The organism is Lysinibacillus parviboronicapiens (assembly GCF_003049575.1).
Taxonomy (GTDB): Bacteria; Bacillota; Bacilli; order Bacillales_A; family Planococcaceae; genus Lysinibacillus; species Lysinibacillus parviboronicapiens.
This window is the reverse complement of record NZ_PYWI01000029.1, coordinates 1-46,203: the sequence shown is the minus strand read 5'-3', so window position 1 is coordinate 46,203 and position 46,203 is coordinate 1. Positions and strand designations below refer to the sequence as shown.

The 46,203-nt window shown below is 37.3% G+C and carries 43 protein-coding genes; 11 read left to right on the top strand and 32 right to left on the bottom strand.

The features are described from left to right. Positions 1–493 precede the first annotated feature (493 nt). From rlmH to C9J35_RS19000, 9 genes are all read right to left on the bottom strand, one after another. Positions 494–973: a 23S rRNA (pseudouridine(1915)-N(3))-methyltransferase RlmH gene (rlmH, locus tag C9J35_RS19040; RefSeq protein ID WP_054768466.1), complete on the bottom strand. Its 480-nt coding sequence runs from the start codon at positions 971–973 to the stop codon at positions 494–496. Between the two features lie 90 nt (positions 974–1,063). Continuing rightward, complete coding sequence (locus C9J35_RS19035; protein ID WP_107925979.1) at positions 1,064–1,228, bottom strand: CxxH/CxxC protein; 165 nt, start codon at positions 1,226–1,228, stop codon at positions 1,064–1,066. 182 nt (positions 1,229–1,410) lie between these two features. Further along, positions 1,411–2,706, bottom strand: coding sequence for a S1C family serine protease (locus tag C9J35_RS19030; protein WP_107925977.1), 1,296 nt, complete (start codon positions 2,704–2,706; stop codon positions 1,411–1,413). Positions 2,707–2,983: 277 nt separating this feature from the next. After that, positions 2,984–3,772: an MBL fold metallo-hydrolase gene (locus C9J35_RS19025; RefSeq protein ID WP_107925975.1), complete on the bottom strand. Its 789-nt coding sequence runs from the start codon at positions 3,770–3,772 to the stop codon at positions 2,984–2,986. A 1-nt stretch (position 3,773) separates the two neighbouring features. Further along, entirely contained in the window at positions 3,774–4,595 is an 822-nt protein-coding gene (locus tag C9J35_RS19020) for a two-component system regulatory protein YycI (protein ID WP_054768467.1), read from the bottom strand. After that, positions 4,582–5,904, bottom strand: a complete 1,323-nt coding sequence (locus tag C9J35_RS19015; protein WP_107925973.1) for a YycH family regulatory protein — start codon at positions 5,902–5,904, stop codon at positions 4,582–4,584. The genes C9J35_RS19020 and C9J35_RS19015 overlap by 14 nt, the downstream gene beginning before the upstream one ends. After that, a complete protein-coding gene (walK, locus tag C9J35_RS19010; RefSeq protein ID WP_054768468.1) occupies positions 5,901–7,766 on the bottom strand; it encodes a cell wall metabolism sensor histidine kinase WalK in 1,866 nt (621 codons plus the stop codon). Before walK ends, C9J35_RS19015 begins: the two co-directional genes overlap by 4 nt. A gap of 5 nt (positions 7,767–7,771) precedes the next feature. After that, positions 7,772–8,485 carry a response regulator YycF gene (gene yycF / locus C9J35_RS19005; protein ID WP_010860713.1) on the bottom strand — a complete coding sequence of 238 codons (714 nt, stop codon included), beginning with the start codon at positions 8,483–8,485 and terminating at the stop codon, positions 7,772–7,774. Between the two features lie 411 nt (positions 8,486–8,896). Beyond that, positions 8,897–10,363: a M23 family metallopeptidase gene (locus tag C9J35_RS19000; RefSeq protein WP_054768469.1), complete on the bottom strand. Its 1,467-nt coding sequence runs from the start codon at positions 10,361–10,363 to the stop codon at positions 8,897–8,899. Between the two features lie 331 nt (positions 10,364–10,694). On the opposite strand from C9J35_RS19000, the gene C9J35_RS18995 reads away from it, so the two are divergent. Continuing rightward, positions 10,695–11,372: a YitT family protein gene (locus C9J35_RS18995; RefSeq protein ID WP_235616371.1), complete on the top strand. Its 678-nt coding sequence runs from the start codon at positions 10,695–10,697 to the stop codon at positions 11,370–11,372. Further along, positions 11,362–12,222, top strand: coding sequence for a YitT family protein (locus tag C9J35_RS18990; protein ID WP_107925971.1), 861 nt, complete (start codon positions 11,362–11,364; stop codon positions 12,220–12,222). Before C9J35_RS18995 ends, C9J35_RS18990 begins: the two co-directional genes overlap by 11 nt. A gap of 215 nt (positions 12,223–12,437) precedes the next feature. Here the strand turns inward: C9J35_RS18990 and C9J35_RS18985 are convergent, their stop codons facing one another. The 8 genes from C9J35_RS18985 to rpsF form a co-directional block, all read right to left on the bottom strand. Continuing rightward, positions 12,438–13,727: an adenylosuccinate synthase gene (locus C9J35_RS18985; protein ID WP_054768471.1), complete on the bottom strand. Its 1,290-nt coding sequence runs from the start codon at positions 13,725–13,727 to the stop codon at positions 12,438–12,440. 304 nt (positions 13,728–14,031) lie between these two features. Then, positions 14,032–15,393: a replicative DNA helicase gene (gene dnaB, locus C9J35_RS18980; RefSeq protein WP_107925969.1), complete on the bottom strand. Its 1,362-nt coding sequence runs from the start codon at positions 15,391–15,393 to the stop codon at positions 14,032–14,034. A 13-nt stretch (positions 15,394–15,406) separates the two neighbouring features. After that, complete coding sequence (gene rplI / locus C9J35_RS18975) at positions 15,407–15,853, bottom strand: 50S ribosomal protein L9 (protein ID WP_107925967.1); 447 nt, start codon at positions 15,851–15,853, stop codon at positions 15,407–15,409. Beyond that, positions 15,850–17,823: a DHH family phosphoesterase gene (locus tag C9J35_RS18970; protein ID WP_107925965.1), complete on the bottom strand. Its 1,974-nt coding sequence runs from the start codon at positions 17,821–17,823 to the stop codon at positions 15,850–15,852. Before C9J35_RS18970 ends, rplI begins: the two co-directional genes overlap by 4 nt. Before the next feature lie 12 nt (positions 17,824–17,835). Further along, a complete protein-coding gene (locus C9J35_RS18965; protein ID WP_054768472.1) occupies positions 17,836–18,777 on the bottom strand; it encodes a YybS family protein in 942 nt (313 codons plus the stop codon). 397 nt (positions 18,778–19,174) lie between these two features. Beyond that, positions 19,175–19,411, bottom strand: a complete 237-nt coding sequence (gene rpsR / locus C9J35_RS18960) for a 30S ribosomal protein S18 (protein ID WP_024364646.1) — start codon at positions 19,409–19,411, stop codon at positions 19,175–19,177. A 47-nt stretch (positions 19,412–19,458) separates the two neighbouring features. Next, positions 19,459–20,028: a single-stranded DNA-binding protein gene (ssb, locus tag C9J35_RS18955; protein WP_054768473.1), complete on the bottom strand. Its 570-nt coding sequence runs from the start codon at positions 20,026–20,028 to the stop codon at positions 19,459–19,461. A gap of 36 nt (positions 20,029–20,064) precedes the next feature. Further along, on the bottom strand, positions 20,065–20,355 hold the full coding sequence (rpsF, locus tag C9J35_RS18950; RefSeq protein WP_054768474.1) for a 30S ribosomal protein S6: 291 nt from the start codon (positions 20,353–20,355) through the stop codon (positions 20,065–20,067). A gap of 174 nt (positions 20,356–20,529) precedes the next feature. Here rpsF and C9J35_RS18945 point away from each other — a divergent pair, with 174 nt between their 5' ends. Next, positions 20,530–21,105: a DUF3267 domain-containing protein gene (locus C9J35_RS18945; protein WP_107925963.1), complete on the top strand. Its 576-nt coding sequence runs from the start codon at positions 20,530–20,532 to the stop codon at positions 21,103–21,105. Positions 21,106–21,115: 10 nt separating this feature from the next. Here C9J35_RS18945 and C9J35_RS18940 read toward each other — a convergent pair whose 3' ends face one another. From C9J35_RS18940 to C9J35_RS18925, 4 genes are all read right to left on the bottom strand, one after another. Further along, a complete protein-coding gene (locus C9J35_RS18940; RefSeq protein WP_107925961.1) occupies positions 21,116–21,547 on the bottom strand; it encodes an acyl-CoA dehydrogenase family protein in 432 nt (143 codons plus the stop codon). 132 nt (positions 21,548–21,679) lie between these two features. Further along, positions 21,680–22,780, bottom strand: coding sequence for a redox-regulated ATPase YchF (gene ychF, locus C9J35_RS18935; protein WP_107925959.1), 1,101 nt, complete (start codon positions 22,778–22,780; stop codon positions 21,680–21,682). 276 nt (positions 22,781–23,056) lie between these two features. Further along, positions 23,057–23,257: a DUF951 domain-containing protein gene (locus C9J35_RS18930; protein ID WP_107925957.1), complete on the bottom strand. Its 201-nt coding sequence runs from the start codon at positions 23,255–23,257 to the stop codon at positions 23,057–23,059. Beyond that, positions 23,258–24,139 (bottom strand): mechanosensitive ion channel family protein, encoded by an 882-nt coding sequence (locus tag C9J35_RS18925; protein ID WP_054768477.1) that lies wholly within the window; start codon positions 24,137–24,139, stop codon positions 23,258–23,260. A 93-nt stretch (positions 24,140–24,232) separates the two neighbouring features. Here C9J35_RS18925 and yyaC point away from each other — a divergent pair, with 93 nt between their 5' ends. Continuing rightward, a complete protein-coding gene (gene yyaC, locus C9J35_RS18920) occupies positions 24,233–24,865 on the top strand; it encodes a spore protease YyaC (protein WP_107925955.1) in 633 nt (210 codons plus the stop codon). Here yyaC and C9J35_RS18915 read toward each other — a convergent pair. From C9J35_RS18915 to rpmH, 11 genes are all read right to left on the bottom strand, one after another. Continuing rightward, positions 24,782–25,498 (bottom strand): DUF554 domain-containing protein, encoded by a 717-nt coding sequence (locus C9J35_RS18915; RefSeq protein WP_107925953.1) that lies wholly within the window; start codon positions 25,496–25,498, stop codon positions 24,782–24,784. The genes yyaC and C9J35_RS18915 overlap by 84 nt on opposite strands. Before the next feature lie 76 nt (positions 25,499–25,574). After that, complete coding sequence (locus C9J35_RS18910; protein WP_107925951.1) at positions 25,575–26,423, bottom strand: ParB/RepB/Spo0J family partition protein; 849 nt, start codon at positions 26,421–26,423, stop codon at positions 25,575–25,577. After that, positions 26,416–27,177 (bottom strand): ParA family protein, encoded by a 762-nt coding sequence (locus tag C9J35_RS18905; RefSeq protein ID WP_054768478.1) that lies wholly within the window; start codon positions 27,175–27,177, stop codon positions 26,416–26,418. The genes C9J35_RS18910 and C9J35_RS18905 overlap by 8 nt, the downstream gene beginning before the upstream one ends. 237 nt (positions 27,178–27,414) lie before the next feature. Continuing rightward, the gene (gene noc / locus C9J35_RS18900) at positions 27,415–28,314 is read right to left on the bottom strand and encodes a nucleoid occlusion protein (RefSeq protein WP_107925949.1); all 900 of its coding nucleotides are present in this window, start codon (positions 28,312–28,314) and stop codon (positions 27,415–27,417) included. Positions 28,315–28,493: 179 nt separating this feature from the next. Further along, entirely contained in the window at positions 28,494–29,210 is a 717-nt protein-coding gene (gene rsmG / locus C9J35_RS18895; protein ID WP_107925947.1) for a 16S rRNA (guanine(527)-N(7))-methyltransferase RsmG, read from the bottom strand. 75 nt (positions 29,211–29,285) lie between these two features. After that, positions 29,286–31,181, bottom strand: coding sequence for a tRNA uridine-5-carboxymethylaminomethyl(34) synthesis enzyme MnmG (gene mnmG / locus C9J35_RS18890; protein WP_107925945.1), 1,896 nt, complete (start codon positions 31,179–31,181; stop codon positions 29,286–29,288). Positions 31,182–31,208: 27 nt separating this feature from the next. Then, the gene (gene mnmE / locus C9J35_RS18885) at positions 31,209–32,594 is read right to left on the bottom strand and encodes a tRNA uridine-5-carboxymethylaminomethyl(34) synthesis GTPase MnmE (protein WP_107925943.1); all 1,386 of its coding nucleotides are present in this window, start codon (positions 32,592–32,594) and stop codon (positions 31,209–31,211) included. A gap of 323 nt (positions 32,595–32,917) precedes the next feature. Then, the gene (gene jag, locus C9J35_RS18880) at positions 32,918–33,733 is read right to left on the bottom strand and encodes an RNA-binding cell elongation regulator Jag/EloR (RefSeq protein WP_107925941.1); all 816 of its coding nucleotides are present in this window, start codon (positions 33,731–33,733) and stop codon (positions 32,918–32,920) included. Further along, positions 33,730–34,500 (bottom strand): membrane protein insertase YidC, encoded by a 771-nt coding sequence (gene yidC, locus C9J35_RS18875; protein ID WP_107925939.1) that lies wholly within the window; start codon positions 34,498–34,500, stop codon positions 33,730–33,732. The genes jag and yidC overlap by 4 nt, the downstream gene beginning before the upstream one ends. Before the next feature lie 251 nt (positions 34,501–34,751). Further along, on the bottom strand, positions 34,752–35,096 hold the full coding sequence (gene rnpA / locus C9J35_RS18870; protein WP_107925937.1) for a ribonuclease P protein component: 345 nt from the start codon (positions 35,094–35,096) through the stop codon (positions 34,752–34,754). Positions 35,097–35,196: 100 nt separating this feature from the next. Beyond that, positions 35,197–35,331, bottom strand: a complete 135-nt coding sequence (gene rpmH, locus C9J35_RS18865) for a 50S ribosomal protein L34 (RefSeq protein ID WP_004233310.1) — start codon at positions 35,329–35,331, stop codon at positions 35,197–35,199. A gap of 585 nt (positions 35,332–35,916) precedes the next feature. Here rpmH and dnaA point away from each other — a divergent pair. From dnaA to C9J35_RS18830, 7 genes are all read left to right on the top strand, one after another. Then, positions 35,917–37,266 carry a chromosomal replication initiator protein DnaA gene (dnaA, locus tag C9J35_RS18860; RefSeq protein ID WP_107925935.1) on the top strand — a complete coding sequence of 450 codons (1,350 nt, stop codon included), beginning with the start codon at positions 35,917–35,919 and terminating at the stop codon, positions 37,264–37,266. Positions 37,267–37,434: 168 nt separating this feature from the next. Next, complete coding sequence (gene dnaN / locus C9J35_RS18855) at positions 37,435–38,571, top strand: DNA polymerase III subunit beta (RefSeq protein ID WP_107925933.1); 1,137 nt, start codon at positions 37,435–37,437, stop codon at positions 38,569–38,571. A 185-nt stretch (positions 38,572–38,756) separates the two neighbouring features. Further along, positions 38,757–38,981: a S4 domain-containing protein YaaA gene (gene yaaA / locus C9J35_RS18850; RefSeq protein ID WP_010860741.1), complete on the top strand. Its 225-nt coding sequence runs from the start codon at positions 38,757–38,759 to the stop codon at positions 38,979–38,981. A 3-nt stretch (positions 38,982–38,984) separates the two neighbouring features. Next, positions 38,985–40,100, top strand: a complete 1,116-nt coding sequence (recF, locus tag C9J35_RS18845; protein WP_107925931.1) for a DNA replication/repair protein RecF — start codon at positions 38,985–38,987, stop codon at positions 40,098–40,100. 91 nt (positions 40,101–40,191) lie between these two features. Beyond that, positions 40,192–42,129 (top strand): DNA topoisomerase (ATP-hydrolyzing) subunit B, encoded by a 1,938-nt coding sequence (gyrB, locus tag C9J35_RS18840; RefSeq protein ID WP_107925929.1) that lies wholly within the window; start codon positions 40,192–40,194, stop codon positions 42,127–42,129. Positions 42,130–42,154: 25 nt separating this feature from the next. Beyond that, positions 42,155–44,626 carry a DNA gyrase subunit A gene (gene gyrA / locus C9J35_RS18835; protein WP_107925927.1) on the top strand — a complete coding sequence of 824 codons (2,472 nt, stop codon included), beginning with the start codon at positions 42,155–42,157 and terminating at the stop codon, positions 44,624–44,626. A 148-nt stretch (positions 44,627–44,774) separates the two neighbouring features. Beyond that, positions 44,775–45,857, top strand: a complete 1,083-nt coding sequence (locus C9J35_RS18830; protein ID WP_054768483.1) for an HD-GYP domain-containing protein — start codon at positions 44,775–44,777, stop codon at positions 45,855–45,857. Positions 45,858–46,203: the final 346 nt, after the last annotated feature.

Genomic DNA, 46,203 nt, shown 5'->3' with positions numbered 1-46,203 from the left:
AGATGTGTATAAGAGACAGGGCAATGGCAATGGCAATGGCAACGGCAATGGCAATGGCAATGGCAACGGTAATGGCAATGAGGTTACCGAAGATGAGTTATAATTAATTTCAGTTCAAGCAAAAAAAAAGAGAAATTGCACAGCGTAATTTCTCTTTTTGCTATTTATTATAAAGCAATCCCTTTAAAAAAATTATCTCCTACTAAACTAGCTGTGACATTTTCTTTTTGATTTTCTTGCCATATTTGATACAAATCAATTCCTCTTTATCTCTCCCAAATCAACGTCATTTGTTGTAGAAGTTCTTCCCATGTTTGCCTTTTTTCTTTCGTTACTTTGCCAAGGTCAACTCCCCTCCTTCACTTAATTAACTAGCGAAATAATAAAACGTTACGAGATTTCCAAAAAAATAGACATATTCATTTTATCTGAATATGCCTAAGTATTAATTATATAAATATATAATATTTAAAGATGCATTATAAAACCGCACTTACTTATGATACGGTTCGCCCTTCATGATTCTAAAGCTTCTATAAATCTGCTCGATTAGCACCAACTTCATCAGCTGATGGGGCAATGTCATTTTGCCAAATGATTGCTTTTCGTCGGCGCGCTTCAATACATCGTCGTGTAAACCGAGAGAGCCTCCTATTACAAAGGCAATTTTACTTTTACCATAGGTCATTAATGACTCAATATCTGTCGCCATTTCCTCAGAGGTTTTCATCTTGCCATTGATGGCAAGCGCAATAACATATGTGTCAGGACCAATTTTAGAAAGAATACGCTCTCCTTCTTTCTTCTTGACGATTTCCATTTCGGCTTCGCTTAATTGCTCCGGTGCTTTTTCATCTGGCACTTCCATTAATTCCATCTTTGCGTAACTACCTAGCCGTTTTATGTACTCATCAATTCCCATTTTTAAGTACTTTTCTTTTAGTTTCCCGACTGATACAATCGTTATATTCACACGTTATCCACCTTTACAATTCATTTACAAACAATTTATCCACAAAAGTTATCAACATATCCACAAGCACTTCCTATATATTGTGTAAAGTTATTTCCTTGATACAATATATTCTCCTGGCTCTTCACAGTAACTGCATTTTGTGGATAACTTTTTATCCTCTTCGATTTTATCCATAATTGGGAATACTTTTTCCTCTGCCACGAACATGTCTAAAGCGTGATCTATATGCTTTTCACAGCTGTATTTTTCCATTTTTACTTGACTCCTTATTTTCCGAAATTTCCACAAACTTATACACAAATCAGCCTATGTTATCCACAATCTATTGTAACAAAGGAAAAGCGAGTAGGAAAGAAAAGGCTTTCTCCCACTACTCGCTGTGTAAAGTTACTATTCACAATTTTCTAGTTATCCACACCACTTAAAGTGTTACTTTACAGTGTATCACTATTTGTTAACTTTAATGATAGCTCGACTAATTTACCTTGGCGATATACTTTCATTGTTAATTCATCACCAGTCTTTTTCTCATTATATAAATGTTTACGTAAATCGATAGCTGTTTCAATTTTTTCGCCATCCATTTCCACAATGACATCATATTGTTTAACGCCTGCTTTTGCAGCTGGTGAGTTCCCCATAACATCTGTAATCACAACACCTGTTGTTACTTCTTCTGGTAACTTCAATGTTTGTTGTTGGTAGAATGCTGGTACATCTGTTAAATCAACTAGCGAAATACCCATTGTTGGACGTTTCATTTCACCGTTTTGTTCTAGCTCTTCAATAATTGGAATAGCTGAGTTAATTGGGATGGAGAAGCCTAGACCTTCAACAGATGATTCGGCAATTTTCATAGAGTTAATGCCGACCAATTCCCCTGCTAAGTTTACAAGTGCCCCACCACTGTTACCTGGGTTGATGGCTGCGTCTGTTTGTAAAACTTCTTGCTGCCAATCTTCTGTACCATCTCCATTTAAGTCCACTGGCACCGAACGATCTTTACCTGAAACAACACCAGTTGTAACAGAGCCATAAAATTCTAAACCAAGTGGATTCCCAATAGCAATTACTGTTTCGCCTTGCTTTAAGACATCTGAGTTACCGAATGTTGCAACTGTTTTAACATTTTTGGAGCTAATTGAAATAACAGCAAGGTCTGTCCACATATCACGACCTACTAATTGAGCCTCTTCTTTCGTGCCATCTGCCATTGTTACCTCTAACTGTTTTGCCCCTTCAATAACGTGATTATTTGTTACGATAAAAGCTTTGTCGCCTTCTATTTTATAAACAACACCTGAACCGCTTCCTGCCTCTTGTGTTGATGTCGAAGGTTGACTCCAAAAGCCATTGCTAGTCACTTCTTGTATATTGGTAATTCCGACAACAGCCTCTGAGGCTTTTTCTACCGCTGCTGTAACGTCTGTTGTTACTTCAGTTGCTACCTGATTAATGGTTGTGTCATTTTTGTCTGAGCCATTTGTTGTAGTCCCTGGCATTTGATTGACAAGTCCAGGTAGCATTAGCCAAACGAGTAAAGCGCCAATAATAACACCGATAAGACCGCTAAAGAAGTAACCGCCCTTACCACCTCCACCTTTCTTTTTTAAACGCTTTGATTGCATTTCCCTCTCGTCCCGTTCGAGTCGCTCTTGTAGAGGTGATCTCTGTATTTCATCATTATTTAGAAAATCACTGTTTTTATCGTTATCTTGAAAATTACTCATCGTCCTCATCCTTTCATTTACTGCTATTTGTTAATTGTTACCCTTATCTTACGATTCAAACATTAAAATCAGATGAAAAATAAATAAAATAGTCATAAAAATAGCTGTTCAATGCATTCATTTCAAAATGCACTTGAACAGCTTTTTTTATGAAGACTCTAGTAAATCTTATGGCTCTTTTCCCACCCTGTCCGTCTGCGCTCCATTTCCCAGGAGACAGTGGCAAAGCTTGTAGAAGTAATCTCTGTAAGCACTCCAACCACCATTGGCCTTTATGTTAAACGGTTACTAACTTTGTAGGCTCATCTGCATCAGTATCAAATAAATGCACATATTCGCCTGCAATAATACCACATGATTGCAAGGTTTGCGAAACACTCATGCGCGCCAACTCTTTCATGTTATTGTCCTTACTTAAATGTGATAAATAAATATTGGTCTGCTTGTCAAAAACAACCTCACTCATGGCGATAGCAGCATCCTCATTTGACACATGTCCTACATCACTTAAAATACGTCGTTTTACCGACCATGGATATCGGCCCATTTGCAACATATTCACATCATGATTACTTTCAAACACAAAGGAATCTGCCCCACGGATTATCCCTTTCATACGATCACTCACATAACCTGTATCAGTAATGATAACGAGCTTGCGCCCATCCTCATGGAATGTATAAAACATTGGATCTGCCGCATCATGTGATACTGCAAAAGATTCAATCGCTAATGAGCCGAAATGTTTCACAGTATCCATTTCGAATTCGAATCTTTGCTCAACTGGAATATCACCTACGAGCCCATCCATTGCCTGCCACGTTTTAGCGTTAGCATAGATTGGGACATTATACTTTCGTGCTAAGACACCAATTCCTTTAATATGATCACTGTGCTCATGTGTGACAAAAATGCCATTTAGCTTTTTCATATTACGGTCGATTTTTGCAAATAGTTGTTCCATTTTTTTACCACTAAAGCCCGCGTCGACGATGAAAGCATAATCGTCGTTCTCGACATAAATTGAATTGCCTGTACTACCACTTGCTAAAACACTAAATCGCATACTAAACTCCCCAGTCTTCTTCTTCGCCCTCTTGCTTGTCCCCTTGGATTTCAATAACATTACCTTCAACAGCATTGACAAAGTACTCTTCTGTTTCTCCATCCGATAATTTCACGCGTACTTCCCATGTTGGAACAAGTACCTGTGTTCGAGTTAAATAAACAAGTGTCGAGTAGCCTAACTTCATTTGCGTAATCCGCGAATCTGGCTTTAACAGCCCTTTTGCATATAATGTCTGTAGAATTTGAAGAGGTGGGATGACACTTTCTTGTTGCTCCATCTCTTCAATACTATCAATCATTGTTTGCTCGTACATTGTTACTTCGTTGTTTGAATTCCATCGTACTTTTAATAAACCACTCTTATTGTAATAAAGCATTCGATTATTTGTTTTTTGGAAGAAAATTGCGACACGTTCCTCACGGTCTACCTTCCATAATGCATAAGAAGTACCCTCTTTAATATGCGCTTGAGCAAATTCTGTAAAGCTCGTATCATCATTTACATTTCGTAATTTCACAGGACTTTCCAGAATAACGCGCGCTCTCGTTTCAACGGAGAGATCCACTTGATGATTTGAGTTAACAAATTCAGCGGGGGTGAAATTATGGACTTTGCCAGAAATGTACGTAGCCGATTCTATACTATTTGGGAGTGCCCCATACGTAATATTATCATCTTCTAAACGAACCCCAATTGTTTTCTCACCAGATATTTCTACGTTTTGCGCCTCGTTATAACGACTCACGTACAACCAATATAAGAAAATATTGAGGATTAGAAAAACCATAATAAAAATGGATTTTGTTCTATTCCAATCCATTTTTGACACCCCCTAGCATATCAGGCGTCAATAAAATCCATGCACCATTGCGTATAACAAACCACCTTGGCTCTAAATTAAATAAACTTTCGTTTTCTTCTTTCGTTAAATAATAACCCAAGACAATTTCATCTATATCCGATAATACAATATTATTAAGCGTATGAATTTTTTCTACTATTTCTGCTCCAGAAGGTAATTCCTTAATCTCTTGTTCCGAAATATCCATATCTAATGAAAAGTATGGTCGTTTATAACGGAAAATGCGATTGTCCCCCCAAACAGTTGTAATGCGGGTTGTTGCCTGATCGCTATATACCGGGTATCCCTGTAAATAGAGTTGATAATCCAATTGATTTTTACTTGTACTTGTTGATACATAGCGATAATCCGCTGTCAAGCCCCCATGTTCATTGATAAATTCAAAACTACTATTTAATAGTTTTGACGGCTCTGTTCGTTCACTACTTTCTGCAGCTGGATACACGTAGTTCAAGGATTTTAATCTCTTATCGATGGTCATTAGGGACATGCCATCTGTATACTTTTCAGATGTAGAACTTTCAACATTGCTCTGTACAATATTTGGATCTGTAAATAACACATTTTTAAATGATTCAAGTGGTAAATCAACTATATAATACGTATACTTTACAGATTCGATTTTATCGTTGGCTACATAAAGTGACGTATAGCCATCACGCTCTACTTCTTTAAATACACCATACTGCTTTGATGGTTCAACAATATCACTTACAAACTGGTGAGCATTTGCAATACTTACATGTGAACGTAGCAGTGATTTGTTATTGCTACTTACGAAAAATATTTGTAATTCTTTATTGTTGTATTGGCTCCAATCTATAATCATACGATTGAAGGTTGTTTCTGGTAGTTCCTTATCAGCAAATTGAAAGATAGAGCTAAATGCTGAGAATGGAATCTCCCCAGCAAAAAAGACTGTCATACGATTATTTGCCCGAATCAGCTCATTGACATAGTCTGATGAAATTTCATTATTAACACGCACCAAATCAAGAATGTTCCAGCCCTTAAAAGCATTCATAATATCTTTCATAGTGCTATTCGATACAGTTCCGGTAAATTCATCTTCAGCTCGATAAATAGCTTTATAAGGTCTGATGACATCTTCTAGATTTTTTTGTGCATCAATTAAGATTTCTTTGCCTTCTGTTTGTTCAATAAATTTATAATCTGGCGTATATGTCCAAATAATAAAGGTCAACACAACACTCAACATTACAAGTAGAAATAAAACAGCAGATTTAACTGGTTCTATATATTTCATTCCCACTCACCCGCCTCGTCAAATTCATCTAAATCATATGGTAATGTGAAGAATATCGTTGTACCATGACCTTCATCACTTTCCGCCCAAATTTTCCCGCCATGTGCCTCAATCATTTCCCGTGCAATAGCTAGACCAAGACCTGTTCCACCCATTGAGCGTGCACGTGCACGGTCTACTCGGTAAAAGCGATCAAAAATGCGACCGACATTTTCTTTAGGAATCCCCATGCCGTCATCGGAAATCATAACCTTCAACATATTGCCCTGAACAGTAAAGCCAAAGCGTACATTACCACCGTCGGGTGAATACTTAATAGCATTGGAAATGATATTATCGATAACTTGTGTCACCTTATCAGTGTCAATTTCAACATAATAAGATGCCTCTGGAAATAACCGTTCAAATACTACCTTATCTGACTTAGACATTTCAAAGCGATCGATGATGCGATTAAAGAATGAATTAAATAGGACAATGTCTTTATTCAACTCATAATCCGCACTATCCATACGAGATAATTGTAATAAGTCATTGACTAAACGAATCATACGCTCAGTCTCTGTTTGTGTAACATTTAAAAATGTCGGTGCGATATTTTCATCTTTCCAAGCTCCTTCAGCTAATGCCTCTAGATAACTGCGCATCGTTGTTAATGGTGTTCGTAGTTCATGTGAAACATTGGATACAAACTCTCTACGATCCATTTCAATCTTTTCCTGCTCCGTGTTATCATGTAGCACGGTAATAAGACCATTGATAAAGCCCGTCTCTTTTTGAATAACTGAGAAATTCGCGCGTAATATATATGGAGCATCTGCCGTACTGAAATTTAAATTTACTGCATCATTCATGTAAATTAAATCTTCAAAGCTATATTCCTGATCAATGCCTAAAACAGATGCAATTGGGCGACCTAGTGTAATATCTCTTGAAATATGCAGTAATTCTAGTGCAGGATCATTAATAAGAATAATACGCCCTTTACGATCAGTGGCAATTACACCATCTGTCATATTACTTAGCACCGAATTGAGCTTACGTCTCTCTGCCTCTGTTGTCGATTGTGCCTCCTGCAAGCGATTCGTCAAATGGTTAAAGGTAAGAGCAAGTTGCCCAATCTCATCTGTCCCATAAACTCGTACTTTACGTGAATAGTTCCCTTTTGCCATTGCCTGTGCCTGCTTTCGCATATCAGCAATTGGCTGTGTAATTGTACGAGCCACTAAAATTCCTAAGAAGATAGTGATGACTAAGGACATCGCTGTTCCGCCCAAGAAAATACGGTTAATATCATTCATTTGTTCAAAAACTGATTCAATATTTGATTCGATATAGAGTACCCCTATAATTTCATCATCAAGACCTGCACCATCACGAATTGGCGTTGCTACCACCCATACTCGATCACGCGTTTTATTGTCAATTTTTATAATATCAAATAACGTTTCTGCTGAAATTGCCCGACGTACAATGTCCGTATTCGAACGTTGCCCAATCAAATTTTGGTTCTCTACTTCTGAGGTTGCGAGTATACGCTGGCGACTATCTATGACGCGAATCTCTAAAATATCGCCAGTTGAAACATCCTTTAAGCCCGTAGAGAATTCCTTTACGATAGACTTTAGACTTTCCTCAAGTTTTGGCATACTTTCATCGCGTTCTTTTAAAATTTCTTCACGAATGCTATATTGCATCAAATCGACACGTTGAAAAATGGATTCTTGGAAATTACTCTTCAAATTTCGCTCTAATTCACGTGCGAAATAGATGCCTATAATTTGCAAAGCTAGCATGATTAATAATATATAAATAAGCACTAGCTTGACATGAATTGATTTAAAGAAGCTCACTTTCTGCATTCCGTTTACTCCTGTTCAGGATTTCGTAAATAGTAACCTACACCACGCCGTGTCACAATCCACGCTGGGTGACTTGGATTGTCCTCTATTTTTTCACGTAAACGACGAATCGTTACGTCCACAGTACGTACATCACCGAAATAGTCATAACCCCATACGGTCTGTAAAAGATGCTCACGTGTCATCACTTGTCCTATATGTTTACCTAAGTAATGTAATAGTTCGAACTCACGATGCGTAAGTTCAATTGATTCTTCTCGCTTCATCACTAAATAAGCGTCCGGCTGAATAACAAGAGAGCCTACAACAATTTCATTTGATTCTTCCTGTGCTTCTTCTGCAGCTGGAGCCACTACTTGTAAACGACGCATATTGGCTTTCACACGAGCAATCAGTTCCCGTGTACTAAATGGCTTCGTTACATAATCGTCTGCGCCCATCTCTAAGCCCAATACTTTATCAATCTCAGAGCCTTTTGCCGTCAGCATAATAATAGGAAAATCATATTTTTTTCGCACTTCCCTACAAACTTCCATACCATCGCGCTTTGGTAACATTATATCTAATAGCATAAGATCTGGCTGTTCTTCCTCAACCTTCTCTAGCGCTTCATCTCCATCATATGCACAAATAACTTTGTAGCCTTCTTTAATTAAATTAAACTGTAAAATATCTGCGATTGGTTTTTCATCGTCAACAACTAATATCGTTTTGTTCATCCATTCTCTCCCTTTCGCTATTCCTCTATTCTATTGTAAAACAATGTGTGTAAATTATTAATTTTATTTTAGGGTATTTAACACCTGTCTTGTCGCTTTGTTTCCGTACAGAAAGACAGTGGATATTTACGGAAAAAGCTAGTCAACTTTATTCAATGAAGTTAAAAGTCACTACTCTTAACTCTAACATGCTTTTAGCTTCCATGCATTATTCATGATCAGTTTATCTTTTTCGACAATTACTCTAATCCCTCAATTACTTGAGACTATTACATACTAAGTGTAACTTTTTACATAAAATTAAAAGTTTCGCCGAATAAAATCACTTATATTTCTTGGGAAATAACAACTTTTTTATAGTTATATGCAAAAAGACAGCCCAGCGTTTGGACTGCCTTTTATACAAGTTAATTACCGACTAACATAAGATAAAGGATTCACAAGCGCACCATTTTTCTCAACTTCAAAATGTAGATGTGTACCTGTTGAATTTCCAGTAGAACCCATAATTCCAATAACTGAACCCTTTTCAACAACTTGTCCAACCTTTACATCAATAGAAGATAAATGTCCGTATAAAGTCGTATAGCCATTATTATGATTAACAACAATACGATTTCCATAGCTACCTGAAACCCCCGCTGCTACAACAACACCATTATCTGCTGCAAGGATATTGTAGTTGCTAGGGCGAGCAATGTCGATACCTCGATGTTGGGCACCCCAACGTTGGCCCATTTGACTCGAAATATAGCCACCTACTGTTGGCCAAGTAAAATCACCTGTCCCGCGAGAAGAAATAACCTTTGTCCCTACAATTTCGATTTCCTCAACAGGCTGCTGTATGATTGTTTCTTCTAATGCTACTTTTGATGTGCGTGTACCATTTTCAGATGTTAATAAATAGGATGTCTCCTTTTTACCGTCAACACCTTGCTGCTTTATAACTGATTCCCCTTTATACATCGTTGGGTCTTCTTTTATAACCTTCTTAAACGGAATTGTATCTGTAACTTTCTTTTCTTGCTTTACAGCAATTGTTACAAACGGCTTAGCGACAGTGACGTTAATCGCTTGTCCTATTTGCAATACTGTATCCACGGTAATACCAGGATTTAAAGCTAATAACTCAGCAGTTGTTAAGTCATGTTTTTTTGCAACTGATCCTAATACATCACCAGATTGGATGTTATATTTTTCTTGTTCGACGGAGCCTGTCATTAATAATTTCACTGCGTCCTCAGGCGTTAGTATAGCGTTAGGCGCTATTTTTTTTGTGACACCTGAAACTCCTTGTTTAAAGGAAATATCTAAGATTCGCGTTTCACCAGATTGTAAAGCTGGTAAACCATTCATAGCTTGTTGGTCCGCATGAAAACTAGCTAACTCTTGCGGTGAAACATATTGTAGTTTCAACATACGAACAGTTTCTTCATAAGCTTTAGCATCTTTTAAATTAGCAATCGGCTTATTATCTACTAATAATGAAAAAGCTGGCGTTTGTGCTACTAGAGCTTGCTCAACCTTCTCCAATGTTTCTATATCCTTTGTCTCATTACTGAACACTTGCTCTGGTATTATCTTCACAGCTGAGTCAGCATCTATGGCGTATTCTTTGTACTGATTACTTGCTTCTTTTTCTTTTGATGCAATGATTTCCTTAACAGCTTTGTCATCAGATACAGCACCCATATATTTATTGTCGACATAAACGTGGTAGATTTTATGTAACGCTTCTTTATGATTAATTTCTTTGGCATACCCCATATTAATCGTTAAGCTTGCCATCAACACTGCAATAATTGATACCTTTTTAAAAGAAGAAAAATTGTAGGTGAATCTATTGTTTTCTTCTTTGTTATTCCAAGACGAACTCATCAATAAAGCCCCTTCCAACTTTACCCTACTATAGGTTTATTTACCCACAAGGGTTTTTTTGCACCACTATAATGTACCATAAAGAAAATATTGAGTGAATATTTTCTCCCTTTTGTAATGAAAATGTATTATTTATCTACTAATTGTTACATAACTCCTGCTTTTGTTTATTGCTATTCTCTTGTATTTATATTCAATTAATAAGGTTTTTAAACAATTTTATACTTTTTACTTAAATCCTAGACAGTATTTAGACTTATTACTTTTTACTTGATTCATATTTCGATAAAATAGAATAAGGTTACTACACTAGTTGATTGGAGCGATTGATTTGAGTGATTCACAGACCTCTGCACTAGCATCTCAAGCAGAGAAGCCACAGAAAAAGAATAAAGCCCGCAGACTTATAATCAGAACTATTATGGTTATCCTTAGTGCTGTTGTAATGGTTGTAGGACTAGCGTTATTTTTAGTGCCCAACCACATCATGGATAGTGGAATCATTACTGTTTCTAATATCACTTCACATTTATTAAGTTTACCACTTGGTATTTTCATCTTCGTTTTAAACTTACCTGTTATCTTTTTAGGCTATAAACAGCTTGGTAAAACACATGCGCTTTCTATCGGAATTGGAATTACTATACTCTCCGTGGCAACAATTCTCCTACATAATTTAGACCCATATACAAAAGATATACTACTCGCAACAGTATTCGGAGGCATGATTTTAGGAATTGGTGTTAGTATTGTTCGCTCTGATGGTACTATAGACAATACAGCGATTTTGGTGAATTTATATAACGAAAAATTAGCACTCTCGGTCGGCAAAGTTATAACCATTTTTAACTTATGTATGGTAGTTGGTTTTGTGAAGCACACCATGTTTAGTGTTACCCAGAGATTCAAATCTAAGATTATTGAAGGAAGGATATTTTTACGTTCTTTATATGTAGATAACCAATATTTGGTATTAACGAAGAAATCAGGTGTAAATTATGGCAAATAAGCGTAAAGGGGTAAAGTTCGCAACAAGAGTTTTCATGATTATTATTGGCGGGTTGATAGCTGCGTATGGACTAGAAGCAGTATTAATCCCAAATAATGTATCAGATGGTGGTGTTACCGGTCTTAGTATCGTTGGCTCAAAATTATTCGGATTACCATTAGGACTTCTAATTGCAGTGCTAAATATTCCATTCATATTTTTAGGATATAAACAAATTGGTAAAACTTTTGCTATCTTTTCAGTAATTGGTATTCTCTCTCTTGCAATCGGTACAAGCCTTATGCATCATGTACCTACAATTATAGAAGGTGATACGCTGTTAGTGACTGTTGTCGGTGGTATTATCATCGGTTTTGGTATGGGGCTAGCGTTGCGTAATGGTGGGGCATTAGATGGTATTGATATGCTTGCCGTATTACTTTCTCGAAAATTACCATTTGGTACGAGTGATTTAATTCTTTTTTTAAACCTCTTTGTATTCATTATTGTATCAACAGTATTCGGTTTACAGGGTGCAATACTATCGGCAATTGCGTACTTTATAGCTTCCAAAGTAATTCATATCGTTGAAGAAGGTTTAAGTGGTTCTAAAACCTTTAATATTATCACAAGCGAGCCCGAACTAATGGTAGAGACAATTCGCGACCGATTAGGACGAACGGCAACATTTAAAATTGTTCAAGGAGCTTATTCCAATCAACAATTTAAGGAAATCTCTTGTGTCATTAATCGTTTGGAAGATAGTAAAATAAAACAAATTATTCATGAAATTGACCCAACTGCTTTTGTTACAGTATATGAAGTAGTAGAAGTTAAGGGAGGAAATTTCAAAAAACGAGACATTCACTAATTAAAAAGGATATAAATCACAAAAAGACGGGCCATTATTATAGCTCGTCTTTTGTCTTCTCTACATATCATTAGCAGCTTATAAGTTACGTTTATATTTTATTTTTAGCATAAACCAATGTTATTCCAGATGATGCATGTGCTTACCAAAATTCACGAAAGGCCACAATATGAAAAAGAAAGCAATGGTGTCTGTACCATTGCTTTCTTTTAAAATTATGCTTCCCAAATATCTACTAAAACGTTCGTTTGTTCACGAGCAGGACCGACAGAGAAGGTAGCAATTTGAATGCCTGTTAGTTCGCTCACACGCTCTACGTAACGTCGTGCATTCTCTGGTAACTCTTCTAGTGTTCGGCAACCTGTTACATCTTCTGACCATCCTGGAAGTTCTTCATAAATAGGTTCACATTGTTCGATAATATGAAGATTGGCTGGATATTCTGTAATCGTTTCATCTTTATATTTATAGGCTGTACAGATTTTTACTGTCTCTAAACCAGACAAAACATCGATTGAATTAAGCGCAAGATGTGTAATACCACTTACACGACGTGAGTGACGTACGACAACCGTGTCAAACCAACCTACACGACGAGGACGTCCCGTTGTTGTACCATATTCGCGACCAACTTCACGAATTTGCTGACCAACATCATCAAATAATTCTGTTGGGAATGGGCCATCTCCTACACGTGACGTATAAGCTTTACATACACCAATGACACTAGAAACAAGTGATGGGCCAATACCAGCACCAATAGCTACTCCACCTGCAACAGGATTTGAAGAAGTAACAAACGGGTAAGTACCTTGATCGACATCAAGTAAAATACCTTGAGCTCCTTCAAATAATACTTTACCGCCCTCATCTAATACATCATTTAAAATTTTTGAAGTATCAGTTACATACTTAGCAATTTCTTGCCCATAGCCGTAATACTCCTCGAAAATTTCTTCGAATGAAATACCTTCAACTTCATAAAACTTCTCGAATAATTTATTTTTAATGGCTAAATTATGACGTAGTTTTTCTTCAAATATTTCTTTATCTAACAGGTCAGCCATACGGATTCCGATACGTGCAACTTTATCTTGGTAGCATGGACCAATTCCTTTGCAAGTTGTACCGATTTTATTATCGCCACGGCTTTCTTCATCCGCGATATCTTGTTTAATATGATATGGCAAAATAACATGCGCACGATTAGAAATGCGAAGATTATCTGTCTCAATGCCACGCTCCTGTAGTCCTTTTAGTTCTGTTACAAGCGACTTTGGATTAACAACCATACCATTTCCCATTACTGATGTTTTTTCTTTATAGAAAATACCCGATGGAATTAAATGTAGTTTATATGTTTCACCATCAATTTTAATGGTATGTCCTGCATTATCACCACCTGCAAAACGAGCGATTGCATCCGCCTTTTGTGAAAGGAAATCGGTAATTTTGCCTTTCCCTTCATCTCCCCACTGTGTTCCTACAACTACAACTGATGTCATAATCAGCACCTCCGTTAGATACTTACTGCATCTCATTTATCAAGCGTTAATTATTGTAACAATGATAGAAACCCCTAGTCAACAAAAAATAGCCAAAAACACGAACATAAAATCAATTGCCATGATTTAACGTTCGTGTTTAATGACGGAATGATATGAATATTATCTCATTTCCAGATAAAGTGAAACTTCAATCAGTGGGTTTTCTTTCTCCCCACTGCTTGTTAGTTGAACCAATCGGGCTTTTACGGTCAGTTGTGGCCTTCCTAGAGATGGCCTCTTACTGATCGTTAATGCGGGATAACTAATCACGTGGTGGTGGTGGTGGCATTTGTGACCAATCCACGTTAATAAATTTATTGAATTCCTTTTTAAATGCAAGAGTTACAGTACCGGTCGGGCCGTTACGTTGTTTAGCAATAATAATTTCAATCATATTTTTACTTTCAGATTCTTTATCGTAGTAATCATCACGGTATAAGAATGCAACTATGTCGGCATCCTGCTCAATACTTCCCGATTCACGTAAGTCACTCATCATTGGTCGTTTATCTTGTCGTTGCTCAACGCCACGTGAAAGCTGTGATAATGCGATAACAGGTACTTTTAATTCACGCGCCAATCCTTTTAATGAACGCGAAATTTCTGATACTTCCTGTTGACGGTTTTCACCTGGTTTACCACTACCTTGAATTAACTGTAAATAGTCGATTAAAATCATACCGAGGCCATGCTCTTGTGCTAAACGACGACACTTTGCTCGTATTTCATTGATACGTACACCTGGTGTATCGTCAATAAAAATACCTGAATTCGATAAACTACCCATTGCCATAGTTAGTTTACCCCAATCCTCAGTTGTTAAAGCACCCGTACGTAAAACTTGGGCATCAATATTCCCTTCTGCACAAAGCATACGCATAACCAATTGCTCTGCACCCATCTCTAACGAGAATATAGCAACATTTTCACGTGCTTGTACTGCTACACTCTGCGCAACATTAAGTGCAAAGGCAGTTTTCCCTACAGAAGGACGCGCCGCCACAATAATTAAGTCATTACGCTGGAAGCCAGCCGTAATATGGTCTAAATCACGGAAACCTGTAGGAATACCCGTTACATCGCCCTTACGTGATTGTAACTGCTCGATATTATCGAAGGTCTCTACTAAGACGTCTTTGACATGCTTAAAGTCACCTGCGTTTTTACGATTGGCAACTTCCATCATCTTCTTCTCAGCTTCGCCAAGTAGTGCCTCTACTTCGTCCTCCCGTGTATAACCATCTTCCACTATTTTAGTAGCTACTCGTATTAAACGACGCAATAAAGCTTTCTCTTCTACGATTTTAGCGTAGTGGGCAACGTTAGCAGCCGTAGGGACAGCATTGGCGAGCTCTAGTATATAAGATAGCCCGCCAACGTCTTCAATCTCTTTTTTTGCTGATAATTCCTCAGTAACTGTTACAACATCTATCGCTTTTCCCTGATCACTTAAGCGCAGCATTGTTTCAAAAATTTTCTTATGTGCATTTTGATAAAAATCATCTGCTAGAAGAATTTCTGATGCCGTAATTAAAGCTTGTGGTTCTAAGAAAATTGCACCGATAACCGATTGCTCCGCTTCCCGGTTATGCGGTGGAACGCGGTCCATCATCGGTTCGCTCATGGATAGTCGCCCCTTATTCTTCCGTTACATGTACTTTTAATGTCGCTGTTACATCATGGTGTAGTTTCACAGGTACATTTGTAAAACCTAATGCACGAATTCCATCATTTAAAGTCATTTTACGTTTATCAATTTTAATGCCATGTACTTTTTGTAGTGCATCAGCAATTTGCTTTGTAGAAACCGAACCAAATAGTCGGCCACCTTCACCTGATTTTGCTTTTAGCTCCACTGTTAAAGTCTCTACTTTTTCTTTCAATGCTTGTGCTTCAGCTAACTCTGCTGCTGCATTTTTTTCTTCTAATTTTTTTTGACCTTCTAATTGACTCATAGCTTGTGCATTAGCTTCTGCAGCAAAGCCGTTTTTTATAAGGAAATTTTGTGCATAGCCATCTGCTACATTTTTAATTTCCCCTTTTTTCCCTTTACCTTTAACGTCTTTTAAAAATACTACTTTCATGATTCTGAACTCCCTTCGAGTACCTCAAATATGGCCTCTTCTAAATATTTTTTCACTTCATCAATAGTAAGAGCTTCAATTTGGCAGGCTGCATTCGTTAAATGTCCGCCACCGCCGAGCTTTTCCATAATAAGCTGGACATTGATTTCTCCAAGTGATCTTGCACTAATGCCAATCAAGCCATCTGAACGGTGTGCAATGACAAATGAAGCACTAACATCCTTCATTGTTAGTAAAATATCTGCCGTTTGTGCAATTAAGACAGAATCATACACTTTCGAATCTTCACCTACAGCAATGGCAACACCTGGCTTCACGAACTTCACAGTTTGCACTATTTTCGAACGTTCAATATACGTATCCACATCTTCTTTTAATAAACGTTGGACTAAAACTGTATCAGCACCGTTCGTTCGTAAATAAGAAGCTGCCTCAAAGGTACGAGCACCTGTACGCAGTGTGAAACTCTTTGTGTCGACAATAATTCCAGCTAGTAATGCAGTGGCTTCTAGCATATTAATTTTTGCACGTTTAGGCTGATACTCTAATAACTCTGTCACCAGCTCAGCTGTGGATGAAGCATATGGTTCCATATAAACCAGTGTTGGATTTTCTATAAAATCCTCACTGCGGCGGTGATGGTCAATAACAACGACCTTTTCTGCTAATTTTAATAAATATGGATCTATCACTAAATTTGGTTTATGTGTATCAACAATAACGAGCAAGGATTTTTCCGTCATTTTTGCTGCAACCTCTTCTGGTGTTAAGAAGTTTTCATAGAAATCAGACTTTCTTTCAATTTCATTCATTAAACGCGTTACACTGCCGTTTAATTCGTCAAAGTTGATAACGACATAGCCTTTTACATCATTCATTTGTGCCATTTTACGTACACCTACAGAGGCACCAATGGAATCCATATCAGGATTCTTATGTCCCATGACAAACACTTGATCACTATCTTGGATCAAATCACGCAGCGCATGTGAAATGACACGCGCTCTAACACGAGTACGTTTTTCTACAGGATTCGTTTTTCCGCCATAGAATTTGAGCTTCCCTGTAGGTTGCTTGATGGCTACCTGATCACCACCGCGACCTAAAACGAGGTCAAGACTTGATTGTGCTAACTCACCAAGTTCCACCAAGGAAGATGAGCCTGCACCAACACCAATACTAAGCGTTAATGATAGATTTTTCTGTGCTGTTTTTTCACGAATTGTATCTAAAATAGCAAATTTCTTCTTTTCAAGTTCTGTTAAAATTGATTCATTTAATACCGCTAAAAAACGATCCGATGAAATACGTTTTACAAAGATTCCATGTTCCGCAGCCCAATCATTAACAATCGATGTCACCATCGTATTTGTTAAACTACGAGGTTGATCGTCCATCGCTTGCGTAATTTCGTCATAATTATCCACAAATAAAATTGCAATAACTGTACGATCTGCGAAATACTGTTTTTCAATCGCTATTTGCTCAGTTACATCAAAGAAGTATAACAAACGCTCTTCTTCTTTATAGAACACTCGATATTTACGGTCACGAAGGGTAATAGTTGCTTCCTTTGTTTCTTCGGTCTTCATCAGCACATATATATCATCAGATATATTAACAATCCCTTCGCCCACTAATGTCTCCATATTTAAGACGCCTTGCATATATGGGTTCGACCATTCAATCTCAAATTGTTCATTCACTAGCAAAATGCCAATTGGCATTTCAAGCAATGCTTCCTCTCCAACCTTTTTCATGCGGAAGGAAATGGACTCGATATGCTTTTCTGTTTCTTCAAAAGTAACCTGTTCAACTTTCCATGTATAAACCATTATCAGAACAAAACCTATTCCATAACCGAGTCCTATTCCAATATTCCAAATACATAGAAGTACGAACGTCACAATGCCAAAAATAGAAAGAACAAAAAGCGGATAGCGGATTGGTCGTTTTCTAAAAGTCCCCATGAGATCAGCCCCTTAGTCTTTAGTCTTCCCTTTAACAAGTGAACGTACGTCAAAACCTAAATCCACAATACCTAGTAAAATCATGAATGATGATAATGGTATAGCTAATAAACTGGCGATCCATTTCACAGCATTTGGCATTCCTTTTTTGGACATGAAATAATGGATAAAAGAAATCCCTTGTAGGATTAATAATAGCCATAAAATATAAGACACATTTAAAACAATTATATCTAACATTGTTCCAGATTCTGGACGTATAAATAAATTAATGGATAAAACAATCATGTAGTACCATAAAACAGACCGTGGTAAACGCATATTCTGAAATGGTGGAAATTTTGGCACAGCTAGACCTAAGCGTTTTAAAATAGGTAAATTCAACGTAATTATAATGAATGCTACCATAAATGCAAAAATCGTTATTGCTGCAGGGATTGTCAGTTCAATTGTTCTAAACATTACCTCTAATTGTTCTGGTTGAATCGCTACCTGCCCAGTTATACTTTTAGCGAGCTCATTCGATTGCTCATAATTTTCACGAACGATGTCCAAACTCATATCAATCATGTTAATGCCTGCTAAACGCACATAAGCAAGATAGACTAGCGCAGTTGATAATAGTACAGCAATACCTGATGACATGAGTAAATAAAGTTTGCTTTTCTCTAGATGAATCGCATTGCCTATTACTACTCCAAGCAAGCCCATGGTAAAGGCGAACGGTAGCATAGTAACGCCACTCATTAAAACAGTTAAAATACAGCCTACAACAGCTACGAGCATTGATGAGGAACGCTTGTAATTTGCGCTATACCAAGCAATCGGTAATGGGGCAAATAATAAGGCTATCATAAACATAAATGGGATATACGCAGAGATAATCATTAATATCGTAAAAATTGCGACCATCATTGAGCCTTGTACAAGCGCTTTGGTTTGATTATTCGGCATTAAAAACCTTCCTTTTTGTTCAGTCAAACTTTCTAAACTTTATTGTACCATTTTTTCACGTTCTTGAACAAAAAACGCTAAGAACAACTACTTACTTCGTGCTTAATTTTGTAGAACAAATGGCTAAAGTGTCGTTCACACACATTTACAAAATTTCTTCCATTCATAGGGCTTTTTTTGTAGAAAATCGAAATCCTTTTCCATTTCGAATGTGCCTCAACATTTGCCGTAGTAGTTACATATCTGAAACTGCAAACATAATAACTAGTCCACTTCCTAAAGTTAAAAATATGTTTAAGGAGGGCTAGTCACAACAAAAAACCAGCATCCCGATACGAATATCGAAATATGCTGGTTTAGAAATTGATGCAGGGTCTAAACCCTGGCGACATCAATCTTATTTGTCTTCAGATACGAATGGAAGTAATCCCATAATACGAGAAACTTTGATAGCTGAAGTTAATTTACGTTGGTACTTAGCGCTAGTGCCAGTTACGCGACGTGGTAAAATTTTACCGCGCTCAGAAATGAATTTTTTAAGTAAATCCACATCTTTATAGTCGATATGCGTAATGTTATTAGATGTAAAATAGCAAACTTTACGGCGTTTGCGGCCTCCGCGACGTGGTGCCATAGTGTTGTCTCCTCCTTATAAGTTTATAGTTTTTGTAGATAAAAGAATTAGAATGGAAGATCATCCTCTGATACTTCAATCGGTCCCTTGCTGTTAGCAAAAGGATCTTCATCTACACGTGTATAGTTCGGCTGATTCATTGGTGGTTGGTTTTGCTGATAAGAACCGCCGCCAAACGAACCTTGCTGAGGCGCTGCGCCACCAAACTGTTGTTGTGGTTGACCACCGCCATATGACGGTTGGCTATTTGCGTAAGATTGTCCACCGTATTGGTTAGATGCTGGAGCACCTCCACCACTACGAGGTTCTAAAAACTGTACGCTATCTGCAACAACATCAGTTGTATATACACGCTTACCATCTTGTCCTTCATAACTGCCTGTTTGGATACGACCTTCTACTCCAATCAAACTTCCTTTTTTCATGAAGTTCGCTAAGTTTTCAGCCTGTTTACGCCAAGCAACACAACTTATGAAATCTGCTTCTTTTTCACCTTGTTGGTTTGAGAATGTACGGTTTACAGCAACTGTAAATCGAGTAGACGCAATACCATTTGGTGTGTAGCGTAGCTCGGGATCTTTTGTTAGTCTTCCAACTAGTACGACACGGTTTATCATCAGAATACAACCTCCTTTTCAGCATTTTGTTTAAAATTATTTTGCTTCTTCGCGCACTGCAATGTGACGAATGATATCTTCGCTGATGTTAGCAAGACGTGTGTATTCGTTGATTGCTTCTGAAGTAGCGTTTACTTTTACGATTTGGTAGTAACCCTCGCGGAAGTCTTGGATCTCGTAAGCTAAGCGGCGTTTGCCCCACTCTTTTGCTTCGATGACTTCAGCACCGTTAGAAGTTAAGATTTCGTTGAAACGTTCAACTAAAGCTTTCTTCGCTTCGTCTTCAATGTTCGGACGTACGATGTACATTAATTCGTATTTTCTCATCTGTTTACACCTCCTTATGGACTCAGGCTCTCCTGTTTACAGGGAGCAAGGAGCAAGTAATAATTATTACTCACATCAATGAATTGTAACACATAGATATATGTCTTTCAAGTCGCAATCAAAGAATTCATTGGATATAATATATGTAAGTAAGTTCATAGAGGGGGCGTTTTTATGCTACCAGATAAGCAACCTGTTGTGATTGAATTAGATATAAAAAAACTAATGATGGATAATATTGTTGTCACGACTGGTCTTGTCATATTATTTATAGCCATACAATATATTTGTTTAAAAGATTTCCAATTTTCATTTTGGGGGACGTTTAGTGCGAGCATATTATTTGTCGTCCTCTACATTGTACTTATTATACTCCATGAAACCTCTCATCTCATTGGCTTTATGCTCTTTGGTGGTGTGCCGTTTAAATCCTTGAAATATGGGGTTAATTTAGAACTTGGTGTGGCTTATGCAACAACTGATCAGCCACTACCTAATCATGCAATGAAAAAAGCATTGTTGCTACCATTTTGGACAACTGGTATCTTACCGACAATTGCCGGATTTTATTTCAACAGTACTGTGTTGCTACTAGTTGGTGCTTTTTTAATAGCAGGAGCTGTTGGCGATTTTGCCATGTACAAAGAATTACGTAAATACCCAAAAGATGCGCTTGTACAGGATGATCCTCAATACCCAAAGCTATATGTGTATCCTACACACAAAAAAGAGTTATCCAAACAGGATTAATGGGCCAAAATTATGGTGTTAAAAACCCATGTTGAGCCGCCGTGCACAGATTTCGCCAAATACGATTAATCGTAGATGTCTCTATTATTGCATCCATACCAAGGCTTCGAATTATGCTATTAGCAATATTCACACAAGCTACAGCACTTTCTTTGTTAATCTGTGAAAAGTGCTGCAACTCTTCGTCGGTTAACTGATGTCCTTGCTTATGTTGCTGCCAATATGCAGACAACATCGTATAAAATTGCGTTTCAATCTGTTTAAAGTGCTTTAGTTGCTGCTTTATGAACAACAGCTGTATTTCATTGTTTTTTTGTTTAACTAAAATTGATGCCTCTTCTAAAAAATTATCTGTTATACCTAGACAAACATTTAAAAAGGAAGCTTCAGCAAAAGCACCAAATGGAAAGCTATGTACCCAATGACCATAACTACTTTTCACCTTGTTGCTCTATGTCTAAACCACATCTTTGATTTGATATATATTCATAATACGCCTCCTTAGAAAATGAAAATTCAGATAATTATATAGCCAAAAAAGGACAATCTTTTGAGATTGCCCTTTCACCAATTGTTAGACGTTAAAACGGAATAACATAATATCGCCATCTTGTACGATATATTCTTTACCTTCTAGACGTACTTTACCTGCTTCTTTAGCTGCAGCCTGAGAACCAGCCTCTACTAAATCGTTAAAAGCAACTGTTTCCGCACGAATGAATCCACGTTCAAAGTCCGTGTGAATAACACCAGCACATTGTGGCGCCTTCATGCCTTTACGGAATGTCCATGCACGTACCTCTTGTACACCCGCTGTGAAATAAGTTGCCAGACCTAGCAAATCATAAGAAGTACGGATTAATTGATCTAAGCCTGATTCCTTAATACCTAGCTCTTCTAAAAACATAGCTTTTTCTTCATCATCAAGCTCTGAAATTTCTTCTTCAATTTTTGCACAAATTGTAATTACTTGAGCACCTTCAGCTGATGCATATTCACGTACCTTTTGTACATATTCATTATTATCTGCATCTGCAACTTCTTCTTCCGAAACATTGGCAACATAAAGCATTGGTTTAATTGTTAATAGATGTAGACCTTTAATAACCTTTAGCTCATCCTCTGAAAGCTCAGCAGCACGAGCTGGTCTACCGTTCTCAAGTTCTTCTTTAATTTTTAGAAGGATTGGTTCTTCCACCATTGCATCTTTATCTTTTTGTTTTGCCATTTTGCTTACGCGCTGTATACGTTTATCAACAGATTCCAAATCAGCAAGTGCCAGTTCCAAATTAATAACTTCAATATCGTCTATCGGATCAACTCCACCTGATACGTGCGTAATGTTTTCATCTACAAAGCAACGTACGACTTGGCAAATGGCATCAACTTCTCGAATATGAGCAAGGAATTTGTTCCCTAAACCCTCTCCTTTAGATGCACCTTTTACGATACCAGCGATATCCGTAAACTCAAAAGCCGTTGGGACTGTTTTTTTAGGTATTACTAATTCAGTTAGTTTATCTAAACGCGCATCTGGTACTTCGACAATACCTACGTTCGGATCAATCGTTGCGAATGGATAGTTAGCAGCTAATGCTCCTGCCTTTGTAATTGCGTTAAATAATGTCGATTTCCCAATATTTGGTAAACCAACGATTCCAGCTGTTAATGCCATGCATGGACACAACCTTTCTATGTTCTGTTCAAATTTGCTCTTTCATCCGGTACTAAGAACCACTGCATAATGAATACTACGCAAGCTGATTAAGTGGGCGTTTACTAACCTAAAAGCACCCACTACTACAGACCAACATTATGTCGGTCACTATAAGGCGTAGCCACAAGACTTAGCGTTCTTAGCTATAATCGGCAGCATCAGTAATTCATGATTCACTTTATAACCTTATCTATTATATTGATTCGCTATTAAAAAGTCTAATTCACCTTAAAGTTAAGCTTCATTCGCGTATTTTAACACTTTTTTCATTTTTTTCTCAAATTCACGACGTGGAATCATCACACTGTGCTGACACCCTTCACATTTAATGCGTACATCCGCACCCATACGAATAATTTTCCACTCATTTGTGCCACATGGATGTTGTTTTTTCATTTCAACAATATCATTCAAACCAAATTGTTTTGCTTCCATTTATTCGTTTCTCCTTTCTTCTTTTCCACTATTACCATACAGCATCATGTTTGGATAGGCCATTGGAATATTATTTTCCTCAAATAACTTCGTCACATCACGACGAATAGTTCGTGCCACTCCATATTGTTGTTGTGGCAATGTTTCCGCAGCAATACGAATGGTTACCTCGGTACCTTTGACGTTTTGCACACCTAAAAATGCAGGTACTGCTACCAATTCTTCATGTACTTCAGGAAGTGTACTTAAATATTTATTGATAATGGCTTCAGCCCTTTCAAAATTCGCATCTGTTGTCATTTGTAAATCTATAAATATTTTAGAGTTGTTTACAGAATAATTTATGATTTCTCCAATTGATCCATTAGGGATAATAAACTGCTCCCCTGTTGCACCTTTAATTTTCGTTGTACGGAGACCAATTTCTACAACGGTTCCTTCTGCAGCATTAATCTTAATATAATCCCCTACACCGAATTGGTCTTCAAAAATAATAAAAAACCCTGTAATAACATCTTTCACTAAACTCTGTGCACCAAAACCGACAGCTAAACCGACAATTCCAGCTCCAGCAAGTAGACCTGCAACTTTAATATTTAATGAGGACAAAATTGCAATAATTGCTGAGAAATACACCACATAAGAAATGACACTTTGTAGTAATCTAGCAATTGTGCGTTGACGACGCTCTGAGTGGTTCAGCGGTGAACGCATACGTAATAAAAACACCTTATTGATAAACTTTTTACCTAAACGTACAACAATCAACGATACAATTAAGATTAATGCAATCTCAACAGTTGCATCAACAACCTTCTCCCAGAATGCTTCTGATGTCAGTTTATTGTAATATCTCTCCAGCATTTTTGTGTTAAATTCCATTATTACCACCTCTTGAATAACTTGCTAAAAATTTGCGTATACTGCATAAAAATTGAGCACTTCTTACAAATAAAAAGGAAAGTGAGTTTTTTTATGAATACTATACCAGATTTAGTACTACCTTATTCGCTTCATCATGAAAGTAAAAATGCTGTTTGGCAATTGAGTACATTATTTTTAGAATATATACCTTTTCAACACGAGCGCCTAATTTTTTGCTGTATTGGTAGTGACCGTTGTACAGGTGACACACTTGGACCTTTAACAGGTAGCTTTCTAAAAAAATCCGTTAGTTTTCCCTATGAAGTTGTAGGATCTCTGGAAGATCCGTTACATGCCCTGAATTTAGATGCCACACTACAACAGCTACACCATCATACTACGAAACCTTTCATCATTGCGATTGATGCATGTCTCGGAAGTGAACATAATATTGGCCATATCGCCGTACAGAACGGACCTATTTTGCCTGGGAAGGCTGTAAAAAAACAATTGCCCCCAATCGGCGACATCTCCGTTAAAGGGATTGTCAATATTGGAGGCTTTATGGAAATGCTTGTTTTACAAAATACAAGGCTGCATATCTCTTATGCAATGGCTGAAAAACTTTCTAGAGCACTCCTACTGGCTGCACATCGCTATTCATTGAAAAGGATAGATGACGCCGACCATAATACCGACAACGACAATACCCGGCAGCAAGTTAGCAGCCTTGATCTTGGTTAAGCCTGCTATATTTAAGCCAATCGCTAATATCATGACACCACCAACAGCGGTCATTTCTGTAATGAACATTTGTAGTGCTGCATCTGGAATATAAGCACTTATAACGCCTGCACAAAGGGCAATTATCCCTTGGTAAATGAATACGGGCACTGCAGATAACAGTACACCGATACCTAAAGTGGATGCTAAAATAATGGAAGTAAAACCATCGATAATTCCTTTCGTTATTAGCACATTATGATCATTGCGTAAACCGCTATCGAGCGCACCTATTACGGCCATCGATCCAACAACAAATATTAGCGAGGCAGTGACAAAGCCCTCAGCGATACTAATTTGATTGTCATCCGTGCGATTTTTACTGAATAATGACTCTACCCACTGGCCTAGTCGATTCATCTGCTTATCTAAATCTAACCATTCTCCTATTGCAGTACCTACTACTAGACTTACCACTAAAATAATAAAATTATCACTTACAAAGCCCATTTTTATCCCTAATAAGGCAACCGCTAAACCAATAATCGATAATACGGTAGATTTCATTGATTCAGGAATATTTTTAAAAATACGTCCCACTAATGCACCTGCTATAATGAGCAATGCATTAATTAATGCCCCTAGTAATACCACAATCTAGCCTTCCCTCTCTAGAAAAATAGAGAGCGCCTAGTATTTTGGCGCTCTGATTACATTATAGGATTTTTTTCTATTCTTCCTGTAAATTCAAAATTTCTAAAATACGCTCTAAATCATCTTCAGAGTAAAATTCAATTTCAATTTTCCCCTTATTATTGGCCTTTTTAATTTGGACATTTGTTCCAAAATAATCGCGTAATTGCGATTCTTTAGCCGCAACAAATATATCCTTTTTCTTCGGCTGCACTGTTTCACGTGAAACTTCTTCGTTTAAAGTTTGCACAAGCATTTCCACTTGGCGAACATTTAAGCCCTGTTTTATTACCTTAACTGCAACTTCGGGAATTTTTCTTTTATTTTTTAGGCCCAGTAATGCTCTCCCCTGCCCCATTGATAATGTCCCCTCATTCATCAGGGCACGAACATCAGCTGGCAGAGCTAATAAACGAACATGATTGGCTATATGTGGTCTGCTCTTCCCTAAGCGTTTGGATAGCTCTTCTTGTGTTAAATGTAGATTCTCCATTAAACTTTGATAAGCTTCAGCCTCTTCAATAACGGTTAAATCTTCACGTTGAAGATTCTCTAAAATCGCTAATTCCATCATTTGAGCATCTGTTAGCTCTTTAATAATTGCTGGAATCACATCTAAACCGGCTATCATTGACGCCCTAAAACGACGTTCCCCTGCAACGATCTCATATTTTCTAGCCTTTTTTCGTAACGCAATTGGCTGTAAAATACCATGTTCTCGAATAGAGTCTGCTAATTCTTGCAATGTTTCTTCATCGAATATTTTGCGTGGCTGAAAAGGGTTTGCAACGATTTGCTCTAATTGTACTTCTTCTACTTGTCCGCTTTGTTCTAGGGACTCTCCCGGAAACAACGCTCCAATGCCTTTCCCTAAACCTTTAGCCATTTTTAATCACTTCCCTCGCCATCTCTAAATACACTTCCGCACCTCTTGATTTTGCATCATAAATGATAATAGGCTGACCATGGCTAGGCGCCTCACTTAGTCGCACATTACGAGGAATAATTGTTTTATATACTTTATCTTGAAAGTATTTTTTTACTTCATCAATAACTTGTAAACCTAAATTCGTCCGTGCATCAAGCATCGTCAATAATACTCCATCAATATATAACTGCTGGTTTAAATGCTTTTGCACTAGACGTACTGTGGACAATAATTGACTCAATCCCTCTAATGCGTAATACTCGCATTGAACGGGAATAATGAGTGCATCCGATGCCGTTAAAGCATTAATAGTTAGAAGTCCTAATGAGGGTGGACAATCAATAATAATATAATCAAACTGCTCTTTTACATCTTGTAGTGCGTGCTTTAAACGTACTTCCCGTGAAATTGTTGACACTAATTCAATCTCAGCCCCTGCGAGTGAGATAGTCGCGGGAACAATAGACAAGTTTTCTACATTTGTTTCTTGAATGACATTTTCAACATTTTCATCGTCAATTAACACATCATAGATACAACTTTGTATTTCTCCTTTATTAATGCCCAGTCCACTTGTTGTATTGCCTTGTGGATCTGTATCAATTAATAGCACTTTCTTTCCTAAGTATGCTAGACAAGCGCTCAAATTGACCGATGTCGTTGTTTTACCTACGCCACCCTTTTGATTGGCGATTGCTATAATTCTACCCATTTAAAAGCACCTGCTTTCATCTATCAAAGTTTGCTTTGACAAATCCATTTGTAAAATCATTGTTTAATACCGCTATCTTAACTCTCATTCTATCAAAAAAACACAACAGAGTTGTATAAAATATTAAGAATATATACAAAAAAGGAGACATCTTAGAAATATTACTAAGATGTCTCCCCTATAAAAAGCATGTAGCTCCAGAAAAATGTTTTTCTAAGATAATTTCAAGGTAATCAATTAAGACTTTTTCTTTTTAGGAATTTTTACTGTAATTTGGTAATAATCCTCTGTATCTTCTTCTTCAGTATTTACAGTTATACCACTTTTCGTCACCATAGATAACGATTGCTTGATGGTATTTAAGGCAATACGAACATCTTTACTAATAGCCTTTCTCTTTGGCTTAGCCTTTTTCGGAGTTGTTTCTTCCTGTTCCACTGCCTCAGGGAATAATAACATATGAATATGTTCTTCTAACTGACGAACATTCCAATCATTGTCAAGCGTTTGCTGTAAAATTTCTAATTGTCGCGGCTGATCTTTAATAGCAATTAATGCACGTGCATGTCTTTCTGAAATGCTGCGCTTCAAAATAGCTTGCTGCACTTCTTCAGGAAGCTTTAATAAACGTAATTTATTGGCTACCGTGGATTGTCCTTTTCCAAGTCGTTGGGCTAGTGCTTCTTGTGTAAGCTCATGAAGCTCTAATAATTTTTGATAGGCTACCGCTTCTTCAATTGCAGTTAACTCTTCACGTTGAAGATTTTCAATTAACGCAATGGAAGCTGTCTCCTTATCACTTAAGTTTCGTACAATCGCGGGAACTTCTGTCCATTGTAGCTTTTTCATTGCTCGATAACGACGCTCACCAGCAATGATTTCATATTGATTCTCTGCTGTACTACGTACAACAATTGGTTGAATTACACCATGTGTATGAATGGTTCTTGATAATTCTTCAATTTTTTCATCATCAAAAATAGTACGTGGCTGAAAACGGTTTGGCACAATTTGATCGATTGGAAGCTTAATGACCTCTTCTGCAGCATGAACCGCCTCTGCTTGTTCTACTTCATTTTTCACAATAGGCTCTGCTTTATTTCCGCCTCCAAAAAAACGTGAAAAAGGACTTTTCATCCAAGTGGCACCACCTTTAAGTAACTATCTTGCTCTGTGTCATTCTATTATTATTTATTATATTTCCTAAAATGTATATAGTTCATAGATGTCATTTGCGTGAACCATCCCTAACTAGTATGTATGCTCAAAATAGAAAAATTATTTTCCATCTTGAGAAGTTTCACATGAAACACTAATTATTGAATTGGTGTTTTATTTGGTACACCTGGTTTACGCGGATATTTTTTCGGTGTTCCTTTTATTTTATCAAATATATATAAAGTTCGTTCACTTTCTTCAACAGGTAGAAGGAAAGAAAATTCTTCTCTTAGTGTCACGCCAAATGTAGCCAATGCTTTTTTGGCATCTTTCAATTCTTCTGCGCCTGCTGCGGCCTTTAAAGCAACAAAATAGCCACCTTGTTTTGCTAATGGTACACATAGCTCGGACAATACTGACAAACGTGCTACTGCGCGAGCTGTGACAACATCAAATTGCTCACGATATTTTACATTTTGTCCAAATTCTTCTGCACGAGCATGGACAAAGTGCATATGCTCTAATTGTAATTCATCGCTCAAATGATTTAAAAATGTTATTCGTTTATTTAAAGAATCTACAATCGTTACATGTAAATGTGGGAAACAGATTTTAATCGGAATGCTTGGGAAGCCAGCACCTGCACCAACATCACATACAGTTGTTACTTGTGTAAAATCAAAATAAAATGAGGCACTAATCGAATCGTAGAAATGTTTTAAATAAACGCCCTCTATATCCGTAATAGCCGTTAAGTTCATCTTCTCATTCCACTCTACAAGCAGTTCAAAATATTTCTTAAATTGCGCGATTTGCTTGTCAGAAAGTTCGATGCCCTTCTCCTTTAATGCCTCAATAAATTGTTGTTCGTTCATGTAAAGTCTCCTTTTTAAAAATAGGAAGCGGGCACAAAGGTATGCCCGCCTCTTATTCACTTTACTGTTGCTCTATTATTCGCCGCTTACACGCGCAATTTTACCTTGTTCAATATAAACTAGTAAAATTGAAATATCTGCTGGATTTACGCCAGAAATACGTGATGCTTGTGCAAGAGAAAGTGGCGTTACTTGTTTTAATTTTTGTCGTGCTTCAGTAGCTAGACCCGAAATTGCATCATAATCAATATTTTCAGGGATTTTTTTATTCTCCATTTTATGAAGCTTTTCAACTTGTTGCAATGCCTTTTCAATATAACCTTCATATTTTAACTGAATTTCAACTTGTTCCTTCACTTCATCCGTAAATTCAATATCAGCTGGTATTAAAGAAGAAATTAAATCATAATGCATTTCAGGACGTTTTAACAGATCTGCTCCCCGAATGCCATCTTTAAGTTCGCTACCACCGACAGAGCGGATGGCAGATTGTGTTGCTTCATTTGGTTTAATAATGACTTCACGAAGACGGGCTATTTCATTTTCAATAAGTTCCTTTTTCTCCGTGAATTTTGAAAAACGGTCTTCAGAAAGCATCCCAATCTTGTATGCTCTCTCCATTAAACGTAAATCAGCATTATCATGGCGAAGTAGCAGACGATATTCAGCGCGAGATGTCAGTAAACGGTACGGCTCATTTGTCCCTTTTGTAACTAGGTCATCGATTAGTACCCCAATATAAGCATCTGAACGGCTTAAAATCAATTCTTCTTTACCAAGTACATTTGCAGCGGCATTCATCCCTGCCATTAAACCTTGTGCAGCAGCTTCTTCATAACCTGATGTTCCGTTAATTTGACCAGCTGTATACAAGCCTTTAATGCGTTTTGTTTCTAATGTTGGCCATAATTGTGTTGGCACAATTGCATCATACTCAATTGCATAGCCTGCACGCATCATTTCTGCTTTTTCTAAACCAGGAATAGATTGTACTAAACGTTTTTGCACATGCTCAGGTAAGCTTGTTGATAATCCCTGTACATACACTTCACGAGTATTGCGACCTTCTGGCTCTAAGAAAATTTGATGGCGCGGCTTATCATTAAATCGCACAACTTTGTCTTCAATTGACGGGCAATAACGTGGACCTGTGCCCTTAATCATGCCTGAGTACATCGGTGAAAGATGTAAATTGGCCTCAATAATTTCATGCGTTTGCAAACTTGTATAAGTTAGCCAACACGGTAGTTGATCCATGATGAATTCAGTAGTTTCAAAGCTAAATGCACGTGGTACATCGTCTCCTGGTTGCATCTCTGTTTTAGAATAATCAATTGTTCGATTGTTCACACGTGGAGGTGTACCGGTTTTAAAGCGCACAAGCTCAAAACCTAGATCTTTTAAATTATCTGCTAAGCCAATTGATGGCTGTTGGTTATTTGGACCACTTGAATACTTCACATCTCCGATAATAATTTCACCACGTAAGAATGTGCCTGTAGTGACAACAACTGTTTTAGCACGATAAATGGCGCCGATTTGAGTGATTACCCCTTTTACTTCGCCTTCTTCTACAATCAGTTCCTCCACCATTGCTTGGTGAATTGTTAAATTTTCATTTTCTTCTAATACACGTTTCATCTCATGTTGGTACAATACTTTGTCTGCTTGTGCACGTAATGCACGTACAGCAGGACCTTTTCCTGTATTTAGCATGCGCATTTGTATATGCGTTTTATCGATAACTTTTCCCATGACGCCACCAAGTGCATCAATTTCACGGACGACGATTCCTTTAGCAGGACCACCAATTGATGGATTACATGGCATAAAGGCAATCATATCTAAATTAATTGTTAGCATCAGTGTGTTAGCACCCATTTTGGCAGCAGCATAAGCAGCTTCTGAGCCTGCATGGCCTGCACCAATTACAATTACATCAAACGTGCCTGCCTCGTATTGTGTTGGCATGCTCGTATCTTCCCTTCTCTAGTAGAATTATTTCCCTAAACAAAATTGTGAAAATAGCTGATTAATTAGGCTTTCTTGAACCGTATCGCCAATAATTTCACCAAGTATTTCCCAAGTTCTTGTTACATCTATTTGCACCATATCAACTGGTACCCCAGCTTGTGCAGCCGCTAGTGCATCCTCTACGGTAGCTTGTGCTTGGTGAAGTAAAGCAATATGACGTGCATTCGATACATATGTTAAATCTCCCGCTTCTATTTGCCCTTCAAAGAATAATGCCGCAATTGCTTCTTCGAGCTCTATGACGCCTTCTTCTTGTAAAAGTGAGGTAGTCACGATACGATGCTTGCCGGCTAACTCTTTAACGCGAGCTAAATCGATTTTTTGCGGTAAATCTGTTTTATTTACAACGACAATATAATCCATCGCCTCAATTGTCTCGAAAAGACGCTCATCCTCAACCGTTAATTCATCTGAGTAGTTTAATACCAATAAAATTAAATCTGCGCCACGTAACGCTTCACGAGAACGTTCCACACCGATTCGCTCAACAATATCTTCCGTCTCTCGAATACCAGCAGTATCGACTAAACGAAGTGGAACACCACGTACATTCACGTACTCTTCTATAATATCACGAGTTGTCCCTGCAATATCTGTCACAATCGCTTTATTTTCTTGGACTAAACTATTCAAAAGTGAAGATTTCCCGACATTTGGGCGACCTAAAATAACTGTCGACAAGCCTTCTCGTAAAATTTTGCCCTGAGAGGATGTTTGTAGCAGTTGAATGATTTCATTTCGTACCCATGTGCATTTTTCAAGTAATACAGGTACCGTCATTTCTTCTACATCATCATACTCTGGATAATCTATATTAACCTCTACTTGCGCCAATGTCTCTAGCAATGCTTGGCGTAAATCACCGATAAGACGAGATAGTTTCCCATCCATTTGGCCAAGAGCTACATTCATGGCACGATCCGTCTTCGCACGAATTAAATCCATTACCGCTTCCGCCTGTGATAAATCAATACGTCCATTTAAAAACGCTCTTTTCGTAAATTCACCTGGCTCTGCCAGCCTTGCACCATTTGTTAACACTAGTTTCAATACGCGATTAACAGACACAAGCCCGCCATGACAATTGATTTCTATTACGTCTTCCCGCGTAAATGTTTTCGGTCCTCGCATTAACGATAGCATGACTTCCTCTACTACCTCATTTGTTTTTGGCTCTACTAAGTGCCCATAATGAATTGTATGTGAAGCTTTCGCTGTTAAACTTTGACCACCAGGTGATTTGAATATCTTATCTGCAATTGCTATTGCTTCGTCCCCACTCAAGCGAACAATTGCAATAGCACCTTCACCCATCGGTGTGGATATTGCAGCAATTGTATCGAACTCCATCTACATTACCTCCTTAACGTTATCCACATGTGGATAAACATAACCGACCGAAACTTTCTAACACCTTAGACTAACATATTTAAAAAAAAAACTAAAGTAAGGATGGTTTCCAATTGTGGACAACAATTACGTTAAAAAAATTGCTTCACTGTAGTTTAAACAAATATCGACAAAATCTTTTGCGTTTAGACACTTGTGAACTCAACAGTTGCTAGCAAAAAAAGCGCTTATCCACAGAAAAAAGGTCATTTTATCATCATGATAAAATGACCTAGATTATTATCTTTTGTCTGTACGTTTTTTAGTGGGTGGAATCCTGACCGTTACTTAACAGGTTCAATGACTAGATAACGATTCGGCTCTGTTCCCTCTGAGTATGTTTCAATATCAAGGCGATTAGCCAATTGATTATGAATAATCTTTCTTTCATATGACTGCATCGGTTCGAATGCCACACGTTGATTCGAACGAAGTGCCTTATCAGCCATACGATCTGCCAATTGCTCTAGCGCTACTTGGCGACGCTCACGGTAGTTTTCTACGTCTAATTTCACCATTAAGAACTGCTTCGCACTTTTATTTAACACAAGTTGTGTTAATTGCTGCAATGAATTTAAAGTTTGTCCTCGTTTTCCAATAAGCAGTGCTGCCTTTTCACTTTTCAGCTGAAATAATACATATTTACCTTCACGTGTTGTTTCAATTTCAAGATCTTGAATGTCCAATTGTTTAGCAATATTTACTAAATATGCTTTGGCTTCTTCAATTGGGTTATCAGAGTTCTCTTCTTCCTCTGCACTTTCCTCTACTACGACTTGCTGGACAGCTTCGATTTCAATTGGTTGTTCAGAAACTTGTGAACTTACTGTTTCAACATCATCTACTACTGTTGCTTCGGCTGTTAGTTCCTTAGCCGTATGCAGTTCCTCAACTACTTTTACTGTTTCAGTAGTTGGTCGAACTTGCTGTTCTTTTACTGTCACACGAACTTCAGCAGATCGTGCACCAAAACCTAAAAATCCTTTTTTGCCTTCTTGTAAAACTTCAACATCTACTTGTTCACGGGTTTTGCCAAGTTTCTGTAACGCCAATGAGATCGCTTCTTGTGTTGTTGCGCCTATTTGCGTAAGTTGTTTCACTTTTTAGCCCCTCCATTTTGAGCAGGTTGTGTTTTATCCTTTTGCCAAGGTTTGTAAATAAAAAGGTTTTGGAGAATCGAGATAATGTTTCCGATTACCCAGTACAATGATAATGCCGCTGGTAACGCCATACCGAAACCAATAATCATGAATGGCATAATGTACATCATCATTTTCATTTGAGGGTTGTCCATTGCTGGGCCCGTACGTAACACGATAAATTGCATTAGACCAGCAATAATTGCTAGTATTGGTGCTGGATCTGCTAGTGGGAACATAAAGAAGTTTCCTAAATCAAAAGCAGATGTAGCATTCATACGACTAATCGCATGATAGAAACCAATTAGAATTGGCATTTGAATAAATGCAGGTAAACATCCAGCAATTGGATTGGCTCCTGATTCACTCATTAGCTTCATCATTTCTTGTTGGTATTGTTTCTGTGTTTGTGCATCCTTAGAAGCGTACTTCTTTTGCAATTCCTTCATTTTTGGCTGAAGTTCTTGCATTTTTTTAGAACTCTTTGTTTGTTTAATCATTAATGGAAGAATAGCTAAACGAATAATAATTGTTACTGCAATAATCCCCCATGCATACGTACCGAGTAAGTCAGCAAAGTACTTAATCGCTGAAACTAACGGCCAAACGATGAATTCATTCCAGAAGCCCTCACTATCTTTGGAGATTGGCTCATTAAATTCTGTACAACCAGATAGCAGCAGAGCTACTGATACTAGCGACAAAATTACCCAAAGTTGTTTTTTCAACCGTCTTCCCCCTACAAACCTATTCAATTTTCTTAAATCTATCTACGTTCTTCTTTCCTTCTTCTTTACTCAACACATTCTCTCGCTTTTGAATAAAGTTAACAATTATTTTATCATGCAAATAAGCTTTCACTCTACTAAATGTTCCAACTTAATATGCCCATTCAGTAAGGAAAGTTACTAAATTCACATTCGTTATAGTGGAACTTTATACGTAAGTGCGCTTTGTCGCCACTTTATTTGCGAATGTACTATGCCTTTTTTAAAACTTTAGCGATTCGTAGTACATGCTGCAAACTTTGTTTCACTTCATGAAAATCCATAGTGGCCGCCGGATGTCTGGCGATAATAACATAGTCCATATTCGGCTTGAGCTCATCTTTTACTTCATGAATGCTTTGTCGAATATACCGCTTAATTTGGTTGCGTGTTACCGCATTACCAAGCTTTTTACTTACTGATAAGCCTATACGAAACTCCGTTTGTCCCTCTTTTGGTAAAAAGTAAACGACAAACTGACGATTAGCGAAAGACTTCCCCTTTTTAAACACCTTTTGAAAATCTTCATTCTTTTTCACTCTTTGGCGTTTTTTCATTACTTTCACCTGCTACTAAATAATATCCTTCGATCTCTATTTTTAGGTTTACCAAAAATAAAGAAAAAAAAGACCACTGATGTGGCTCAGTGGACTTATTTTATGCTGATAAAACTTTTCTGCCTTTACGACGGCGAGCAGCAAGAACTTTACGGCCGTTTTTCGTGCTCATGCGTGCGCGGAAACCGTGAACTTTACTGTGCTTACGCTTTTTTGGTTGGTAAGTACGTTTCATGTATATAGACACCTCCTGAATGAAAGTTGAATTTTTCAACATACAGACCTGCATATTATATATAGTAATCAGCTATTTTGTCAATGTATTTCATAAATTTCTTTCAACAATTAAAGTGAATCGCTGATTTTAAAAAAATAACTTTAATTCTTGATTCTTATTTTCCTTGATGTTAATTATCCACAGAAGACTTGTCTTTTTTACACAGACTTGTGTATAGTATTTTTTGCATGTTTTTTTATCCACAAGTGTTATCTACAGCTTTTTCACATAAGCAGTGCTTGTGGACAACTCAAAAGTGCATAAACAAAGGTTGTGTGGATAAGTTTCGCAAACTATTGAAATAGCTTTGTTTTTCTGATACGATAACTGTGCTTCACTTTGTTGAAAACTGAAACGAACTATTCTTTTATCCACAACTGTTGATATGCTGTGGATAATTTTTATCACAGCCTTTGGTTAAGTTTTATCCACAGCTTGTGATTTTGTGGACTAGTCGTAAAATGAACGTATTTACTTAACACATAAATGCACTATATTTTTTTATTGCTGTATATGTATTGAACTGTAAAGGAGAATAGCAGCTTGGAACATTTAGAAGAATTATGGAATAATGTCCTGGCTCAAGTTGAACAAAAAATTTCTAAACCAAGCTTCGAAACGTGGCTAAAGTCTACTAAACTACTTTCATACAATGGTAGTGGATCAACAGTGACAATTGCCGCGCCAAATTCGTTTGCTCGAGATTGGCTTGAAAATCATTATATTCATTTGATTACAGGTATATTAACGGAGCTTACAGGCGAAGACTTGCTTATTAAATTTGTTGTTCAAAAAAACCAGGATTCGGACGATTTTGACTTACCAGCGCCTATTATCCAAGCAAAAAATAACGATCATCACGATATTTCACCAGGTATGTTAAACCCGAAATATACATTTGATACGTTTGTCATAGGCTCTGGTAACCGCTTTGCACATGCTGCTTCTTTAGCTGTTGCTGAAGCACCCGCTAAGGCCTATAACCCTTTCTTTATATATGGGGGAGTAGGACTTGGTAAAACGCATTTAATGCATGCAATTGGCCACTATGTGTTGGAACATAATCCAAATGCAAAAGTTGTATACTTATCATCGGAAAAGTTTACAAATGAATTCATTAACTCTATTCGTGATAATAAAGCACTCGATTTTCGCAACAAATATCGCAATGTAGATGTGCTACTAATTGATGATATTCAATTCCTAGCTGGAAAAGAATCTACGCAAGAAGAATTTTTCCATACATTTAACACATTGCATGAAGAATCAAAACAAATAGTTATATCAAGTGACCGCCCACCAAAAGAGATTCCCACATTAGAGGATCGTTTACGCTCACGATTTGAATGGGGATTAATTACAGATATTGCACCACCAGATTTAGAAACTCGTATTGCTATTCTACGGAAAAAGGCTAAAGCAGATGGTCTAGATGTTCCAAACGAAGTAATGCTCTATATTGCGAACCAGATTGACTCCAATATTCGGGAGCTTGAGGGTGCGCTTATTCGTGTCGTGGCGTACTCATCGCTTGTTAACAAGGATATTAATGCGACATTAGCTGCTGAAGCGTTGAAAGATATAATTCCTAATGCTAAACCACGAACTGTCTCCATTTTAGACATTCAAAATGCAGTAGGAGAGCACTTTAGTATTCGTTTAGAAGATTTTGTCGCAAAAAAACGAACGAAATTAATTGCCTTTCCACGTCAAATTGCGATGTTTTTATCACGCGAATTAACAGATTTTTCGTTGCCGAAAATTGGAGAAGAATTCGGAGGTCGTGATCATACAACAGTTATCCATGCTCACGAAAAAATATCTTCTATGTTGAAAAATGACGCTCAACTCCAACAAGATATTAAACAAATACGAAGTATGCTAGGGAAATAATCCTGTGGACAATTCAATTATTTAAACACAAAGTTATGCACAGTCTATCTACATGTGGATAGACTGATTTTATTCATCTCAAAGCACTTATCCACAAATCCACAGGGCCTATTACTATATCTTTTTATATTTAATAAATAAATAATATAAATATGTGAGGGAAAACAAATGAAATTTGATATTTTACGTGACCGTTTATTAGAGGGTTTAAATGATGTCATGAAAGCTGTAAGTTCTAAAACAACTATTCCGATTTTAACGGGGATTAAAATTGATGTCACAGACGAAGGTATCCGCTTAACAGGTAGTGACGCTGATATTACCATCCAAACTTTTATTCCAGTAGAAGAAGATGGCCAACAAATTATCCAGATAACTGAAACAGGTTCTATTGTTGTACAAGCTCGTATGTTCAATGAAATTGTACGTAAGTTACCAACTAATGATGTTGAAATACAAGTAACAGCTGGCTTCCAAACACATATTCGTTCAGGTAAATCTGAATTCCATTTAATTGGCTCAGATGCAGCAGAATATCCATTACTACCTGAATTAACCGAAGATCAAAAATTTACTATACCGGCTGATTTATTAAAGTCAATTATCCGTGAAACAGTATTTGCAGTAGCCACTTCAGAAAGCAGACCGGTGTTGACAGGTGTAAACTGGCAGATAAAAAATGAAGCATTAATGTGTGTTGCAACAGATAGTCATCGTCTAGCAAGACGAAAAGTACAACTAGAAAATTTACCAGCAGTTGAACATAGTGTGGTCATTCCTGGGAAAAGCTTAAATGAATTAAACAAGGTCTTAGAGGATTCTACAAACCTTGTTCAAATTGTTATTACTAGCCAGCAAGTATTATTTAAAACGGGAGATGTATTATTCTTCTCTCGTTTACTAGAAGGCAACTACCCAGATACTACACGTTTAATTCCAGAAGAATATCAAACAAATGTGACGATTAATGGTAAAGCATTATTACAAGCAATCGATCGTGCGTCACTTGTAGCTCGCGGAGATCGTAATAATGTCGTGCGCTTCGACATTTTAGATAATCAAGCTGTCGAAGTTTCGTCTAATTCACCAGAAATTGGGAAAGTACAAGAGGAAATTCCTGTAGAAGCATTAGAAGGGGAAAGCTTAAAGATTTCTTTTAGTGCGAAATACATGATGGAAGCTTTAAAAGCAATTGATGGCCAAGATGTGGTTATTCAATTTACAGGGGCAATGAGACCGTTTATTCTACGCTCTGTACATGATGACGCAATTCTACAGTTAATTTTACCAGTGCGTACTTACTAATTATTTATGAGTAAGTACCTGACAAAAGAGCAGTTCTTATGTTCACTTTTTTCTGTTAGTTACCACGAATAATTTTGATATGCTTTAGGAGATAGTCGTTAACTGCGGCTATCTTTTTTTACTTATGCTGCATTTTTAGGTATGATAGAGAGATAGATATTCTGTATTTGGAGGGTGACACAGCTATGAAAGACATTGAAATTGACGTTGAGTTTGTGACGTTAGGACAACTTTTGAAAATGACTGATGCTATTAGCTCAGGTGGCATGGCTAAATGGTTTTTACACGAAAATGAAGTATACGTAAATGGCGAAGTAGATGATCGCCGTGGTCGCAAATTGCGTAATGGAGACGTCGTAAATATACCAGGATGTGGTCGATTTCGTATCGTTGGACCCGCTGGACAATAAAATATGCATATTGAGCAGTTAAAACTTACAAATTACCGTAACTATGATGCTTTAGCGTTAAATTTCTCTCCAAAAATTAATGTGTTTATTGGTGAAAATGCTCAAGGGAAAACAAATGTCATGGAATCCATCTACGTATTGGCGATGGCTAAATCACATCGTACGACGAACGATAAAGAATTGATACGTTGGGATTCAGACTATGGTAAAATAGAAGGGGCCGTTCAAAAAAGGCACGGTATTTTACCAATTGAGCTTACGATTACGAAAAAGGGTAAAAAAGGTAAGATAAATCATATTGAGCAAAGTCGCCTTAGTCATTATATTGGTCAAATGAATGTGGTTATGTTTGCACCCGAAGATTTAAATGTTGTAAAAGGGAGTCCGCAAATACGACGACGTTTTATCGATATGGAGATTGGACAGATTTCTCCGGTCTATTTACATGATTTATTAACCTTTCAAAAAATTTTAAAGCAGCGTAATCATTATTTGAAAATAAACCAAGGCAAGGTAATGATCGATGATGTAATGTATGAAGTCTATAATGAGCAATATATTCATGCAGCTACCCAAATTATTCGTAAAAGATTTCAATTTATGGATTTATTACAGGAGTGGGCAGAACCTATTCACGCAGGTATTTCACAAGGTAAGGAAACTTTAGCTATTAAATACCGCACAGTAGCTGGTATTGAAAAAGAACACACTCCTAGTGAAGTAGAAAATCTTTTGCACAAAAAATTGCTAGAAGCAAAGGATCGTGAATTTGATCGCGGTGTAACTATGGTTGGTCCGCATCGAGATGATCTGCAGTTTTTAGTGAATAACTATGATGTGCAGACATATGGCTCACAGGGACAACAACGTACAACTGCGTTATCGTTAAAGCTCGCTGAAATTGAACTAATTAAACAAGAAACAAATGAAACACCCATTCTACTTTTAGACGATGTATTGTCGGAACTCGATGATTATCGCCAATCGCATTTATTAAATACCATTCAAGGTGAAGTCCAGACCTTTGTTACTACTACAAGTGTTGATGGAATTCATCATGAGACGATGGAACATGCACAACTGTTCCACGTGAAACAAGGTGCGATTGAGGAAAGTTAGCCGGGGAGTTTTTTAGATTATAAAAGAATGGTAATAGTCAGCTCGGTTGACTGTTCATTCATTTACACACAATGATGTTATGAAGGAGTAGATGAAAGCCGTGGCTATAGAAAACGAAGGTTTACAAGATCAAGCTTATGAAGCCGATCAGATACAGGTATTAGAAGGTTTAGAAGCGGTTCGTAAAAGACCAGGGATGTATATCGGTTCAACAAGCTCCAAAGGGCTTCACCATCTAGTATGGGAAATCGTTGATAACAGTATAGATGAGGCACTTGCAGGGTTCTGTACAGATATTACAGTAACGATTGAAAAGGAGAACTGGATTCGCGTAGAAGATAATGGACGAGGAATCCCAGTTAGTATTCAAGAGAAAATGGGAAAACCTGCTGTCGAAGTTATTATGACAGTACTACATGCCGGGGGTAAATTCGGCGGTGGAGGATATAAAGTATCTGGAGGGCTTCATGGTGTAGGGGCGTCTGTAGTAAATGCACTTTCAATTGAGACTATTGTTCAAGTTCATCGTGAGGGACATATCCATGAGATTAAATTTGAACGTGGGAAAACTGTTCAGGCTCTAACTGTTATTGGGGATACTGACCGTAATGGTACAACTACACGCTTCAAAGCCGATCCTGAAATATTCAAAGAAACAACAGTTTACGAATTCGATATTTTAGCACATCGTATTCGCGAATTAGCTTATTTAAACCGAGGAATCAGCATTACAATTGCAGATGAACGTGAAGAAGAAAAACGTTTTACTACATATCATTATGAAGGTGGTATCCGTTCTTATGTAGAGCACTTGAATCAATCTAAAGAACCAATCCATGAACCGATTGATGTTCTTGGTGAAAAAGATGGTATTTCAGTTGAAATTGCGATGCAATATAATGCTGGATTCTCATCCAATATCTTTTCATTTGCTAATAACATTAATACGTATGAAGGTGGTACACATGAGTCCGGCTTTAAAACAGCTCTAACACGTGTTATCAATGATTACGCACGTAAAAATGGTTTATTAAAAGAGGCAGATACAAACCTAACGGGTGAGGATGTTCGTGAAGGTTTAACGGCTATTGTTTCTGTTAAGCATCCTGATCCACAATTTGAAGGACAAACGAAAACAAAGCTAGGTAACTCTGAAGTAAGTCAAATTACTAATGCTTTATTCTCAGATGGTTTTGAGCGATTCATGTTAGAAAATCCAACTGTAGCTCGTAAAGTTGTTGAAAAAGGTTTAATGGCTGCTCGAGCAAGGGTTGCGGCGAAAAAAGCCCGCGAATTTACACGTCGTAAATCTGCTCTTGAAGTATCGAGTTTACCAGGTAAATTAGCTGACTGTTCTTCTACAAATCCAGCTGACTGTGAAATTTATATTGTTGAGGGTGATTCTGCCGGTGGTTCTGCAAAATCCGGTCGTGACCGTCACTTCCAAGCAATTTTGCCGTTACGAGGTAAAATCCTTAACGTTGAAAAAGCACGTTTAGATAAAATTTTATCGAATGCAGAAATACGAGCAATGATTACCGCATTCGGCACAGGTATTGGTGAGGAATTTAATTTAGAGAAGACACGTTATCATAAAATTATTATTATGACCGATGCCGATGTTGATGGTGCGCATATTCGTACATTACTCTTAACATTCTTCTTCCGTTTTTTAAGACCACTAATCGAGGCGGGTTATATTTATATTGCACAACCACCACTTTATCAAGTAAAACAAGGCAAGCATATTGAATATTGTTATGATGATGAGACATTAAGAGAGATCTTAGAACGTCTACCAAAAATGCCGAAACCAAATGTACAGCGCTACAAAGGTCTTGGAGAAATGAATGCGGAACAACTTTGGGAAACAACGATGGATCCCGAGTACCGCACATTGCTACAAGTGGAATTAGATGACGCAATCAAAGCAAACCAAGCATTTGAACGTCTAATGGGTGATGAAGTTGAACCTCGTCGTCAATTTATCGAAGAAAATGCCGTATATGTAAAGAATTTAGATATTTAATTTTTTGTGAGGGGAGGTCTACACTTTGTCAGAACAAGAACGCTCTGGTGTTAAAGGAATTAATATAACAGAAGAAATCGAAACATCTTTTCTCGATTATGCGATGAGTGTAATCGTATCACGTGCACTACCAGATGTGCGTGATGGATTAAAACCAGTACATCGTCGTATTTTATATGGCATGCAAGAGTTAGGAAATACAGCAGATAAAGCGTACAAAAAATCAGCACGTATTGTCGGGGATGTAATGGGTAAGTATCACCCACATGGTGACTCATCAATTTATGATGCAATGGTACGTATGGCGCAAGATTTTAGTTACCGATATATGCTTGTTGATGGTCATGGTAACTTTGGATCTGTCGATGGCGATGGTGCTGCAGCGATGCGTTACACAGAATCACGTATGTCACGTATTGCAATGGAAATGCTACGTGATATTAATAAAAATACAATTGACTATACTGATAACTACGATGGCTCTGAAAAAGAACCAGTTGTTCTACCAAGTCGTTATCCAAACTTATTAGTAAATGGTGCCGCGGGGATTGCCGTTGGTATGGCGACGAATATTCCACCTCATCAACTTGGCGAAACAATTGATGCAGTACTTGCACTTTCTGAGAATCCTGCCATTACAACAGAAGAGCTTATGGAGATTATCCCAGGACCTGATTTCCCTACAGGCGGTTTAATTTTAGGCCGAAGTGGCATTCGTCGTGCCTATGATACTGGGCGCGGTTCAATTATTATTCGTGCAAAGGTAGAAATTGAACAAAAAGCGAATGGTAAGGAAACAATTCTTATTCACGAATTACCTTATCAAGTAAACAAAGCTAAGCTCATTGAAAAGATTGCAGAGCTTGTACGTGATAAAAAAATAGATGGCATTACAAACTTACGGGATGAATCAGACCGCCGAGGAATGCGTGTGGTCATTGAAGTGCGTAAAGATGCTAATGCCAATGTTGTATTAAACAATTTATATAAACAAACAGCAATGCAATCAAGCTTCGGCATTAATATGTTGTCTCTAGTGAATGGTCAACCAAAAGTAATGGGCTTAAAAGAGATGCTGTATCATTATCTTGAGCATCAAAAAGTCATTATCCGTCGTCGTACAGAATTTGATTTAAAGAAAGCAGAAGACCGTGCACATATTTTAGAGGGCTTACGCATTGCTCTTGATCATATTGATGAAATAATTGCAATTATTCGCGGTTCTCGCAGTGGTGATGAAGCGAAGCCACAATTAATGGAACGATTTAATTTATCTGAACGTCAAGCACAAGCAATTTTAGATATGCGATTAGTTCGTTTAAGTGGATTAGAGCGTGAAAAAATAGAAGCCGAATATCAAGAGCTACAAGTGTTAATTGCTGAATTAAAAGCAATCTTAGCAGATGAAGCCAAAATTGTTGAAATCATTCGTACCGAAATATTAGAAGTAAAAGAACGTTTCAATGATACACGTCGCACAGAAATTACATCTGGTGGTTTGGAAATGATTGAAGACGAGGATTTAATTCCAGTCGAAAATTCGGTAGTTACTTTAACTCACAATGGTTATATTAAGCGTTTAGCTGCGAATACATATCGCAGTCAAAAACGTGGTGGTCGTGGTGTTCAAGGTATGGGTACAAACGAAGATGATTTCGTAGAGCACCTGATGAATACATCTACACACGATACAATTTTATTCTTCACATCAAAGGGTAAAGTATTCCGAGCAAAAGGTTACGAGATTCCTGAATATGGTCGTACAGCAAAGGGCTTACCAATTGTTAACTTACTCAATATTGAAAAAGATGAAAAGGTAACTGCAATGATCCGTGTTGGTTCATTTGATGAGGATGCTTACTTTATCTTTACAACGAAAACAGGTATTACTAAACGCACACCAGTATCTCAATTTGCGAACATCCGTACAAACGGTTTAATAGCAATTAGCTTGCGTGAAGATGACGATTTAATTGCGGTTCGTTTAACAGATGGCTCTAAGCAAGTAATTATTGGTACGCGTGATGGAATGCTTGTTCGTTTCCAAGAAGATGATATTCGTTCAATGGGTCGTACAGCAGGCGGTGTACGTGGTATTAAACTACGTGATGGTGACGAAGTAGTTGGAATGGAAATTGTTGAGGCTGGGGAAGAAATTTTAGTTGTTACCGAGAAGGGTTACGGTAAACGAACTTCTGAAGAAGAATATCGTTTACAAAGTCGAGGTGGCGTAGGTTTAAAAACAATTCAAATTACTGATAAAAACGGTCCTATGGTAGCTGTAAAAACTGTTGATGGCTCAGAAGATTTAATGCTGATTACAATCAATGGTATGCTGATTCGTATGGATGTAAATGATATCTCGTTAATTGGTCGTAGCACACAAGGCGTTCGTTTAATCCGTTTAGGAGATGAGGAACTTGTTGCAACCGTTGCGAAAGTCGAAAAAGAAGAAGAGGACGACTCTTCTGAAGATGAAGAACAAATAGAAGAATAATAATAAGGCCGATGATGACAATAATAGTTTGTCAATCATCGGTTTTTTATTATAAATCATGAAAAATAAGTAATTATTTTGAATTCCATGATAAAATGAAATAAACCTTAATGTTAAGCAAGTGAAATAGTGAAGAGGTGTTAATTTCATGGAAACTATACATGTCCCAATTTCAGAGTTACGCTTGGGTAAAGTAATATCTGAAGATATTTTTGCAAATACACAATATCCAATAATTTTTAAAAACACAATAATTTCCCATGAACATCTACAAGTCTTTAGTGCATTTAATATTTCAAGAGTCCCTGTATATAAAGATGGCATGAAAGATGGGCAGTCGAATGAAGAAGAACTAGAAGTGGCTATTCCACTAGAAGCTGTTCCAACATTTAGAAGAGTGTACAATAATTCTGTTGAGCAATTTAAAAGGGAATTTAAAAATTGGGAAGCTGGTGCAAAGGTAGATATTGCGAAAGCACGTACAATTATTTTGCCATTACTAGAGATGGTTTTAGAAGATCGTACAATTATTTTTGATTTAAATGAGTATTCCAATCCTAAAGACTATTTATATCATCATTGTATAGCTACAGCGTTAATTTCTTCTGTTATTGCACAAAAATTAGGCTATGATAGAGGGCTTACGATTCAAGTAGCAATTGGAGGTTTATTAGCAGATTGTGGTATGGCTAAAATCCATCCACGTATTCGCGATAAGAAAACGACCTTAACTGAGCAAGAATTCGATGAAATTTATAAGCACCCTCTATATAGTTATAATATGGTGAAGGATTTAACGATTTTAAAGGATACGATGAAAGAAGCTATCTTCCAGCACCATGAGCGTTTAAACGGGAGCGGTTACCCTAAGGGTGAAAAAATCGCCAATATATCAATCTTTGCACAGATAATTGCCGTTGCAGATGTATTTCATGCAATGACATGTGAACGCGTATATCGATCTAAGCAATCTTCATTTAAAGTGATTGAGATGGTTAATGAATCTGAATTTGGAAAGTTTGATATTAAAGTAGTGCAGGCGCTTATTGATCTGGTTGCAGATTTACCTATCGGTACAATTGTGGAACTTTCTAATTTAGAACGTGGTGAAGTAATGTTCGTCAACAAATTCGCTCCAACAAGGCCTCTTATTAAATTAAGTAATACAGGGGAAATCTTTGATTTAGCGAAAAATCGGACTTTCTATATTTCGCGGATCATTACAGATTGACAATTGCGATAAGGCAATCAGTTATAATTTAGATTGCCTTATTTTCTATTAAACAAAGATATTTAAAAAACATTTTAATTTTTTTAGAGAAAGTGTTGACATAGTTTTAGAAACTTGATATTATAAGTGAGTCGCCAAGAGGTGACGCACTAAACGAAACAACATGAACCTTGAAAACTGAACAAGCAAAACGTAATCAATAACGTTTTTAGTAACTATCTTTCAGTTAGTGAACGAAACAAAATTTTGGACATCAAAATTGATGCCAGCAAAACAATTTGAGCTAATCAAATTTCTTTTATGGAGAGTTTGATCCTGGCTCAGGACGAACGCTGGCGGCGTGCCT

Bases quoted from the DNA above. Each gene is read 5' to 3' on its own strand.
- rpsR (WP_024364646.1), bottom strand. From the start codon at position 19,411: ATGGCACCACGTCGCGGAGGCCGCAAACGCCGTAAAGTTTGCTATTTT.
- dnaN (WP_107925933.1), top strand. From the start codon at position 37,435: ATGAAATTTGATATTTTACGTGACCGTTTATTAGAGGGTTTAAATGAT.
- C9J35_RS19035 (WP_107925979.1), bottom strand. From the start codon at position 1,228: ATGGAAAAATACAGCTGTGAAAAGCATATAGATCACGCTTTAGACATG.
- C9J35_RS18970 (WP_107925965.1), bottom strand. From the start codon at position 17,823: ATGGGGACTTTTAGAAAACGACCAATCCGCTATCCGCTTTTTGTTCTT.
- gyrB (WP_107925929.1), top strand. From the start codon at position 40,192: ATGAAAGCCGTGGCTATAGAAAACGAAGGTTTACAAGATCAAGCTTAT.
- C9J35_RS18925 (WP_054768477.1), bottom strand. From the start codon at position 24,139: ATGGAATTTAACACAAAAATGCTGGAGAGATATTACAATAAACTGACA.
- C9J35_RS19030 (WP_107925977.1), bottom strand. From the start codon at position 2,706: ATGAGTAATTTTCAAGATAACGATAAAAACAGTGATTTTCTAAATAAT.
- C9J35_RS19015 (WP_107925973.1), bottom strand. From the start codon at position 5,904: ATGAAATATATAGAACCAGTTAAATCTGCTGTTTTATTTCTACTTGTA.
- ssb (WP_054768473.1), bottom strand. From the start codon at position 20,028: ATGATAAACCGTGTCGTACTAGTTGGAAGACTAACAAAAGATCCCGAG.
- rpmH (WP_004233310.1), bottom strand. From the start codon at position 35,331: ATGAAACGTACTTACCAACCAAAAAAGCGTAAGCACAGTAAAGTTCAC.
- mnmE (WP_107925943.1), bottom strand. From the start codon at position 32,594: ATGGAGTTCGATACAATTGCTGCAATATCCACACCGATGGGTGAAGGT.
- C9J35_RS18985 (WP_054768471.1), bottom strand. From the start codon at position 13,727: ATGACATCAGTTGTAGTTGTAGGAACACAGTGGGGAGATGAAGGGAAA.
- ychF (WP_107925959.1), bottom strand. From the start codon at position 22,780: ATGGCATTAACAGCTGGAATCGTTGGTTTACCAAATATTGGGAAATCG.
- recF (WP_107925931.1), top strand. From the start codon at position 38,985: ATGCATATTGAGCAGTTAAAACTTACAAATTACCGTAACTATGATGCT.
- rpsF (WP_054768474.1), bottom strand. From the start codon at position 20,355: ATGAGAAAATACGAATTAATGTACATCGTACGTCCGAACATTGAAGAC.
- C9J35_RS19020 (WP_054768467.1), bottom strand. From the start codon at position 4,595: ATGGATTGGAATAGAACAAAATCCATTTTTATTATGGTTTTTCTAATC.
- C9J35_RS19000 (WP_054768469.1), bottom strand. From the start codon at position 10,363: ATGAGTTCGTCTTGGAATAACAAAGAAGAAAACAATAGATTCACCTAC.
- mnmG (WP_107925945.1), bottom strand. From the start codon at position 31,181: ATGCCAACACAATACGAGGCAGGCACGTTTGATGTAATTGTAATTGGT.
- yyaC (WP_107925955.1), top strand. From the start codon at position 24,233: ATGAATACTATACCAGATTTAGTACTACCTTATTCGCTTCATCATGAA.
- C9J35_RS18990 (WP_107925971.1), top strand. From the start codon at position 11,362: ATGGCAAATAAGCGTAAAGGGGTAAAGTTCGCAACAAGAGTTTTCATG.
- rnpA (WP_107925937.1), bottom strand. From the start codon at position 35,096: ATGAAAAAACGCCAAAGAGTGAAAAAGAATGAAGATTTTCAAAAGGTG.
- dnaB (WP_107925969.1), bottom strand. From the start codon at position 15,393: ATGAGCGAACCGATGATGGACCGCGTTCCACCGCATAACCGGGAAGCG.
- rsmG (WP_107925947.1), bottom strand. From the start codon at position 29,210: ATGAACGAACAACAATTTATTGAGGCATTAAAGGAGAAGGGCATCGAA.
- C9J35_RS18910 (WP_107925951.1), bottom strand. From the start codon at position 26,423: ATGGCTAAAGGTTTAGGGAAAGGCATTGGAGCGTTGTTTCCGGGAGAG.
- C9J35_RS18930 (WP_107925957.1), bottom strand. From the start codon at position 23,257: ATGGAAGCAAAACAATTTGGTTTGAATGATATTGTTGAAATGAAAAAA.
- C9J35_RS18945 (WP_107925963.1), top strand. From the start codon at position 20,530: ATGCTACCAGATAAGCAACCTGTTGTGATTGAATTAGATATAAAAAAA.
- C9J35_RS18830 (WP_054768483.1), top strand. From the start codon at position 44,775: ATGGAAACTATACATGTCCCAATTTCAGAGTTACGCTTGGGTAAAGTA.
- C9J35_RS18965 (WP_054768472.1), bottom strand. From the start codon at position 18,777: ATGCCGAATAATCAAACCAAAGCGCTTGTACAAGGCTCAATGATGGTC.
- yaaA (WP_010860741.1), top strand. From the start codon at position 38,757: ATGAAAGACATTGAAATTGACGTTGAGTTTGTGACGTTAGGACAACTT.
- C9J35_RS19025 (WP_107925975.1), bottom strand. From the start codon at position 3,772: ATGCGATTTAGTGTTTTAGCAAGTGGTAGTACAGGCAATTCAATTTAT.
- rplI (WP_107925967.1), bottom strand. From the start codon at position 15,853: ATGAAAGTAGTATTTTTAAAAGACGTTAAAGGTAAAGGGAAAAAAGGG.
- yycF (WP_010860713.1), bottom strand. From the start codon at position 8,485: ATGAACAAAACGATATTAGTTGTTGACGATGAAAAACCAATCGCAGAT.
- noc (WP_107925949.1), bottom strand. From the start codon at position 28,314: ATGAAAAGTCCTTTTTCACGTTTTTTTGGAGGCGGAAATAAAGCAGAG.
- C9J35_RS18905 (WP_054768478.1), bottom strand. From the start codon at position 27,177: ATGGGTAGAATTATAGCAATCGCCAATCAAAAGGGTGGCGTAGGTAAA.
- walK (WP_054768468.1), bottom strand. From the start codon at position 7,766: ATGCAGAAAGTGAGCTTCTTTAAATCAATTCATGTCAAGCTAGTGCTT.